Raw genomic sequence first — 57,671 nt, 5'->3', positions numbered from 1 at the left:
TGTGCCACCGCGGCGGTTCTGTCGCCGCTGAGCAAGTGCAGGCGCATACCTTGTTTTTTCAAGGCGGCAAGCATTTCGGCTACACCTTCTTTGATTTCGTCTGCCAGCAAAAAGGCCGTCTGAAAACCTTGCTCGTTACCGAGATAAACCATGCTGCCGCTGTGTTGTATGGAATGCTCAGGCGGCAAGGTGCCGGAAATGCCTGCCACGAAATCGGCGGTTCCCAATGCCCAGATTTGGGTTTCGCCGTGAAGCGTTATGGCGGCACTCACGCCTTTGCCGATATGGTTTACACGCTGCCCAATCTGTATGGCCGCACTGTTGCCGTTTGTTTGTTCGGCATAGCGCACAATAGCTTGGGCAATCGGATGTTCGGATTGGCTTTCCAACACTTTGGCAACGGAGGCCGCCTCTTCCGTGTTCAGACGGCCTAAAGCTATGGCTTGCGTAACGGTAAGCTCGCCTTTGGTAAGCGTGCCGGTTTTATCGAACACCACATCGTCTATTTGCGACAAGGTTTCCAAGCTTCTGCTGCCGCTGATTAAGATACCGTCTGAAGCAAGCATGCCCGTAGAAGCAGCCAATGCAGTAGGGGTAGCCAACGACAGCGCACACGGGCAGGTTATCACCAAAAGTGAAACGGTAATCCATAATGCCTGAAACGGCCCTGCGTAAACCGTCCACCCGATAAAAACGGGTATCGCGGCTATCAGCAGGCCGGAAACAAAGGTAGAGGCGTATTTGTCGGCCATTTCAGCCAAACGCGGTTTTTGTGCCAATGCCCGGTCGAGCAGTTTTACAATATGCGACAAACGGGTGTCGCCGCCCACCTGACCGGTGCGGATAACCAACGGGCTGCGTGTATTTAAAGTGCCTGCGGTTACTTGTCCGCCTTGCTGCTTGAACACGGGCAGGCTTTCGCCGGTGAGCATGGCTTCGTTAACTTCACTTTCGCCCGCCAACACCGTGCCGTCCACCGGAATCACTTCGCCCGGATAAACTGCCACGATATCGCCGGTTTTCAACTGCACTACCGCCGCTTCTTCAGCGGCATCGTTTTCAGGGTAATTCGGCAATTTGTGGCAAAACGCCGGCACAAGCTTTACGAGCCGCTCCGCCGCATCGCCGGCTTTACGCCGTGCAATCTGCTCCATATACCGCCCGGCCAGCAGAAAAAACACAAACATCGCCACCGATTCGAAATACATGCCCTGCCCCGCATTGGTGAACAAAGCATACACACCTGCCGCAAAAGTGAGCGAAATGGCAACCGCCACCGGCGTATCCATACCGGTGCGGCGGTTTTTGATATCGCGCCAAAAACCCTTGTAAAACGGTACGGCAGAATAAAACATGGCGGGCAACACCATTAAAAACGCCCCCCAATGCAGCACGCTTAAATACAGCGGTTCGATTTCATTGCCGTAAAGATAGGTGGGCACGGCAAACATCATCGTCTGCATCATCGAAAGCCCGGCAACCGCCAACCGTATCAACGCCTGTTTGCGCTCGGCCTGCATCTGTTCTTCCATTTTCCGTGCATCGTAAGGCACGGCGGTATAACCGGTTTTTTGAATCAGCAAAAGAATGTCGGAAAGCGAAACTTTGTCGTTATGCCAAACAACGCGCACGCGGCGGGTGCTGTAATTCAAATCGGCGCGCACTATGCCCTCGGTGCGCAGCAGCTGCTGCTCGATCAACCATACGCAGGCGGCACAGGTAATGCCGCCGAGCATCAACACGGCTTCGCTTGCGCCGTCTGCTCCCGTTTCTACAAATCCTGCCTGCACCTCCGGCATATCGTAAAGTTTGAGACGGTCGAGAATTTCTTGAGGAGGCAGAGCAGCTTGTTGCGCATCGGCCGTGCGCTGCTTGTAATAATTGCCCAGCCCTGCATCGATAATGCTTTGCGCCACGGCCTGACAACCGGCGCAACAGGTATCGTGTGATTCGCCTTCGTAAACCACCGGCAGAGAAATGTTTTCGGGCACATCCAGCCCGCAATGGAAGCATGTTTTTTTCATGGAAAGGGATTGTACGCGCAGGCCATCAGCGGGGCAATCGACCATCTTCAATGGCATTTATAGCCGCGCCATATCTCGAAAATACATAAAGAGACCTTTGCAAAACCCCCTATGCGGCGCATTTCTGCATTGCGCACTGCCCGCCCGTTTGCTTATCTGTCTGATATGCCTGCACTCTCTGTGCCACGCCTTAAACGGCATCCGCACCCGATGGTCTTGCAGAGGCATCATAGATTCTTAACTTATTAATTACATTTTTTTACAACAATAAAGGAACCATCAGAATAAATTTATCAAGTTAAATTGACATTAACATTTTTTAATAACAGAATATTGATAAAATAAAAAGCACGGTTTTTATTCTTTCTGACTAAAAATAAAACTACAAACTATCACATAAATAAACATTTATTTACTCGGAGAAGCCATGATCGAACGTCTTATGCCTATCTTTGCCGTTATCGGCATTCTTTCCACCTTGGGCTACGCAGGATTGGCCGCTTGGGCCATTTATTCCAACATTGCCCAAACCAAAAAGAAGCGGCCCATTGCGCGCCAACACCACCATACCGTTAAACTTTAAAGATGTTATATAGTCAATCATGCCGTCTGAAAGTATGCTTTCAGACGGCATGATTCATATTACCCGGCTTTCATTATTCGTCTTTATCAAAAAACGCCAATTTCACCACATAGCACAGAAACAATACGGTAAGCAGCATCATGACCGTTTCTACCATATTATCGTGCGGGCTTTGATTCCAATACAGAATTTCTTTTTTCATCGCTTTATTCCTTTTCCGAATAATCTTTGAAACGGTGCGGCACATCGCGGTTCAACTGCCGCCATAAAGCCGCAAACCACAAATACATCACAAACACAAACGGAAAACCGGCAAAAGAACCCACGGCTTTAATTCCCTCAATTTTGCCGGTAACAATCACCGCATAGCCGATAAGGGTGGCAAAAATACTCCACACCACCGCGCGGAATTTATTCTCGCTGCGACCGTCGTTGCTGGTCATAATGCCCAACGAAATCGCCGCACTCGTTACCGTTGTTACGATAAAACCGAGAAACAGAATCACGGTTAGCGGCTTGGTAAAATCAGACAGCGGCAGCATATTGAGCAGATAATAAAACGCACCCTCATAATCGCCCTTGTTGCCGATTTCGGCCAAACGCCCCGAGCCTTCAACCGTATCGAGCAAACTGAAGCCCGAAAACACCGAAAACCAAATCACAATAAACCCTGCCGGCACCATCACAGAGGCAAACACAAACTGGCGCAACGTGCGTCCTTTTGAAATTTTGGCCAAAAACACCCCTACGAACGGCGCCCAAGTAACCCACCACACCCAATATGCCATCGGATACCACACCATCCAATCACGGTTATGAAACATATAAAGCTGAAAAGAATGATGCACGGTTTTGGTGAGGATATTGCCGATAGAAACCACCATTGTGCTTAAAAAATAATGGGTAGGCCCAACCAAAAACACAAACAGCAGCAGCACGATCGACAGATAAACCGTCCAGTCGCCGAGAAATTTCATGCCTTTGTTAATCGGCAGCACCGCGCCCAAAGTATAGAGCGACGCCAATACCACCAATATCAGCGTTTTCCAGCCGATGTTATTAAACGATTCTCCCGTGATGATGCCCAGCCCCGAAGCAATCTGTGCCGTAGCCATCGCAATCGAAGAAGACACCGACATGGCAATAGCCAAGATTGCCATCGCAGTTACAACCATGCCCAGCGGCACCGCCCATTTTTTATGTTTGAACGCATATTGCAACGGCGCGGCGGGCGTGCATTCGGTTTTATGCTGATAGGTGAAATAAGCCATAACCAAGCCCGCAATCATATACAGCGACCATGCGGGAATGCCCCACACATGCAGTGCCAAACTCATGGCATTTTCCACCTGTTGCGAATCGGTCAGCCCCTCCATTTTCACACCGATGGGTGAATGAAAATAATGCCATAACGCCTCAATCGGCCCGAAAAATACAATCCCCACACCGATGCCCGCAGTAAACAGCATATTCATCCATGAAAAAAACGAATACTCCGGCTCCGCATCCTTGCCGCCCAAACGGATATTGCCGAATCTAGGCGACAAAGCCACCGACAAACCCACCGCGCAGGCAAGCAGCGGCAGCCACATAATCAGCCAATCGAATTTCAAATAAAAAAACTTACCGACATCGGCAACCGTATTGGTCAGCAAAGCGGGTTTGACTACCGCCGTTACCGCCATCAGCCCAACCAAGAGCGCAGTCCATAAAAAATAAGGCGGGCGTTTAACAGGAGGATTTTCTTTTGCAGACATACACAACCTTTCTTTCATATTGTGGATAAACAGAACGTTGTGCGGGTAAGACGTTATGCCCTCTCAAAAACCGAAGAGCATGTTTTTATGATGTTTTATGCCATCCATCTTAACATCGGATGAGAAAACAGGCCAGACAACCCATCCGCCGCATCCATACCCGGCTATCGGGCACGGCAAATAAACTTCTTTGCTATAAGACCCTGCCAATACTCAAAATATCCCCTACTCGGCTTTCAACCTTTATAATTCCGCCTTTTAAAACCCTTTGGCCGAACCATGTCCGAACTTTTCGCTCCTGCCGCCATTTCCGTTTCCGAACTCAACGCCTTAGCCAGAAGCCTGCTGGAAGACAACCTGTTCGGGCTGTGGATAGCGGGCGAAGTATCCAACCTTACCCGCGCCGCCAGCGGGCATTACTATTTTTCGCTCAAAGACAGCCGCGCCCAAGTGCGCTGCGCCATGTTTAAAAGCACGGCAGCTAAATTGACCGCACCGCTGAAAGAAGGCGACCACATCGAGCTTACCGGCAAAATCAGCATTTACGAAGCGCGCGGCGAGTTTCAAATCACCGTAAACGAAGTGCGCCTGAAAGGTTTGGGGCAGCTTTACGAAGCCTATGAAAAGCTGAAAGCCCAACTGCATGCCGAAGGTGTGTTTGCGGCGGAACGCAAAAAACCGCTGCCCGCCCATCCGCGCACCATCGGCATCGTAACCAGCCTTGCGGCGGCGGCTTTGCGCGACGTGGTCAGCACATTGAAACGCCGCGCGCCGGAAATCCCCGTGATTGTGTACCCGACCGCCGTGCAAGGTGCGGGCAGTGAATTGCAGATCGCCCAAGCGATTCAGACGGCCTCTGCGCGTGCCGAAGCAGATGTATTAATCGTGTGCCGCGGCGGCGGTAGCATCGAAGACTTGTGGGCGTTTAACGAAGAGCCTGTGGTGCGGGCGATTGAAGCGTGTGAAATCCCCGTGGTCAGCGGTGTCGGGCATGAAACCGATTTCACGCTGGCGGATTTTGTCGCCGACGTGCGCGCACCCACGCCCACGGGTGCGGCGGAACTGGTCAGCCCCAACCGCTTGGAATCGCTGCATAAGCTCGCACAGGCACAAGGCCGTCTGAAAACGGCATTGGAGCAGCGTTATTACGATGCCAGCCAAAAAGTGGATTGGTTCGCCCGCCAAATCCGCCACCCGCAACACAAATTGAACGAACAGCGCGGCCAGCTTGCCGCCTTGCAGCAGTCGCTGCGCTTTTCCATGCACAACAACCACCGTTTCAACATCCAGCAGCTTGCCCGCCGGCAACAAAGCCTGATTCATCTGCGCCCCGATATATCTGCGGCACAACGCGACGTGGCTCGTTTTCAGACGGCCTTACGGCAAAGCCGTTTGTCTTTGTTTGCGCTGTACCGCCAGCGTCTTGAAAAACAGGCCGCGCTGCTCGAAGCCGTGTCGCCGCAACACATTTTGGAACGCGGTTTCAGCGTGGTTAAAAACAGCCGCGGGCAGGTTATCCGCAGCGCCCATGCTTTGAAGCAGGGTCAGAAACTGCACATTATGTTTGCCGACGGTGAAACCGATGTGCGCGTTACCAGCGAGCATAAGCAGCCGGATTTGTTTGATTATTCTTAAAAACTCAACAGCGCAAAAAGGCCGTCTGAAAAACTTTCAGACGGCCTAATGATTATCCGACTAAAACGGATTATTTCTTACGTTGAGGCGGCAGGTCGGTACATGTACCTAAAGCCACTTCGGCTGCCAAGCCGATGGTTTCGCCCAAAGTCGGATGCGGATGAATGGTTTTACCGATGTCGGTAGCATCACAACCCATTTCGATGGCCAAACAGATTTCGCCGATCATATCGCCGCCATTGGGGCCGACAATACCGCCACCAATAATTTTGCCGCTTTCGGCATCAAAAATCAGCTTGGTAAAGCCCTGATCGCAACCGTTCGCAATCGCACGGCCTGAAGCCGCCCATGGGAAATTGGCTTTAGTGATTTTAATGCCGTGCTCTTTGGCAGAAGTTTCGGTTACACCCACCCAAGCCACTTCGGGCGCGGTGTAGGCTACACCCGGAATCACACGGGCATCGAAATAGGCTTTGTGGCCTGCACAGTTTTCAGCGGCAACATGGCCTTCATGCACGGCTTTATGCGCCAACATGGGCTGGCCGACGATATCGCCGATGGCGTAAATATGCGGCACGTTGGTGCGCTGCTGCTTGTCCACTTCGATAAAGCCGCGGTCGGTTACGGCAACACCGGCTTTTTCGGCACCGATCAGCTTACCGTTGGGCGCACGGCCTGCGGCAACCAATACGGTATCGTAGCGTTGCGGCTCTTTGGGCGCGTTGGCACCTTCAAAAGTAACGTAAATACCGTCTTCTTTCGGCTCAACGGCAACGGTTTTGGTGTTGACCATAATATTGTCGAAACGGTATTCGTTTTGCTTTTGCCACACTTTAACCAAATCACGGTCGGCACCCTGCATCAAGCCGTCCATCATTTCCACAACGTCCAAGCGCGTACCCAGCGTGCTGTACACCGTACCCATTTCCAAACCGATAATACCGCCGCCGATAATCAGCATTTTGCCCGGCACTTCTTTCAAGGCCAGCGCACCGGTAGAGTCGATGATGCGCGGGTCTTCAGGAATAAACGGCAGGTTCACCACGCGGCTGCCCGCTGCGATGATGGCGTTTTTGAATGCAACGGTTTTCTTCTCGCCGGTTTCTTCTTTGCCTTCGCCGGAAGTCAAGGCCACTTCCATGTGGTTCGGGCCGACAAACTGGCCGTTACCGCGGATAACATCCACTTTACGCATTTTAGCCATACCGGCCAAACCGCCGGTCAGCTTGCCGATCACTTTTTCTTTGTAAGCGCGCAGCATGTCGATATCCAGCTCAGGCTCGGGATATTTGATGCCGTTCTCAGCCAAATGACGCACTTCGTCAATCACAGCGGCGTTGTGCAGCAAGGCTTTGGAAGGAATACAGCCCACGTTCAGACACACACCGCCCAAAGTAGCGTAGCGTTCGACAATAGCCACTTTCAAACCTTCATCTGCTGCGGCAAAAGCGGCAGAGTAACCGCCCGGGCCGCCGCCCAACACCACTACGTCGTATTCGGCATCGGCAGAACCGCTGAATTGGGCGGCTTGCGGTGCAGGCGCAGCCGCTTTGGGCGCTTCTTCTTTCACGGGCGCAGGGGCTGCTTCGGCTTTCGGCGCTTCGGCTGCGGCACCGGCGACTTCAATCACGGCAATCACGCCGCCTTCGGAAATTTTGTCGCCCACTTTGACTTTTACTTCTTTAACCACGCCGGCAGCTTCGGCGGGCACGTCCATAGTTGCTTTGTCGGTTTCCAAAGTAACCAACGTATCTTCAAGCGCCACGGTATCGCCTGCTTTGATTTCCACGGCGATGATGTCCACGTTTTCGTGGCCGCCGATATCGGGAACCTTGAGTTCAATCAAGCTCATTGTTAAACCTTTCAGTAAAGCAGCTTTATACATACTGCTTTCATTAAATCTTGTTTCAGACGGCCTCTGATTGCCAAAGGCCGTCTGAAAAGCCTTACAGCACTACGCGGCGGAAGTCTTTCAACAGGTTCGCCAGATACACGGTAAAGCGCATACCAGCCGCACCGTCGATCACGCGGTGGTCGAACGACAGGCTCAACGGGCACATCAGGCGCGGTTCAAAGGCCGAGCCGTTCCATACCGGTTTCATTTGTGATTTGCACACGCCCAAAATGGCTACTTCGGGTGCGTTCACAATCGGCGTAAAGCTTGTACCGCCGATACCGCCCAAGCTGGAAATAGTAAAGCAGGCGCCTTGCATTTCGTTGGGCTTGAGTTTGCCTTCGCGGGCTTTTTTGCTCAATTCGGTCAGCTCTTGGGAAATTTCTTTCAAGCCTTTTTTGTCCACGTCTTTGATTACCGGCACAACCAAGCCGTTGGGCGTGTCGGCGGCAAAACCGATGTTGTAGTATTTCTTCAGAATCAGGGTTTCGCCGTCGAGAGAAGAATTGAACTCGGGGAAGGCTTTCAATGCGGTTACGGAAGCTTTGATAATGAACGCCAATGGCGACAGTTTCACACCTTCGCGCTCCCATTCTTTGTTCAGAGTTTTACGGAACTCTTCCAGCTCGGTCATATCGGCTTCGTCGTTCACGGTAACGTGCGGGATAACCACCCAGTTGCGCGACAGGTTTTGACCGGAAATTTTCTTAATGCGGGAAAGTTCTTTGACTTCGATTTCGCCGAACTTGCTGAAATCGACTTTCGGCCACGGCAGCAAGTCCAAACCGCCGCCCAATGAAGCGGTTGCAGCAGCAGGCGCAGCTTTGCCCGCACCGCCTTGCATGGCGGCTTTCACGAAGGCTTTGATGTCTTCGCCGACGATACGGCCTTTCAAGCCCGTACCTTTAACTAAGCTCAAATCCACGCCCAACTCGCGCGCCAGTTTGCGTGCAGACGGGCCGGCATGGGCTTTGGCAAATGCCGCTTCGTTTACCGGCGTGTTGCCGAATGCGGCAACCGGAGCGGCAGCGGCTTTAGGCGCGGCAGGAGCCGGAGCGGCTTGCGGCGCAGGTGCAGCGGCTTTAGGCGCTTCTTGTGCGGGAGCTGCGGCAGGAGCGGCAGCGGCACCGCCTGCGGTTTCCACTTCGATAATTTGCGTACCTTGCGAAACTTTGTCGCCCACTTTCACATACACGGCTTTCACTACGCCGGCAGCGGTGCTGGGCACATCCATAGTGGCTTTGTCGGTTTCCAAAGTAATCAGGGTATCGTCTTCCGATACGGTATCGCCCACTTTGATTTCTACGGCAATCACGTCCACATTGTCGTGGCCGCCGATATCGGGCACTTCCACTTTAACGGTTGCACCGCCTGCGGCCGGTGCGGCTGCGGGTGCGGTTTGCTCGGGGGCGGGAGCCTGTTCGGCCTGTTTTTCTGCGGCGGCAGGAGCGGCTTCTGCAGCAGGGGCTGCTTCTGCTGCCGCACCGGCTGCCTCTACCAGCACAATCACGCTGCCTTCGGAAACCTTGTCGCCCACGTTTACTTTAACTTCTTTCACCACACCGGCCGCATCGGCAGGTACGTCCATAGTGGCTTTATCGGTTTCCAACGTAATCAGGGTATCGTCGATTGCGATGGTATCGCCCGCTTTCACTTCAACGGCAATCACATCTACATTGTCATGGCCGCCGATATCGGGCACTTTGATTTCTACGATTTGACTCATCGTTTTTTCCTTTAACAACCGCAACAACCAACTGCTGCGGCATGTTGTTTTGTTTAAAACTAAAATCTATTTGCAAAGCGAAAAGTATCTTTCAGACGGCCTCTATCGTTTCGAGGCCGTCTGAAAATATTATTAACGCTTCCAGCTCGGCGCGGTATCGGTTTTGATGCCGTATTTTTCGATGGCTTGCTGAACCACCACTTTTTCAATTTTGCCTTGCTCGGCCAATGCGTTCAGGGCGGTAACGACAACGTGGCGGCTGTCTACCTCGAAGAAATCGCGCAGGTTGGCGCGCGAATCGCTGCGACCGAAGCCGTCGGTACCCAAAACGTGGTAATCGTTGGGGATGTGGGCGCGGATGCGGTCGGCGAAATTGCGGATGTAGTCGGTAGAAGCAACCACGGGGCCTTCATGGCCTTGCAACTGTTGGGCTACAAACGGCAATTTGTTTTCTTCCATCGGGTGCAGACGGTTGTAGCGTTCCACTTCGATGGCATCGCGGTAGAGCATATTGAACGACGGTACGGCCCAAACGTCGGCTTCTACGCCGAAATCGGCTTTCAGCATATCGGCGGCTTTGATGACTTCGTTCAAAATCACGCCCGAACCCATCAATTGTACTTTCTTGTCGCTCTTCGCACCTTCGCGGAACAAATACATACCTTTCAGAATTTCTTCTTCGATGCCTTTGCGTTGCGGCATGGCAGGATGTGCGTAGTTTTCGTTCATCACGGTCAGGTAGTAGAACACGTCTTCTTGTTCCACATACATGCGGCGCAAACCGTCTTGGATAATCACGGCCAACTCATATTGGAAAGTCGGGTCGTAAGACAGGCAATTCGGAATCAAATCGGCCTGAACATGGCTGTGGCCGTCTTCGTGCTGCAAACCTTCGCCGTTCAGCGTGGTGCGGCCTGCGGTACCGCCTACCAAGAAGCCGCGTGCGTGCATGTCGCCCGCTGCCCAAGCCAAATCACCTACGCGTTGGAAACCGAACATTGAGTAGTAAATGTAGAACGGAATCATGGCGTAACGGTTGTTGGCATAGCTGGTTGCGGCGGCAATCCAGTCGGCCATCGCGCCCGGCTCGTTAATACCTTCCTGCAACATCTGACCGTCGGTAGATTCTTTATAGAACATCAGCTGGTCTTTATCTTGCGGGGTGTATTGCTGGCCTTTCGGGTTCCAAATACCGTATTGGCGGAACATGCCTTCCATACCGAAGGTGCGGCTTTCGTCGGGTACGATAGGTACGATGCGTTTGCCGATTTGTTTGTCTTTCAGCAAGGTAGAAAGGATACGCACGAATGCCATGGTGGTGGAGAACTCGCGGTCGCCGCTGGTTTGCAGCTGTGCGTCAAAAGCACTCAGTTCGGGCACGGGCAATGCTTCGTTGTTGGGGTTGCGTTGCGGCAGGTATCCGCCCAAAGCGTTGCGGCGTTCGCGCAGGTATTTCATTTCTTCGCTGTCTTCGGGGAAGCGGTAGTAAGGCAGATCGCCGCTTTCGATTTGCTCGTCGCTTACCGGAATGCCGAAACGGGTACGGAATTTTTTGAGTGACTCCACATCCATTTTTTTGGCTTGGTGGGCAACGTTTTGACCTTCGCCGGCAGAACCCATACCGTAACCTTTAATGGTTTTGGCCAAAATCACGGTCGGACGGCCGTTGGCATTATGGGTGGCTTCGTAATAGGCTGCATATACTTTATGCGGGTCGTGGCCGCCTCGGTTCAACGCCCAAATTTCGGCGTCGGACATATTGGCTACCATGGCTTTCAATTCGGGCGTGTTGAAGAAGTGCTCGCGCACATAGGCGCCGTCTTTGGATTTGTAGGTTTGGTAGTCGCCGTCCAAGCATTCGTTCATGCGTTGTTTCAGTGCATTGTCGGTATCGCGTGCCAACAGCGCATCCCAGCGGCTGCCCCAAATCACTTTCAATACGTTCCAACCTGCGCCGCGGAAGTTGCCTTCCAGCTCTTGAATGATTTTGCCGTTGCCGCGTACCGGGCCGTCCAAACGCTGCAAGTTACAGTTGATCACGAAAATCAGGTTGTCCAAACCTTCGCGGGCGGCCAAAGAAATCGCACCTTGGCTTTCGGGCTCGTCCATCTCGCCGTCGCCGCAGAATACCCATACTTTGCGGCCTTTGGTTTTGCTCAAGCCGCGTGATTCGAGATATTTCAGGAAACGGGCTTGGTAGATGGCCATCAGCGGGCCCAAACCCATAGATACGGTGGGGAACTGCCAGAAATCGGGCATCAGATGGGGGTGGGGATAGGAAGACAGGCCTTTGCCGTCTACTTCTTGGCGGAAGTTGTCGAGTTGCTCTTCAGTCAAACGGCCTTCAACGAAAGCACGGGCATAAATACCGGGGGCTGAGTGGCCTTGGATAAATACCATATCGCCCTCTTCGCCGTCGCCTTTGGCTTTCCAGAAATGGTTGAAGCCGACATCATACAGGGTAGCGGCAGATTGGAAAGAAGCGATATGGCCGCCCAATTCCAAGTCTTTTTTACCTGCGCGCAATACCATGGCGGCAGCGTTCCAGCGGATAATCGAACGGATGCGGTGCTCCAATTCATGATTGCCCGGCGATTTTTGCTCTTTGCCTACCGGAATGGTGTTCAAATAAGCGGTGGTTGCATCAAACGGCATGTGAACGCCGCGGCGGCGGGTGTATTTCACCAATTGTTCCAGCAGGAAGTGGGCACGGCTTTCGCCTTCTGTTTCCAATACTGAGCTTAACGCGTCCAGCCATTCCTGGGTTTCAATCGGATCAGCGTCTTGGATTTGGGTCGACATATCTATCCCTTCTGTTGAGTTTCAGAATCGGCCGGTTCAGACGGCCTTTCCATTTTCGTTTATGAAACTTGCCCGGTGTTTGCGCTTTGCAGCCGCCGGCCAAGATACCAGCAATACATACTTCTTAATATTCAAAGCACTAATAAAATATTAGTATATTAATGCTTTATCGATATTTAAACAGAGTAAAAAACTGCGTTTGAATATACATTACTTAATACGAAATCCTATCAGCAAACGGTGTTGCTGGCAAATCGCCGTCAAGCCTTTTCGGGCGTTTTGAAAAAACGGCTTACTTAAAATTTTCTTTTGTGAAAATAAAAATCTCAAAAAAAGCACACATTGTTTTCTTTTTTGATAAATAAAATACACAACCGAACAATTTAAGCACACGAAAATATACGGCTGAAGTAAGCCGAAATCAATCAGATTATTTTTAATTCAAGACATCAAGCCTCAGACAGTAGAGGCTGTATGCAACCGATTCTGTTGCCGGTTGTACGGCTACGCAGTGGTTCTCTTTGAGCCGAGGCGTAGCAACACCGTGGCGAAAAGTAATTTAGTTGACTATAAATAACAACACAACCTGACATCTGTATCACATTATTCAAATCTTTTCCCGATTCAAATCTTTTCCCGTTTCGCCGAGCACTTTAATTCTTCGGTATTCAGTACAAAGCAGGCTTGGAAAAATAATTTTCCAACGGTTTGGGCAAGCCGTAATCGGGTAAATCCTGCTCGGCAACCCACAGGCCGTCTGAACGGTTTTCAGACGGCCTGTGGGAACAGGCAACGGCGGTAAAAGGGGTAATCAGCAATAATCGGTGGGTAAGTCGGTGGGTAAGGGGCAATGCTTCGTTAAGGTCGTCTGAACAGTCTGTAAACTTTTCGGCATAACGGTACATATCCTCAAGCGTTTCAAAACAGGGAACGCAATATAAGCCGCCCCAAATGCCTTTTGGCGGGCGTTTTTCCAACCACACTTCGCCGTTCGGATTGCGCAACACCAGCCAATACAGCGGCAGGGTGTGAACCTTCGGCGGGGATTTTTTTCGCGGCAGTTCGGCAATGCGGTTTTGGGCTTTGGCTTCGCAGATATCTTCCATCGGACATTGTGTACATAAGGGTTTGGTGCGCTTACACACGGTTGCGCCCAAATCCATTAAGCCTTGCGTGTAAGCCGGCATGGCTTCGCTTGAGTGCGGCAGCAGGCTTTCGGCCAAATCCCATAATTCTTGTTCGAATTTTTTATCGGACGGGTTGCCGTCGCGGGCAAACACGCGGCACAAAACGCGCTTCACATTGCCGTCTAAGATGGTTTCGCGTTGCAGAAAAGCAAATGCGGCGATGGCGGCAGCGGTGCTCCGGCCTACGCCGCACAGTTTTTCCAAGCCCTCGCGGCTTTCGGGAAATTCACCACCAAAATCGTTTACCACTTGTTTGGCGGCTTTATGCAGGTTGCGGGCGCGGCTGTAATAACCCAAACCCGCCCACAAACTCAACACTTCGTCTTGACCAGCCTCAGCAAGGCTGCGAACGGTGGGAAACCGGGCGACAAAGCGGGGATAGTAGTCTAAAACGGTGGCCACCTGCGTTTGTTGCAGCATGATTTCCGAAAGCCATACGTTATAAGGATGGCGTACCTGCCACGGCAAGTGATGGCGGCCGTGTGCTTTCTGCCAGCGGACGAGGCGTTCGGAAAATGTGGGTGCAGACATAACTACGGTGCGGAAGGTATCAAAAAACGAAGTTTTTATAATATTTTGGAAGATGAATAATTAAGAATATTCAAGTTAGCAGGCATTCGGGCAAAGATGTTGCCATAAGCATGGCCGTCTGAATCAGTCCGTTTCAGACGGCATCACAAATCCGACACTAGAGCAGCTGTAAAGCAACATAACCGTTTTGTTTTACAGCGTGAAAGTGGCACGGTCGCTACGGATGCTTGTGCCCAACTCGGTTTCGATCAGGTTTTTGGTTTGAATGCAGATTTCATCGTTGCCAAACGCCAAACCTACGCCTTTGGGGCGGTTCACAGAGGTGCGCGCTGGGTTGATCCAAGCCACTTGGGTGCGCAGAAATCTTTTGCCCGGATGGTTGGTCAATTCAAGGGCAAGCAATACTTCTTCCCCCAAAGAAAAGGCATCGTCTGTAGGCACAAACAGGCCGCCGTGTTCCAGAAAAGGCATGTAGCAGTTATACAGGGCAACTTTTTCTTTTAATTGCAAAGTCATCATCTTGCCCGGCAGGTCTTTTGCGGTATCCATATATTTTCCCTTATTTATTTGTTTTGCCAAAAGTTAAGATACTCAGTGAGTAAGTATTCGAGCTGCATTTTAACACTCAAGGTATGGTGTCCGTAAGGGCTTAAACGGTTCAGACGGCCTATAAGTGCGAACAAAGCGGCAGGAGAAGTTTTTGCACCTGTTTTTTCCAGCGCAGCCGCGTATTGCGGGTAATACAGCGGCGGCATACGCTGTTGCGCCAAACCCACATCGAGCAGCCATTTGTGCAGCCAGTCGAGAAAAACCGCCAGCGGCTGTTTGTGTTTGTCGAATGCGGCGGCGTAATCGAGAATCGCCAGCAGGCGCGGGGCGGACAGCAGGTCGAGCAAATCTTGGCGAAGATCGTCCAAATCGGGAGTGTGTTCAAACAACGGCGCGCCGCCGTGAAATGCCAGCAGCGCTTCGGCCTGATCCGTGCCGCGTTCTTGCAAATATTGCAGGGCTTCTTCGTGCGACGGCGCGGGCAGCACCATTTGGCGGCAGCGGCTTTTGATGGTGGGCAGCAGTTTGTCGCGTGCGTGCGTTACCAGCAGAAACAATACGTTTTCAGGCGGCTCTTCGAGCACTTTGAGCAAACCGTTGGCCGCTTGAAGATTCATACTTTCGGCCGGATGCACCAACACAATCCGCTTGCCGCCGCGCACGGAGGTTAAATGAATGTTATCGACAATATCGCGCACTGCATCGATTTTAATCTGCAACAGCTTGCGCCCCAACGCCTCGCCTTCGGGGATTTCCGGTGTCAGCTCGTAAAAATCGGGGTGGCTGTTTTGGCCGAACAGATGGCACGACAGGCATACGCCGCAAGGCTCTCCTTCTGCTGCGGGGTTTTCGCACAACAGGGCTTGCGCGGTATGGCGGGCAAACGCGGTTTTGCCGGTGTTTTCCTTGCCGGTAAACAGCCATGCGTTAGGCAGATTGTGCCGGTGGGCGGCGGCGATTTGCTGCCATTGGGTTCGATGCCACGGATAAATCATGTGAAAAATACACTTGAAAGAAAGCAGGCATTATACCTAAGGATATTCAGGCCGTCTGAACCATTGTTTTCAGACGGCCTCTCAGGGTTTTGTTAGCACACCGATGCTCTTGCCGCAGCTTTGCAAGCAAACTGTGCAACCAACTCTTAAAACTGCTCGTCATGACGCAGATAACGCCATTTGCCCGGCGGCAGCTTTCCCAACTTCACTTTACCCATACGGATGCGTTTCAAGCCGGTAACGCGCAGGCCGACCAGCTCGCACATGCGGCGGATTTGGCGTTTTTTGCCTTGTTTCAACACAAAACGCAGTTGGTCTTCGTTTTGCCACTCCACTTGCGCGGGCTTGAGCTTTTCGCCGTCGAGACTCAAGCCGTGATTGAGCAGTTTCAAACCTTCGTCGCTCAACTTGCCGCGCACGCGCACGAGGTATTCTTTTTCGCTGCTGCTGTTCTCGCCGATGAGCTGTTTGGCGATGCGGCCGTCTTGCGTCAACACCAGCAAGCCTACCGAATCAATGTCCAAACGCCCCGCCGGAGCCAGCCCGAAGCGGTGTTTTTCGCTGAACTCGATGCGGCTGGTGTCGCCTTCCCAATGGTTTTCGGGCGTAATCAGTTCGGCGGCCGATTTATAGCCTTTTTCGGCCTGTGCGCTTACATAACCCACCGGCTTGTTGAGCAGAATCGTTACCCGCTGCGCCTGCTTTTCGTGCGCCTGTTTGTTGAGGTCGATGCGGTCGGCGGCGGTCACTTTTTGACCGAGTACGGCGGTTTGCCCGTTGACTTTGACCCAGCCTTGCTCGATGTAGCTGTCGGCTTCGCGGCGGGAACACAAGCTCAACTCGGCCATGCGTTTGGAGAGGCGTACCGGTTCGTTAGAGGGTGGTTGCATGATAAAAAAACCTTTCAGACGGCCTGAAACCTTTGCCGCGCCCACCGTATGCTTTGCGCGCGTTCCGCCGGAAACCGTGCCCGCAACCGGTGCCGGCACGCATACCGCAGGCCATCGGTTAACCGATTATGTGTTAAAACGCAATTATATAGTAGGGAAGGCATCCTTGCCCGCCCTAAGTCCGATATGTTTTTCAGACGGCCTATGCACCTGCGCCCACCGTCTGCTTTGCCCTTTACCCGCGGTTATCGGCTATAATTCGAGAGATATTTTCATTTGCACAAAAGGAAACGCCATGCCCAGTTTTTACCCTCATCCGATTATTGCCCGCGAAGGCTGGCCGTTTATCGTCGGCGGTTTGATCATCAGCATTCTGGTTACGGTATCGGCAGGTTGGTGGTCGCTGCCTTTCTGGGTGTTTACCGTTTTCGCATTGCAGTTTTTCCGCGACCCCGCGCGCCCTACCCCTCAAGACGAAGATGCGGTGTTAAGCCCTGTGGACGGCCGCATCGTGGTGGTTGAACGCGCCACCGACCCCTACCGCAAAGTCGAATCGTTAAAAATCAGCGTGTTTATGAACGTGTTTAACGTGCACTCCCAACGCTCTCCCATCGACGGCACGGTAACGGCGGTGGAATACAACCCCGGCAAATTTTTAAATGCCGCGCTCGACAAAGCCAGCACCGAAAACGAACGCAACGCGGTATTGGCCACCACCCGCAGCGGCCGTGAAGTAACTTTCGTGCAAGTGGCCGGCTTGGTGGCGCGCCGCATCTTGTGCTACACCCGCGTGGGCGACACGCTGCGCCGCGGCGAACGTTACGGCTTTATCCGCTTCGGTTCGCGTGTTGACGTGTATCTGCCGTTGGACGCACAAGCGCAAGTTTCTATCGGCGACAAAGTAAGCGGCACCAGCACCATTTTGGCACGCCTGCCGCTGACCGCGCCCGCTGCGCCACATACCGAACCTGTTCCCCAAGCTGCCGAAACCAAAGCGGTTCAGGAAATGGCAGCCTCACACCATCCCGTAACCGAATCCGCCGCGCCAGTAGCTCCCGTGGCCGCTGAAGCGGTTGAAACCGGCCACACTGTCAGCCAAACCGACATCGAAGCCTCTGCCGACAAAGTGCGCGCAGCGGTTGAAAAAGAATTCGGCAAGCAGGAATAAGGTTTTTTCACACCCTGCATTTTGGTCTGATAAAGTCCGAAACCTTTGCAAAACCCCCATCTGCGGCGCATTTCTGCGTTGTGCGCTGCTCGCTCGTTTGCCTATCTATTTGATATGTCTGCACTCGCTGCGCTGCTACGCCTTGAACTGCATCCGCATCTGAGGGTTTTGCAAAGGTCTCAGTCCGCCTGAAAAAATCCCGCAGCTCTTGTTACAAGAAACTGCGGGATTTTTTCAGACGGCCTCCAACTTTCTTCACAAACTTTCCAATGCCTGCTGCACGCGGTCGGGCGTTAGCTTGTTCAAACAATCCGTATGCCCCAACGGGCATTCGCGCTGAAAGCACGGCGAGCAGTCCAAATTCAGGCTCACTATGGCGGCTTGGCTGCTTAAAGGCGGCGTGTGGTCGGCGCTGGAAGAGCCGTAAACCGCCACCAGTTTGCGCCCCAATGCGGCGGCCAAGTGCATCAGGCCGCTGTCGTTGCACACTACGGCGTCGGCACATCCGAGCAAATCTATCGCTTCCGACAAACTGGTTTTGCCGCACAAATTGACACACAGGCCGTCTGAAAGCGTATTGATTTCTTCTGCAATATCAAAATCTTTTTGCGAACCAAACAGCCAAACCTGCCAACCTTGCGCCTGATAACGGCGGGCGAGTTCGGCAAAATGGCGCGCGGGCCAGCGTTTGGCCGGGCCGAATTCTGCTCCGGGGCAAAACGCCAGCACAGGCTTTTCTGTATTCAAACCGTGCGCGGCCAAAGCTGCACTGCGGCTTTCAAGTTTGATGCTGAACAGGGGATGGTCGGAACGGCCGTTGAAATCGGCTTGGGAAGGATGCGCCAGCGCGGTGTAGCGATCCACCATCAAAGGCAGCGCCTGTTTGTCGAGCTTGCGGATATCGTTGAGCAGCAGGTAACGCGATTCCCCCACATAACCGGTGCGCTTTTTGATGCCGGTAGCCGCGGCAATCAGCGCCGACTTGAGCGAACCGGGCAGCACAATCACCTGATCATAGCCGCGCTTGCCCAATGCCCTGCCCGTTTGAATGCGTTTTTTGAGTTGCAAAGCGCCGTGTCCGAACGGGTTTTCAATAATGTCGTTCACTTCGGGCATACGCTCGAATACCGCCATCGACCACTTCGGCGCAAACACATCAATGGTTACACCGGGATTCAACTCGTGCAAACGGCGGTAAAGCGGCTGGGTCATCACGCAATCGCCGATCCAGCTGGGAGAAATAATCAGAATTTTTTTAGACATATTTAAAATACGGTGGCTTGTGTATGTTTTTCAACCGACCCGGCAACATCACCGAGCCGCTTATTGTACCTTTTATAGTCAATCAACTTCACTTTTTAATGCGGGGCTGCTGCGGCTTGCCGCCGTGTATTCAAAATAGGTTATTGACCGTAACGTGCCGCACTCGGCACACAGAATTAAATTTATTGGTGCGGTTCAATATCAATATAAGGTTCTGCTTCCGGCGGCCAGCGTATCGGCGATATCGTCGGCCAATGTGCCGCAATCCTCCCAACTCAAATTGCCGATGGTGATGCGCACGGCGGGTTGTTTCGACAAATTAAACGCCGCTCCGCTCTGCACCGCCCAACCTTTGGCCGCCAAAAACTGGATGAGCTGCGCCTCGTTCTGTACCGGCAGCCAAATATGCTGGCCTTCACCGCTGCTCCCCGGCACGCTGATTCCGTGATTGTTCAAGCACTCGATCAAACGGCAACGGCGCGCGTGATAGCTGTCTGCTATGGCCTTGAGGCCGTCTGAACCGAGTTGCCGCCACAATTGCAGAGTAACGTGTTGCAACAGTTTGCTGATCCAACGCGGCCCGAGCGAGAAGCGTTTTTTCATCGCCTTGAGTGTATGGCCGTTACCGGCGGCAATGGCAATCCGCGCGTCGGTGCCGAGAAATTTACTGGTGGATGTGCTGTAAATCCATTCATTATCAAACCCCTGCATGCCGTGAAAAGGGTGGCGGCTCAAAACCGCCCAATGATCGTCCACAATCAGCAACGCATTATGTTGCGATAACGCCCGCTGCCATTCATGCCAGCGGCGGCGGCTGTAACAAACCCCCGTCGGGCTGTGTGCTCGCGCCGTTAAGATAACGGCAGACACGCCGCTTAAGTCGTCATGCTCCGGCACCAGCGCGCCTTCTTCGTCCATCTCTGCCGGAACGGCCTCCAAGCGCAAGTTGGACAACAAAGCCGGCAAAGGCAGCCAGCAAGGGCTTTCCACCAACACTTTGGCACCGGGCATACAACGCTGGCTGAGGGCGCGTTCCATAATATCCAAGCTGCCGGAAAACAGCACGACATCGGCATTCTCCATACCCATGCCGTCGCGCAGCCAATCGGCAATATGCGCCATCAACTCGGGATTGTCACCCCTGCCGCCGACGTCGGTCGCCAAATGGTAGCCGTCCAGCAACGAAGGCGGCAGCTCGGGCAGCAGCCTGCGGTCGACATTGCCGGAAGCCAAATCCACCAAGCCTTTCGGCACGGCGCTTTCGGTATGCAGAATTTCGGTTTTTGCCGGAACGAAACTGCCGCGCCTGCCGTCGGTGGCAATCATACCGGCATCACGCAACTGCTTGTAAGCAGCCGATACGGTATTGGGATTGACCCCCAAATCTTCGGCCAAACTGCGCACCGTAGGCAGCCGGTAGCCCGCAGGCCACACTTCTTCGCGTATCAGACTGCTGATGGATTGGGCGATATTGACAGCGGTGCTTCCTTTAGGTTTTAATTCCACAATACAAAATCCATTTTGTTCTAATACAAAATAATCTAATGGATTTCAGCACTGCCTGCAAGCCCCGTGCCGAAAAATATTTACCGGTACGCCGAGCAGGCAGACTTCTGCCGACAACATGTTCAGACGGCCTCATCCGCTTTTACACTCACGAGGCCGTCTGAAATCATGAAACTGCTATAATAAATAAATCGGCCGTTAAAACCGTGCCCGAAAAACAAAAAATTCAAGGAACACCGTTATGTCTAACGAACAAAAAGGCAAAACACCCAACCAACCCAAAGAACAGGTTATCCAACTTTACCAAGGCTCCAAGCGCATCCACCCCAAACTGGCCAAAGGCCGCTTTACCAATTTGCGGATACTCTCGGTGCTGGCCACCCAATTTGTGTTTTATATGATTCCGTGGTTCAACTGGGGCGGGCGGCAGGCCGTGCTGTTCGACATTCCCGACCGCCATTTTTACATTTTCGGATTGTCTCTGGGTACGGGCGATTTAATCTATTTGGCCCTGCTGCTGATTATTTCCGCGTTCGGCCTGTTTTGGTGGACGACCATTGCCGGCCGCTTGTGGTGCGGCTATTCCTGCCCGCAAACGGTGTACACCGAAATCATGTTGTGGATAGACCATCTCGTTGAAGGCGACCGCAACAAACGCCTGAAACTCGACAAAGAACCGTGGAATTTCCGCAAAATCCGCATCAAACTGACCAAATACCTGCTGATTTTCGCCGTGTGCGCGTGGACAGGCATCACCTTTGCCGGCTGGTTCACCCCCATCCGCGAGTTCGTGCCTGCCATCTTTACCTTGCAGGCCGGAGGCGGTTCGCTGTTTGCCGCCGCATTCTACGGCTTTATGACATGGCTGATGGCGCACCAAATGCGCGAGCAAGTGTGCAAATACATGTGCCCGTATGCCCGCTTCCAAAGCGCCATGTTCGATAAAGACACGTTGATTATCTCTTACGACGAAGAACGCGGCGAACCCCGCGGCGCACGCAAAAAATCCGCCAGCAAAGAAGACACCCAACTGGGCGACTGCATCAACTGCACCATGTGCGTGCAGGTATGCCCCGTCGGCATCGACATCCGCGACGGCCTGCAATACCAATGTATCGGCTGCGCCGCCTGTATCGATGCCTGCGACGAAATCATGGATAAAATGAACTATCCGCGCGGCCTCATCCGCTACACCACAGAAAGCGCACTCAAGCACGAATACAGCGACAAAGACATCAAAAAACGCCTGCTGCGCCCGCGTGTGATCGGCTATGGAGCGGTATTGTTGGTGGCTGTAACCGCCATGATTACCGGCATCGCCACCCGCGCAACCATGAGCGTAGACATCATCAAAGACCGCGGCGTGATGCTGCGCGAAAACAGCAACGGCTGGCTGGAAAACGCCTATAATCTGCGCATCATCAACGACAGCGAACAGGAACAGGTGCTCACGGCCAAAGTCAGCGGTTTCGACGAAATCGCCCTAACCGGCCTGCCTTCAGACGGCATCAAAGTTCCGCCGAAAGAAACCATTACCGTGCCGGTACAAGTATCCACCATTCCGGAATATGCCGACAAAGGCAGCCATCCGATTGAGTTTGAATTTACCTATCGCGAGAGCGGCAGCAACGAAACCAATACGCTTACTGAAAAATCATCGTTTATCGGAGAATAATGTGACCGACCGCGCCAAAAAATCCAAAGTTTGGTACAAAGAACCGTGGCCTTGGCTGCTGATGGCAGGGCCCGCCATCGTGGTGGTTGCCGCTTTTTACACTTTCTATCTGGCCAAAAGCAATTCTGCCGATTTGGTCAGCGACGATTACTACAAAGACGGCAAACACATCGACTTACAGCTGCACCGCGACGCAGAAGCCCTTAAGCGCGGCATCACCGCACAAGTGCTGATCAGCCCCGATAAAAACGCCGCCAAAGTTTTCGTGAGCGGCGATTTCGACCGCAACAAAGCATTGAATTTGGTATTGATGCATCCGGCCAAAAAGTCTGACGACCAAACCGTGAAACTGCAAGCCGTCCAAAGCGGCACTCTTTCCGGCAACAAAGCCGAATACAACGCCGTATTCAAGCCCCTGCCCGCTACCCACCACTGGTATGTACGGGTCGAAGATACCGACGGTAAATGGCGCGTAGAAGAGAAATGGATTGAAAACCAAGGCTATGCCGTCAATCTCAAAGCCAAAGAAAAACTGGTTGACCTTCCTGCCGCCGACCAGTAACCGTTACCGTAACCATTTTGCCGGAACGGATATATTCAAAAGGCCGTCTGAAAACCATTTTTCAGACGGCCTCACACCTTTGTAAAACCCTCGAAATGTTGGTGCAGTTCAACACGCAGCAGCCCGACGAATGCAGACATATCGCACAGATAAGCAAACAGTCGGGCAGCGCACAACGCCGAAATGCGCCGCAACCGGGGTTTTGTAAAGGGCTCAGACTCTCGCCCTCAACACTATCTGTCGCAAATATCAATCACACAATCATTTTTTTCATGCCGTTTGTAGTCCGACGAACACATAATTTGTTAGACTTATGCCCTTTTCACATTCCTACCCGTTTTGCCGCCATCATTAATCTATGTTTACAACATACGGCAAGCCGCCGCAAGACCGTAGCAAATCAAGTCTGTTTGCAATATCGGTGGCAGTCACATATCAAACAGATAAGTAAGCGAGCATACCGCAGACAGGGGTTTTATAAAAGCCTCATACTGTATGAACCGCCAAACATACCCCAACCCGGGCAAAACGGGCACGCAACAGGCACACAACTTTAACCCATATCAATCAGGAAGTTTATGAAACGCAAACTCTCGCGCCGCGCGTTCCTAGCCGGCTCCGCCGCCGTTACCGGCACAGCGATGCTGGGCGGTTATAAAATCTACAAATTATTTTCCCCGCAAACGCTCGAATCTTCCGTTAACGCCGCCGTCAACGCCACCTACTATCCGCCCGCCCTGCTCGGTTTGCGCGGTGATGCCGACGGTGTTCAAAGAGCCGCCCACAGCATCGCTCTGCAAAACAAAAACTACACCCTGCCCGGTGCGGCCGAAGAACATTACGATCTCGTTGTTATCGGTGCCGGCATCAGCGGCCTGACTGCAGCTTATCTCTACCAAAAACAACGCCCTCAAGCCAAAATCCTGCTGCTCGACAACCACGATGATTTCGGCGGCCATGCCCAACGCAACGAATTTACCGTTAACGGCAGACTGCTTATTTCCTATGCCGGCAGCGAATCCATCGATTCGCCCGAATCCGAATATTCCAAAGAATCGCTCGCCCTGCTCAAAGATATCGGTATCGACTACACCAAATTTGCCGATTATTTCCATCAAGATTTATACGAAACCAAGCGCAAACTTAAAGAAGGCATTTTCTTTAACGCCGCTTCGTTCGGTAAAAACGCCGTTGTTGCCGCCGTACCCGAAGCAGGCGAAGAAAAAGCAGCCGATATCATCAACCGCTTTCCCCTGCCGGAAGCCGACAAAAAAGCACTCATCGCACTTTACACCTCCCCGGCCGACTACCTCGAAGGCAAAACCGACGGTGAACGTGCCGATTTTGCTGAAAACACCAGCTATTACGACTTCCTGAAAAACGAAGCCAAACTGCCCGAAGGCGCATTGAAATATCTCAAAAACATCAGTTCCGAATATTGGGGGCACGCCATCAACGCCATCTCTGTGCAAGAAGCACTGGAAGACGGCTACCCCGGCGTGCAAAACCTCGGCCTGACCCACGAAGCATCGGAAGAAGAACCCTATATCTACCACTTCCCCGACGGCAACGCCTCCATTGCCCGAATGCTCGTCCGCAAAATGATTCCCGATTCGGCACCCGGCCACACGATGGAAGACATCGTTTTGGCCAAATTCGACTACGCCAAACTCGACCTGCCCGAAAACCAAGTACGCCTGCGTCTGAACAGCACCGCATTGCGTATCGAAAACAATTCGGACGGCGTAGCCGTTGCCTACATGCCGCACGATGGCGAAAACCTCAAACAAGTGCAGGCCAAACAAGCCATTTTCGCCGGACACAGCGCACTGGCCGCCCGCGTGATCCCCGAAATGCCCGATGCACAGAAAACCGCTTCGCTCACCAACGTCAAAGTGCCGATGGTTTATGGCAAAGCCGTGGTCAAGAACTCCAAAGCCTTCCAAAAGCTCGGCGTTCATTCACTCTACGCACCCGACGCACCCTATTGCCTCGTCAAACTCGACGACCCCGTGAGCATGGGCGGTTATCAGTTTCCGCAAACGGCAGACGAACCCATGGTCATCCACATGGTTCGCATCGCCACCGATTTCACCGGTCAAACTGCCCGCGATATGTATAAAAGCGGCCGCCGCGCCTTAAACAGCCAAAGTTACGAGAGCCTTGAAAAAGAAATGCTTGATCAGCTGCGCAGCATTTACGACGTTGCCGGTGAAAAGCTCGATACGGTGTTGGTGGCCGTTACATTAAACCGCTGGGCGCACGGTTACAGCTACGAACAAACCGGTTTGTGGGATTCGGACAGCAGCGCAGAAAACGCCACCTCATCCATGCAAAAGCGCATAGGCAACATTTTCATTGCCGGAGCCGATGCCGCATGGATGCCTTATGTCAACGGAGCCATCGACCAAGCCTACCGTGCCGTGGCAGAAGCATTGGCTTAATTGCGGAGCCGTTATTGTTTAACCGGCAAAGCAAAACCGTTGAGGCCGTCTGAAAAACAGATTTCAGACGACCTCAACGGTTTTAAGTTTTTAAGACAAAGCAGCATCTACCGCAGCTAAGGCATGAATTTGAGCACTGTCGAACAGAGGCAGCGGACAATCGTTTTCTTTCAACAGCAAACCGACTTCCGTACAACCCAAAACCACACCTTCTGCCCCGCTTTCCTGCAAACGGCGCACCACTTGCTGATAATAACTTTTGGAATCGGCGCAAACCCTGCCCAAACACAGTTCTTCAAAAATAATCCGGTGGATTTCCGCCTGCTCTTTTTCAGACGGCACCATAACGTCCACACCGAGCTTGGCCATCCGTTCCGAATAAAAACCGTCGCTCATGGTAAACCGTGTGCCCAACAACCCGACACGCCTCAAACCTCCGGCTTTGACTGCCTCCGCAGTCGCATCCACCACATGCAGCAACGGAATATCCACAGCCCGCTCAATCACATGTGCGATTTTATGCATGGTATTGGTTGCCAACACCAACACATCCGCACCCATGCTCTCCAATTTGCGCGCACTTTCCGCCAACAACGCTCCGGCAGCTGCCCAGTCGCCTGCTTTCTGCAACGCTACAATCTTTTCAAAATCAACACTGTGCATCAAGATGTCGGCACTGTGGTTGCCACCCAAGCGTGCATTGGTTTCACGGTTGATGATTTGATAATACAACACGGTACTCTCAGCACTCATGCCGCCGATGATGCCTAATGTTTTCATTCTGCTCACTTTCCGAAACCGTGCAACACCATGTAAGCATGCCGCACACTCCATTTCTGAAACCTTTGCTTCCGACTGTATATGCAATACAAGGATCAGCAGCACAGCGAGTCAACAGCAAACAATCCAGAAATGGGCTGCATAAGAGGATTATCCAAAGGCCGCAGGCCGTCTGAAACACGGCTCCCGTTTCTATGTAACAAATAAACTGGTTGATACAAGACGGCAAACCGTAAACAGTATAAGCAACACCCTAAATCACATAGAAATACACGCAGATAAATTGCGCCAAGCTTCCGCCCAGCACAAACAGATGCCATATACCGTGGGCGTGTTTGATTTTATCGTCGTTGATAAACCAATAAATGCCTGCACTGTAAAGCAAGCCGCCCAACACCAGCCAAAACAGACCTTCCGCCGGCAAACTCTTGGTAAGCGGATAAATCGCCACCAAAACCAGCCAGCCCATCAACACATATAAAAACATCGAAAGCCTGCGTTTTTCACTTTTACGGCTAATGGTCAATTCCTGAATGATGCCGAAAAGGGCCAAACCCCAAGATACGCCGAAAAGAGACCAACCCCATGCACCATGCAGCGATACCAAAGTAAAAGGCGTGTAGCTGCCGGCAATCAACAGATAAATGGCGCAATGATCGATTTTCTGCAAAACCGCTTTAGCCTTAGGCCGCGAAACGCTGTGATAAACCGTTGAGCCGGCATAGAGAATAATCAGGCACGAACCATAAGCGGCCGCACTCACGATTTTATACACATCCATCGTTTCCACCGCCTTAACCAGCAAAAACACCAAGCCGGTTACGGCCAGCAGTGAACCCACCAGATGGCTGTACGCATTAAACCGTTCGCCTACATACATAATTAATAATCGTTTTTATCTTTAATAACGGCTGCTAGTGTACTGTATTTTAAAAAGCAAATGCAGCCCGAAATGATTAAATAAATTTAAAAGAGGCACATCCGTTCGACTGATCTTCAAGCCCGAATAACTTTTCCGGCACACAAACCGACTATGCTGCAAACACCTTATAGCAAAGCCTTACGGCTTTTCAACCAGCCCGCCCACACCAGCAAACCTACAAAGCCGAAATACAGCACGCTCCATACCGGCAAAGGAATGCCCAAAACATAATCGGGAACGGCGCAATCGCCGAAACCGCGTATCACCGGCTCATACCACTCAAACAAAGGCCAATCGCGCAAACGGAAAGTCCACGGCGCACCGCATGCCGGAGCCGCACCGGGCGGCAGGCTTTGAATATAAAGCTGATAAACCGCAACCCCTGCGCCATAAACCGCCGGAACACTCACCAACAGCGCACTCACCATACGCGCCGCCTTACCGGTTTGGCTGAATAACGCGCAAACCAAAGCCAAAAAACCTACCGCCATCACAGCCAAACGTTGCAGAATACACAATACACAAGGATTCAAATCCATCACATATTGCGAATAAAACGAACCGAATGCGGTACATGCAGACAACAGCACGATAAACCACAATACTTTTCGGAACCCGTTCATTTCATCAACACTCCATTTAACACATCATTTACAGCACAATCTTCACACGCCAAACCGAAACAGATTCGATTCGTTTGAGCAGCCTGAAACCTTTGCATAAGGCCGAGACCTTTGCAAAACTCCCAGATGTGGATGCAGTTCAAGGCGTAGCAGCACAGCGAGTGCAGACATATCATATAGATAGGCAAACGAGTGAGCAGCGCACAACGCAGAAATGCGCCGCAGATGGGGGTTTTGCAAAGGTCTCAGGCCGTCTGAAACAGCTGTTCAGACGGCCTCAACCTACAACCTATTGCGAAGCAGCCCAATCGTCCCGCGTATGCTTAGCCGTTTCAAAATAACGGTATAAAGCCGAAACATCGGCATTTTCCAACATAGCAGCCAATGCAGCGAGCTGCTTTTGCTGACCATATAACAACGTGAGCAAACTCTCTTTATTGGCCATACAGATGTCCGCCCAAATCGCCGGATGGCTGGAAGCAATGCGCGTAAAGTCCCTAAAACCCGAGGCGGCAAAATCAAGATAAGTAGAGCCGTTTTCATGCGTTGCAATCTGATGCACATAAGCATAAGCCAACAAATGAGGCAAATGGGAAACCGCAGCAAAAACCGCATCGTGCTCATCCGCCCCCATACGACAAATGCGTGCACCCACCGCCTGCCAAAGCGACTCCACCATCAAAAGGCCGTCTGAATCCTCTTTTCCGTGCGGACAAACCACCAACTTTTTGTTTTGAAACAACCCAAACTGCGCCGCCAGCGCCCCGCTGCGGTCCGACCCCGCAATCGGATGCGCCGCAACACATCGGGGCAGATGCTCGGGCAGATAACGGCGGAAAGCATCAATCGCCGATTGCTTGGTACTGCCCACATCCGTAATCACAGTACGGCTGTCCAACAGCGGGCACAAACTGCGGCAAACATCAGGCAGCGTCGCTACCGGAGTGGCAATCACCACCAAATCGGCTCCCGCCAACGCTTCCGCACAAACCGTGCCGAACGCCTCATCAATTACCTTGCGCTCTAAAGCCCGCTCCAAATTACCGGCATTCAAATCCACGCCCGCCACCTGACCCACCAAGCCTTTGTGTTTTAAATCAAGCACAAAAGAACCGCCTATCAGGCCGACGCCGATAAGCGTAATCTTTTTAAGCGGAGCAATGGCAGTCATATTGAATTCATCAGGTAGCGACATGGCAGGAAACGCAAGTTTACTCCAACAGCCTGCCACTTAACAGGGGCTGAATCAGTGAAAGAGAACTAAACAGCAAAAGATACAAACCGGAAAGATAGAAACTCACAAACCGTACAAACCGGCAAACTTTAACAACTGCTCCCATGCGCCCCAAAAGCGATATGTTGCAAAATAGAAGTATTCGAAGCACATCAAACATACAATTCGTTAATGACATTTGTTTTTAAATCAACAATGATTTACAATTTCTCATGTTTGTTATGAATTGTAAGCCAAAGCACTTCCTGCCCGGCTGTTTCCGTTATTGAAAAAGGGGATATTATGTCTAAAAAATTGCCTTTAAAACACATCGCACTGACTGTTATTTGTTCTGCCGTATTGGCAGCATGCGGCGGTGGCGGTTCGCCCGATGCCAAGCTCGTCGATAACGCCATTTCCGCACGAAAAGTAATAAATATGATTGAAGCGTTAGACAGCGTTGAAAAAATAGATGCGGGAGACGCACAAAGCATCAAAAATGCTCAAAAAGCATACAACAGCTTAAACGATAGCCAAAAGGCCCTGATCAGTAAACAAACGGTTGAAAAACTGGAGGCGGCATTGGCTGCTTTGGCAGGATTATCTAACGACAGCAACCCTGCCGACCCTGCAAATCCGCAACCTGACCACACTTCGGAAATTAAAGACAACAAAAGCCTGCCACCCTTAAACAAACCGGCTCCTTTGCATACTTCTTTTATTTCATCTTCAGGCGCCCAACAGCACAATCCCCACCTTCAATTGAGACAGGTTGACGGCAAACCTGCTTTTGTAGACAACCAAATCGGCCTGATCCGCAATTTAGATTTGAAGAAAAACGACACAGTCGTACTGGATGGCGCTGTATTAACAAACTCTGCGGAAGAAAACCCTGCTATTCAAGTCAATTATCTGACACCGGAGTCATCTATTACCAAATACACTTCTGCCGGTTCTACTCAGGAAAATATTTCTTCTTTGTTTGGCAAAAAGGACGGCATATATTCCGAAGTCAAAACTTCATTGGATGATGAAATTAAATCCCAATACGATGCGATGAAAAAAGCCTGGGAAACCATCAAAGATGATAAGGCAGATCCTAAAGCTGTTGAAGAAGCTAAAAAAGCAGTTAAAGAAGCTTTACCCCTTTATGCAGAAGATTTCGACTACAATGGTTTTGTAGAAATTGCTAGAAATCATCAAGAAGCCTTTACTGAAAAAGGTATGATGGAAACTCTAGCGCAAATTAATCATGATTTCCAAAATCAGCAAGATTCCGCTAAGAAAATCCATGAAGCATGGGATAAAATTGGAAAAGGCGACGAACAAGGCTGGGAAACACTCAAACAGTTTGAGCCTAAATTTACCTCCAAACTTTTATTGCGTGTCGCCTTAGACGCTGCCAGCAACAATGCCATTGACGGCATGAAAGGCTCTACACCTAAAATCGCAGACGTTCTGCACGGTATTGCCCATCTTCATAAAGACAAAAACAAACTGTCTTTCGACAAAGAGTTTGACGGTGCGTATGTTATCAAGTTTGCCAACGGTATCCGCGTAACCCTTCATGATCCGGCAGCTGCAGGTTGGACGGAGCAGACTTTTGCACACTATGTTGACCTGAATAACCTAGTTAATCACGGCTATCAAAGCCTTGGCAATGAAACTCCGATTGCCTCGATTCCGTCTGAAGGTACTGCAACTTACAAAGGGTTAACCACATCTTATCTGACCGAAACCGGCAAACCCGCCCGTCAGCTAACTGCAAATGTGGTAGCCGTTGCCGATTTTGCAAAAAAAGGTCTGACGTTTAAAACTACAAATCCCACGTTCCATACTTTGGAAAACGGCGTAAGGGTTTCTACTGCGGCTGCCGGTTATGAGATGTCGGGTTCAGCGAGCTGGCAATCAAACAGCAACACCTTTAACGGAGAAGCTGCTACCGCACAACACGGTTTCAAAGGCAGCTTGAACGGCAAGTTCTACGGAACCAAAGTAGATGAAATCGGCGGCACTTACGGCTTGTCTAACGGCAACCAGCAATTAATTGGCGGTTACGGTGCAAAACGCCAATAACCATATAAACCGTTTGTAAACTGTTCAATATGAATAAAGGCCGTCTGAAACGAAATTTTTCAGACGGCCTTTATTCATGATTGGTCTTTAAACAGCAGCCGGACATCGATGCCCGGCTGCTGTATTGAGTAAAACGCCAATAACGACTTTTTGCAAATTAAATGATATTAAGCCTTCTGCAAACGGTTATCCAATGCCCAAACACCTGCACCGGCTGATGCGATGTAAAGGAAAATAAAGCAGAAGAGAGCTGCCGGCTCGCCGCCGTTTAAGAGCGGCAGGAAAACCGAAGGTGCGCTGTGCGCCATAAAGTAGGCAACTGCCATTTGGCCGGCAAGAATAAAAGCTACCGGGCGGGTAAACAGGCCGAGCAGTAACAATATGCCTCCGACTACTTCAAAAATACCCGCCAGCCCGTAAATAGACATAATCTGCATGTTGTCGAACATTTCAACATGGGGCAGAGCGAACAGTTTTGCCGTACCGTGCAATATAAACATATAAGCGGTTGTGATACGGAGAACGGCCAGTAAAACCGGTTGGTAACGTGATAAAGCGTTCATAAAATTTCCTTTTGTTTGTGTGTGTAATATTGAAGAAGGCGCAGTATATTGCTTTCCTTTATGTTAATATACAATCGTTTTATTGAAAGAACATTTCTTATTTTTAAATAATGGATACTCTGTTCAGTTTGAAAGTTTTCCGCCAAGTGGTTCAGAACGGCAGTTTTACGCGTGCAGCGGATCAACTCGGCATTTCCACGGCCATGGCAAGCAAGCATGTGAGCCATTTGGAAAATACGGTTCAAGCGAAACTGCTGCACCGCAACAGCCGCAATCTGCACCTTACCGAAGCGGGTGAGGCGTATTTCCGCCAATGCAGCTATGCCTTGGATACGCTCGATACTGCGGCGCGGATTGCCGCCAGCGGCACAGACAAGCCGCAAGGTGTGTTGCGGATGGCAATGCCGCAATGGTTTGCCAATCCGCGCGTGAGCGGCTGGCTTACCGAATATTGCCGCCAATACCCCGATGTTTCGCTGGACTTACAGTTAAGCAACCGCCATGTTGATTTGATTGCCGAAGGTGTGGATTTGGCTTTGCGGGTTTCAAACGACCCTAATCCCGCACTTATCGTTAAGCCTTTGGCCGATATAGAATTTTATCTTCTCGCTTCACCCGACTATCTCAAACGGCACGGCACGCCGAATACGCCTGAAGAAATGTCGCACCATCTTGCGGTTTTGCCTTCATACATTGATATGAGCAGTATCGAAATACAGCATTCAGACGGCCACACGGAAACTTTATCGCTGAATACTTATGTGCGTTGCGACAGCACGCTGATGACGGGGCAGCTGATACGAGAAGGCATGGGTATCGGCTACCAACCGGCATGGTGCACGGAAAAAGATATTCATGCCGGAAAACTGGTGAAATTGCTGCCGGATTATAAAATCCACCGTTCCCGACTCTACGCTGTTTATGTAGACAGAACGTTTCTCAGCGCGAAAGTCCGCAGCATGATTGATTTTTTGAGTGAAAAAACTGCTTTGTAGCCAATATCTTTAAAAAACCGTTTAATTTTCATCACGGTTCCGCCATACTCGTCCGTGGCTCGAATATGGCAAACGTGCTATTTTTTAAGCTGGTTCACCATAATTTAACGACAGAGATTACCCCGACATCATAAAAAACGCCGCACCGTATACACGGTTGCGGCGTTGTTCATTCAGACGGCCTGCCGTAGCTTACCGTTCAGTTTAGAAACAGTCGGCGGGCACTCTTACCCAACCTTCCATAATCACACGCGCGCTGCGGCTCATCACGGCTTTGGTTGCCGTCCACTTGCCGTCAACCTGCTCGGCAGCCGCACCGACGCGCAAAGTGCCGGAAGGATGGCCGAAGCGGACTTCGTTACGCCCGCCTCCGCCTGCGGCCAGATTAACCAAAGTGCCCGGAACAGCGGCGGCGGTGGCAATAGCCACAGAAGCCGTGCCCATCATGGCATGGTGAAGCTTGCCCATACTCATGGCACGCACTAACAGATCAATATCGCCGGCTTGGATGTTTTTTCCGCTGGACGACACATATTCTTTCGGGGCAGACACCCAAGCAATTTTCGGTGTGTGTTGGCGGGTGGCGGCTTCTTCAAGATGGCTGATCAAACCCATTTTCAAAGCACCGTGTGCGCGGATGGTTTCGAGCTTGGCCAAGGCGTCTGCATCATTATTGATATCGTCTTGCAGCTCCGTTCCCGTGTAGCCGATGTCTTCGGCATTCACAAAAATGGTGGGAATGCCGGAATTGATCAAAGTGGCTTTCAGACGGCCTATACCGGGCACATCCAATTCGTCCGTCAAATTACCGGTGGGGAACATATCGCCTTCTCCGTCGGCAGGGTCGAGAAACTCAATCTGCACTTCTGCGGCAGGAAACGTAACGCCGTCCAGCTCGAAACCGCCGGTTTCCTGCACCTCGCCGTTCGTAACCGGCACATGGGCAACTATGGTTTTGCCGATATTTTTTTGCCAGATACGCACGGTACACAAACCGTTTTCAGGTATTTTGGCAGGATCTATCAGGCTGTTGGCAATGGCGAAAGCACCCACGGCAGCAGTAAGGTTGCCGCAGTTGCCGCTCCAATCGACAAAAGGTTTATCGATGGAAACCTGCCCGAACAGATAATCCACATCATGATCGGGGCGGCTGCTTTTATCGAGAATCACGGCTTTGCTGGTAGAAGAACTGGCGTTGCCCAAACCGTCGATTTGTTTGCCGTAAGGGTCGGGGCTGCCAAGTACGCGCAAAAGTATTTTGTCGCGCGCGTCGCCCGGCTGTTGGGCCGCCTGCGGCAAATCGCTGAGTTTGAAAAATACGCCTTTCGATGTTCCGCCGCGGTAGTAAACCGCCGGAATTTTAATTTGTGCCGGATAAGCAGTCATGTGGTGGTTCTCCTTTAATTATCTGTTTCTTCTATCAAAACTGTTTCAGCCTTACTTGCCCGCCTTAGTATTCAGACGGCCTATGCTGTGCATAAAGCCGCCTGTAGCGGCGGTTTCTGCATTACACCAAAAACCCTTCCGGCCTGCAAGGTATTCCGTGCCGCATTACTCCGGCTGCATGTTGCCGACTATATCGCATACCTCCGTTTCGTCGAAGCATACATTTTCAGACGGCCTGATGTGCTTTTTTCCGCTACAATGCCGTTTTTTATTTACCCTTACCGTTCCGCTTATGCTTTATCAATTTCTGCGCGACATGTGGGATGTTTTGCGCCTGCATTACAAACAACCCGAAGAATACCGTTATTCGATACCCGTGAACTTGGCAGTATTGCTGCTTCTGGGCACCATCAACGCCGCCGCTTCCGCTCCCTTGTTCGGCAAAAGCACGCCCCTGATTGTATTCGCCGTTTTGCTGACGGTATTGAAATGCCTGATTCTCAGCCGCGTGATGAGCGGCATGCTGCGCCAACCCCAAGCCCCGCGCCTGCCCTTTTGGGGCTTTGTACTCGCCACCGAAGCGCTGGCGATTCCCACGCTGCTGCTTTTGTATGTGCCTGCCATGGCAAGCATCGGCTTGTTTTGGCAGATTTGGATTTTTTGGGTACAGATTATCGGTTTTATGAAATTAAGCGGGCAAAAAGGCGGCAAAATCATCATCGGCTATATCGTTTACGCCTTAATCACGCTGTTGGCCGGAACGCTGCTGCTTATGCTGTTTTCGCAAGCCGGCTTGATCGATTTACAGCAGCTGACGGAGCAGTTTGAAAACATGTTGGATGCCAACCGCTGATTGTTTTCCCATCAACATGCCCGATAAACAAGGCCGAGGCACAGCCAAACCGGTTCGGGTCATCTTGAAACGTGGGGGCGGACATACAATCCGCTCCCAAAAACCGCAGAAAAATTCCACTTGAATGGCCAAACGGCCGCACAAACAAAAAGCCGGAACCGCCGCGCAATATACGGCGGCTTCCGGCCTTCAATCAAATTCAATATTGAAAAAGTATTTATTCTTTTTCACTTTCCGTGCTGCGGATAACCAGCAGCGGCAGGTGGCTTTGACGCATCACGGTTTCGGCAAAGCTGCCCATCAAAAGGTGCATCAAACCGCTGCGGCCGTGCGTACCCAACACCAACAGGTCGGCACCTTGAGAAGCAGCATATTCCACCAACTCCTGAGCCATCTCGCGCGCACCTTTATTGGCCACCAGCAAATGCTTCACCACATCTGCCACACCCTGCTCTTTGGCACTGTTTTCGGCAAAGTCCAATACCTCGTTGCCTTGTGCGATGGCCGCAGCTTCATAACTCTCATGTTGCAGAAACTCAGGAGCCAGCGCCATATATTCGGCCGGATTGGCAACGTGCACCAAAGTCAACCGTGCGTTACCCGCACCTGCCAAATCGGCTGCGTGTTTCAAGGCATTGAGAGACGTTGCGCTACCGTCTACGGCTACCACTAAATTTTTATACATCTTCGTTCTCCTTGGTTAACGGCACGTTACCGGCCCTTTGTGTGAAGTGTGAATCAAACCCAGCTTCAAGTATAATACCCCCGCGCTGTTTTGGCAGCGTTTTTTGTGTTGAATTTGACTTACCACAAGGCCGAACATGTCCGAATCCCTTTCTAAACGCCGCTTCGGCGGCATTGCCCGCCTGTATGGCACCGAAGCCCTGCAACGCTTTCATCAAGCCCATGTATGCGTGGTGGGCGTCGGCGGTGTCGGCTCTTGGGCGGTAGAAGCACTCGCACGCACCGGCATCGGCCGTCTGACCTTGATTGATTTGGATAACGTGGCCGAATCCAACGTCAACCGCCAGCTTCCCGCGCTGACCTCCGAATTCGGCAAAGCCAAAGTCAGCTCGCTGCACGAACGCATCCTGCAAATCAACCCCGCCTGCCAAGTCACCGAAATCGAAGACTTCGTTACCGAAGAAAACCTCGACGAACTGTTCAGACGGCCTTTTGATTTTGTGATAGACGCCATCGACCAAGTGCGCGTCAAAGCAGCAATGGCGGCCTATTTCGTCCAACACAAACAACCTTTTATCCTCAGCGGCGGTGCAGGCGGACAGAAAAACCCCGCGCTGATTCAGACGGCCGATTTGAGCCGCGTAAGCCACGACCCGCTGCTCGCCAACCTGCGCTACACCTTGCGCAAACGCTACGGCTTTTCCCGCGACACCAAAGCCAAAATGAACGTACCCTGCGTGTTTTCCACCGAAAACATTACCCCGCCGCAATCAGGCGAAGCCTGCGCCGCCGATGCCGCCCCGCAAGGGTTGTCCTGCGCGGGCTACGGCGCGAGCATGTTGGTTACCGCCTCATTCGGCCTGTATTGTGCGCAGGCAGCTATCGACCATATTGCAGGCCGTCTGAAAGCACCGCTATGAAAACATTTTTTGCCCTCGCCGTTTTGCTCACCGTTAACTGCAACTGCGCGCTGGCAGAATTCGCCCAAATTATCGACTCAGACGGCCATACCAATATGCGGCAGGAACCTTCCGTAAAAAGCCCGATTATCGGCAAAGTACGCCACGGCGCATGGGTTTACACGCCCGAAGGCGACAGCTTAGACTCTCCAAGCAAAGACGGTTGGTATTACAGCTCATACCGCTACCCCAACGGCCAACAATTGGACGGTTGGATACACCAATCCCGCCTGCGCTTGGTCAGCAGCTATCCTGACATTCCCGTTACCACCCGCCCCGACGGATTCAGCTGCCTCAAAAACGGCACCGGACTCATGGTTTCCATGGGCAATTTCCCATACTTAGCCCATAAAAAAGAATTCACCGGCCACAATAACAAAGCCGGTTTAACGAAATACCGAGGCAAAAAAGTTTGGGGAACCGACGGCACGATTCCCCAAACCCATTACCGCAGCATCGTGTTTACCCGCAACGGAAAAAAACGTGCGGCAGACAAAGTATTATTCGAACACCTCTTCAACCCCTACTTCGACACAATCAGCGAACACCGCCACCGCTGCTTTTATAATGCCGCAGACGATACCTTCTTTCTGACTGCGCTCAACAGCGACGGCGCAGGTGTTTACGAAGCCCTGTTTATTTTCTCTCACGGCCGTCTGAAAACAGTCCACCCCTATTTGCACCCTGAAGTATAGGAAAGCCCCGATATGCCGCTTGCCGCCGATCAACAACCTTTGCAAACCGAAAACCCCAACGCCGTCGCATGGATTTTCGGCCAGCCCGTTACCGACGTGCCGCAGGATTTGTTTATCCCGCCCGACGCGCTCAAGGTGGTGCTGCACAGCTTTCAAGGGCCGCTGGATTTGCTGCTTTACCTGATCCGCAAGCAGAATATCGATGTGCTGGATATTCCGATGATTAAAATCACCGAGCAATATCTGCACTACATCGCCCAGATGGAAGCCTATCAGTTTGATTTGGCTGCGGAATATCTGCTGATGGCGGCGGTGCTGATTGAAATTAAATCGCGCCTGCTGCTGCCGCAACCGGCCGGCATCGAAGAAGGCGAAGAAGCCGATCCGCGCGCCGAGCTGGTGCGCCGCCTGCTGGCTTACGAACAAATGAAGCTCGCCGCCGCCGGTTTGGACGCCCTGCCCCGCGCCGGACGCGATTTCGCATGGGCTTATCTGCCGCTGGAAATCGCCGTCGAAGCCAAACTGCCCGATGTGCACGTTGCCGACCTCACGCAAGCATGGCTGAACATCCTTTCCCGTGCCAAACATACCCGCAGCCATGCCGTGGTACAGGAAGCGATTTCGGTGCGCGCCCAAATGAGCAGCATCTTGCGTCGCCTGAACGAACGCGGGCAATGCCGTTTTTCCGAGCTGTTCCATCCCGAACAAGGCATCGCTTATGTGGTGGTCAACTTTATCGCCTTGCTGGAATTGGCCAAAGAAGGCTTGGTGCGCATCATCCAGCCGGAAAGTTTTGCCGAAATTGATATCCGCCTGAAAGACGACGGTGTTGAAGTTTCCGAGCTGCCTGCACAGGAAGAGCCGGAAGAAGCGGCGGCTGATTCTTCTGAAGAAGATAACGATTTGATTGGATAAAACATCTTTTCCAAGCATGTAAGCCATACACGCAACGAGGCCGTCTGAAAATTTTCAGACGGCCTCGTCGGCATCAAGGCTAACCTTTTGCTGTTTTACATATAGTCAATCTGCTTAGTGAGTAACTTCTACGACCACTCGGGCTTGATCCAAGCATGATGTATGCACTTGCTCTCAAGCGGATTAACCACATGCCGTTAAGGCATCAACATACCGCCGTTCACATGCAGGGTTTGGCCGGTAATGTATTTGGCTTGGTCGCTGGCCAAAAACAGCACGGCATCGGCAATGTCTTGCGCTTCGCCAAACTTGCCCAATGACGTTTGCGCGGTAAACATTTTGCGGGTTTCTTCGGGCAGCGCGCGGGTCATGTCGGTGTCGATAAAGCCGGGGGCGACACAGTTCACGGTAATGCCGCGGCTGCCGACTTCGCGTGCCATCGATTTGGCAAAACCGATCAGGCCCGCTTTGGCTGCGGCATAGTTGGTTTGGCCTGCATTGCCCATGGTGCCGACCACGGAAGTAATGTTGATGATGCGGCCGCTGCGCTGTTTCATCATGCCGCGCAATACGGCTTTGCTGGCACGGAATACTGATTTCAGGTTAACCTGCATGATTTCGTCCCACTCTTCTTCTTTCATGCGCATCAGCAGATTGTCGCGGGTAATGCCGGCGTTGTTGACGAGAATATCGAGCTTGCCGAATTCCTGTTCGATGTCTGAAATCAGGTTTTCGATGCCGTTTTCATCGGCAGCATTCAAGGCGCGGCCTTTGCCGCCCCATTGTGCCAAGCGTTCGCCGATGGCTTGCGCGCCGCTTTCGCTGGTAGCGGTGCCGATAACGGTTGCGCCGGCTTGTGCCAATGTGTCGGCAATCGCCGCGCCGATGCCGCGCGATGCGCCGGTTACCAAAGCGATTTTGCCGCTCAAATCTTGTGAACTCATGATATTTCCTTTTTTGATCTGTTGAAATGTTCAGACGGCCTTCAAATGAAGCCTGTTTAAGTTTAATAAAGTCGGTTGGTTTTCAATCAGCACACGCCTTATATCACAAATAAAGACCTTTGCAAAACCGCCTGATTCGGGCGTTACGGCAGGGTTGCACACCTTCTGCCGCTGCGAATCCGGCATAAATAATTTTGAAAACAGGCTTGTACAGGCATAAAAATAGAGTGAACCATCTAAATATTTAATAGTGAGGCCGTCTGAAAAAATTTCAGACGGCCTCATCATGGTTAGACGGTTATGCCTTCTCAACCGGCTCAGGAATTTGAAACACCTGCCGCAAATAGGCGAGGAAGGTATTGTTGTCGGTCATGGTTTTGCCCGGGCTGTCGGAAAGTTTGGCAACCGATTGGCCGTTGCACTCCACCAGTTTCAACACGATATTCAGCGTGGTATGGCCTAAATCGTTGGTGAGATTGGTGCCGATACCGAAGCTGGTTTTGAAGCGGTCTTTAAAATATTGATGCAGCGCCCATGATTTTTCGATATTCAGGCCGTCTGAAAAGGTAAGCATTTTGGTGCGGCTGTCGATTTTGAGCTTTTTGTAGTGGGCATAGGCTTTGTCGCCCCAAACATAAGGATCGCCGCTGTCGTGGCGCAGGCCGTCGAACAGTTTGGCAAAGTAAAGGTCGAAATCGCGCAGGAAGGCATCCATGCCCACTACGTCGGTTAGGGCGATGCCGAGGTCGCCGCGGTATTCTTTTACCCATGCTTCCAGCGCGGCTTTCTGGAAATCGCGCAGGCGCACGTCTAAAGCCTGAAACGCTTGCAGGAACTCATGCGCCATCGTGCCGATGGGCGTGATGTCGAGCTTTTTGGCCAAATAAACGTTGCTGGTGCCGCGCACGATATCGGGTGCGGCGGCAAGCAGGGTGCGGACAACGTGTTCCTGCCAAGCCAAAGTATAGCGTCGGCGCGTGCCGAAATCGGAAATGAGAAACGGCGGGTCGTTGGGGTTTTGAATCTTGGCCAACTCTTTGAGACGTTCCGCTTTGGCTTGCAAACGGCGTTCGCCTTCTGCAAGCACTTCGGGCGTTTCGAGGCGGCGGAAATACAGCTCGTTCACCATGGCGAGAATGTAAATCTCGAAAAACATCGCCTGTATCATCGGGCCTTCGACTTTGATATTCAGACGGCCTTCATCGTCGGTGCTCACATTGACGAAACGGCGTTTAAGCTGAAAAAGCTCCAAATAATCAACGAAATCGCTTTTGATAAAACGCATGGAACGCAAATAATCCAACTCGTCCTGCGTGAATTTCAATTCGCACAGCCAATCCAATTCCTGCTCTAAATCGGCCTTGATGTCGGCGAGCGGATAAACGGTTTGGTCGTTGTTGCGGCAGCGGAATTCATACACACCGTGCGCTTGGGGAAATTGGTGCAGGATAACCTGCAACATGGTGAATTTATATAAATCGGTGTCGAGCAGCGATTGAATGATAGGAGCGTTCGGTTTCATGATAATCGTCTTGTGCCTTATCTGGTGGAGCCGGATTGCCATTAAACCATGTTTGACAAGCTTTGTGGCTTTTTGTTTCAGACGGCCTGCCGTTCATGCTCGGCCCACGCCGTTTCAATCGTGAAGAGAAATCCGGAAAACAAACTCCGAGCCAATCCTGCCACACGCCCCAACTACAGGCTTATTCTTCATCGATACCGCGTGCCGCCACATACCACTTCACGCCGGCGGCTTCGAGCTGTTTGCACATGGCTTCATCAGGCGTTTGGTCGGTAAACACGGCATCAAATTCGGTAATATCGCCCATACGCACCAAAGCGTTACGGCCGAACTTGCTGTGATCGACACCCAAATAACACATACGCGCATTGTGCATCATCGCCTGCATCACGCTCACTTCTTTATAGTCGAAATCAAGCAGAGAGCCGTCTGCATCCACGCCCGACGCACTCAAAACCGCATAATCGGTTTTGAACTGATTAATAAAATCAACCGTGGCCACGCCGGTTACGCCGCCGTCTATCGGGCGCACCACGCCGGAAGTGATGATAACCGTGTAATCGCTGCGGCCGGATACAATCGACGCCACATGGATGTTATTGGTAATGATGCACAAGCCTTTGCGCTTTTTCACCAAGGCCATGGCCACCGCCTCGATGGTTGTGCCGATACTCAAAAACAGCGAAGCATTATCGGGAATATGCTCGGCAATCAAATCGGCGATGTGGATTTTTTCGTTTTGCAGCTTGGTTTTCTGCGTATTTAAATCTTCGTTTTCCAAGCCTTCGCCCAAAGTGGCACCGCCGTGATAACGCCGCAAAATATTTTCTTCGCACAGCTGGTTGATGTCGCGGCGTATGGTTTGCGGCGTCACATCCAGCTGCCGTGCGAGCTGCTCGATTGGCATAAAGTTATATTCGCGGACTAAAGCAATGATTTTTTCGTGGCGTTGTATGCGGGGTGGCATGGCTTATTTAGACTGATAATTTGTTAAAATAATTTTACATCATAAACTTATGCGGCGCATTGTGCCAAATTCGGCGCAAGGGTGCAAGCGGCTGTTGGGGTGTCTGTATAAACCTCAAAACCGCATATTGGAAAACACCACCATCAGAAAAGGTGCAATCACATTCACGACAAAGCCGAAGCTGATGGCGAGCGGTACCACCTGCAAACCGCCCGAACTCTGAATCACCGGCAACGTAAAATCAAGGCTGGTCGCCCCGCCCGAGCCTACCGCCGCACAGGGATAGCCGCGCATCAATACGGGAATAAACACCAGCGCAAAAAACTCACGCGACAAATCGTTAAGCAAGGCAATGCTGCCCCACACCGGACCGTAAGCCTCAGTCATCACAATACCCGAAAGCGAATACCAACCGAACCCGGATGCCAACGCTAACCCCTTGCTCCACGATACTTCCGGCACCAATGCTGCAAACAATATGCCGCCCAGCAAAGAAGATACCGTAAACAGCACGCTGGTTTGCACACCTCTGCGGTTTACCAGCACCTGCCGCAGAGTGATGCCGCTGCTGCGCAACTGCACCCCCACCAGCAGCACCATCAGCATCAGGCAGTAATTGCCCGTGCTTTCGGGCGGCAACCACCATCCGGCCATAACTTTACCCAGCATAAAACCCGCCGCCACACACCCGAGCTGATTGATGCTGCCGGCGATACTGACCCGACTTTTCCTGCCGCCGCCCTGCGTTTGCTGCGGATAACGGCGGTCGAACCACATCAGCACCAGCAGATTCATGCCCATCACGCACGCAAAAAGCAAAGCCGCCGAGCCAACAATGGTATCAATCTGCCCGCCCAAATCCTCCACCCGCGACAACGATACGCCGATCAACAGCAAAATCGCATAAACCAGCCACACCAAAGCCTTGTCCACCAACCGCAAATACAGCTTGGGTACACTAATGAAAAAGCCGAGAAAAAGCGGAATTAATACAGAAAGTAAAGTAATCAGACTATCCATAAGCCGTTCATATCGTTATTTCAGACGGCCCGCAGCCTCATGAAACCCTGGGGCTTGTCGTCAGAGGCCGTCTGAACCGTGCCCGATTAAAGATGAAACCAATGAAAACAGCTGCCCGCTCAGGCATACGGGCACATCAGGCAAAAGGCAGAATTATACCCCAACCGCCCTACCCCGAGCAGTCTAAGCAGACTCTGCGCGGACAGTGTTATGCTATATCGAAATAAAATCTATTATAAACAATAAGTTATTTACAAATTTTTCATTTACCCGTATGATAAAGCGCATGTCTCAACCATTGTAGAAAGAAAACCATGAGCAATTGCAAAACACACCCCGATCACGAGCACGTTCACGGCAGCGGCTGCGGCCATACCGCCATCAAACACGGCGACCATGTAGATTACCTTCACGACGGCCATCTGCATCACGAACATAACGGCCACTACGACGAGCACAGCTTGGACGTAAACGAAACCAACCCCGACGGCTGCCGTCCCGTACACGACTGCGCCGGCCATGTTCACGGCCCCGATTGCGGCCACGAAGCCGTACCGCACGGCGACCACACCGACTACATCGTTAACGGCCGCCTGCATCATCAGCACGGCGACCATTGCGATGATCACGGTCCCATAGAAATCGTTAAATAATCATTTAACAAACGGCTCAAAACCGTTTATCGGAAATCAATAAAACAAGACCCTTGCACTCGCTGCAAGGGTCTTTTGTTTGCTCTTGTTATGCCGGAACGGTTTTGGCCGGATATTCACACAAATCATGAATCAAACACTTTTCGCACAAAGGCTTTTGTGCCTTACAAGTATAACGCCCGTGCAGAATCAGCCAGTGGTGCGCGTCTTGCAGAAACTCTTTGGGCACAAATTTCATCAACTTGTCTTCCACTTCGCGCACATTTTTACCCGGTGCGATTTTCGTGCGGTTCGATACGCGGAAAATATGCGTATCCACCGCCATCACAGGCTGGCCGAACGCCGTATTCAACACCACATTGGCCGTTTTGCGCCCCACCCCCGGCAAGGCTTCCAACGCCTCGCGGTCGGCCGGCACTTCGCCTTGATACTGCTCCAGCAGAATGCGGCAGGTTTCGATGATGTGTTTTGATTTGGTTTTATACAGGCCGATGGTTTTGGTGTATTCCATCACGCCTTCCAAGCCTAAATCCAACATCGCTTGCGGTGTGGGTGCGGCAGGAAACAGCTTGGCGGTTGCTTTGTTTACCCCTACATCGGTTGCCTGTGCCGACAGCAGCACTGCAATCAGCAGCTCGAAAGGGTTGTTGAAATTCAGCTCTGTTGTGGGATGCGGATTGGCCGCACGCAAACGCTCGAAGATTTCTTGGCGGATCTGTTTGTTCATATTGAGATTGTGGTTGTGTTTGTGTCGGGTATTTTTATGGGGCAAATGAACCGAAATGTTTCAGACGGCAGCGCATATTATATATCAAGGCCGTCTGAAAGCCATTTCAGACGGCCTCATGCAAGAAAACGCAATCCGATTAAAAATGCCGTTATGGTCAATCAACATGATTTAAGCACGGCATTGCTGCCCTGCGTTAAAAGCGAGTTGAGTAACCATATCAAATCAAACGCCACAACATTCTGCCGGCAATCACCAGCAGCAAAATACCGAATGCCAGCTTGAGTTTTTCGGGCGGGAGCTTGTGCGCAACTTTCACGCCCAAAGGCGCGCACAACACCGTTGCCACGCTCAACACCACCACCGCGGGCAGATACCAAAATCCAAACGAACCCTCCGGCAACCCGCTCACATTCCAGCCGGAATAAAGATAACCCACTGCACCGGCCACCGCAATCGGCCAAGCCAAACCTGCCGAAGTGCCTACCGCTTTGTGCACGGGCACATTGCAATACATTAAAAACGGCACCGACAAAGAACCGCCGCCAATGCCCACCCAGCTGGAAGCAATGCCGAACACCGTACCCACGCCGGTCAAACCCGCGCCGCCGGGCAACCCCCTCGAAGGCTTAGGCTTGGCATCGGCTAAGGTTTTCAGCGCGATAACCACCGTAAAGGCAACAAAGAAAACCTGCAAAGCACTATTGGAAATATGCTTGGCGATAAACGAACCGACCAGCACCCCGAAAATCATGCCCGGCGCCATGCGTTTTACCACTTGCCAATCCACCGCGCCTTTGCGGTTTTGCGCCATCATGCTGGAAAAAGTGGTAAACACCATAATCGCAAACGACGTACCCACCGCCAAATGCTGGGCATGGGCAATGTGTTCCATCCCCTGCATTTGAAGCACCCACAACACCACCGGCACGATAATCATACCGCCGCCCACGCCCAGCAGCCCGGCAATGAAACCGGAAAAACCACCTACTGCCAGCATGATGAGAATCAATTCAAAATCGAGCATATTTTCTTCTTTTCTTTGCAGACTATCGTTCAAACGCTTACTTGGGTTAACCCGGGCATGGCGTTTGAACCTTTATTAAGTTATCGACTGTATTATTTTTAAACAACAAATTGCTCTGAATGCAAACAAACGCTTTCAGACGGCCTTCTTGCGCTTTTTAAACCACCGCCAGGCAAACATCGCATAACCCGACAGGCTGTATCCCAAGAAAAACAGGAACAGCACCAACGAAGGTTCCCACGCCGCCACCGCCAGAATCAGCATAAAGATAATCATGGCGAAAAACGGCACTTTGCGGCGCACGTTGATTTCTTTAAAGCTCCAAAACGGAATCTGTACCACCATCGAAAGCCCGGCAAACAAAGTAATCAGCAAACACAACCATTGCACATAAGGCAAACGCTCGTAACTGTGGTTCACCCAAATCATGCCCACAATCAAAGCCGCCGCCGTGGGGCTGGGAATACCGATAAACCAGCGTTTGTCCACCCTCCCGATCAAGGTGTTGAACAATGCCAGCCGCAATGCCGCACACGCGCAGTAGATAAACGCAACCGAATAACCGATTTTGCCGAACTGCCACAGCTGCCATTTATAGGCAATCAAAGCGGGCGCCACGCCGAAGCTGACCATATCTGCCAAGCTGTCGAGCTGCTCGCCGAACGCGCTTTGGCTGTTGGTCCAACGCGCCACCCGTCCATCCATGCCGTCGAGCAGCATGGCGGTAAACACCGCAATCGCCGCCGTTTCATAATGCCCGTGCATGGCTTGGGTGATGGCGAAAAATGCGGCAAACAGCGCGGCAATGGTAAAAGAGTTGGGCAGCAGATAAATACTGTGCTTACGCAAAGACGCACGATGCCGCTGGGTTGGATTGGGCTGTATATCCATTGTGTTTCCGATAAGGCTGTTTCGAGAAATTAAAGCGTTTTACTGGTTGATAAGATTATTATAGCGAAGATACGCCGCAGATGAGACTAAAGCGCGGGGTGCGCGTACGTCGGATATGTCGGGCTGCCGAGCACCAAACGGCGGGCTTACAGGCCCAAACGCTCTTTCATCCAACGCAGATACGGCACGAAGCCTCTGCTTACCGGCTGCATCAGAATCTGCGGGCAGTCGTAGCTGTGGTTTTGCACAACGGTTTTTTCCACCGCTTTATAGTGGCAGCGGGCGGTTTTAATCACGATGCGGATTTCTTCGTCGCTGCACAGTTCGCCGTTCCACACATATTGGCTGCGGATGGTTTCGTATTGCACGCAGGCGGCGAGACGGTTTTCCAGCAGCAGACTGCCGATGCGTTCGGCTTCTTCGCGGTTGGGCGCGGTGGTTACGACAACAACAGGTTTGAATTGGGGCATTTCAGACGGCCTTATCGAAAATTCAGCACGGGCCAGCCTTTTTCTTCGGCTTCCTGCTGCAAGGTTTCATCGGGGTTGACGGCTACGGGGTCGCTCACCAAACGCAGCAGCGGCAAATCGTTTTTGGAATCGCTGTAAAAATAGGTTTTGCCGTAGCTTTCGAGCGTTTCGCCGCGTGCGGCCAGCCATTCGTTCAGGCGGGTGATTTTGCCTTCTTTCAGGCTGGGCGTGCCGACGTACAGACCGGTATAGCGGCCGTCCGAACCGGTTTCGAGCTGCGTGCCGATAATGTTTTCAATGCCGAACATATGGCAAATCGGGGTGATGATAAATTCGTTGGTGGAAGAAATCACCAGCAGCTCGTCGCCTGCATCGCGGTGGCTCTGCACCAGCATTCTGGCCATCGGCGAGATGTGCGGGGCGATAAATTCGGCGGTAAATTCGCGGTGCATTTCGGCCAGCTCTTCTTTGCTGAAGCGGCTTAAAGGTTCGAGATGGAATTTAAGAAACTCGTCGATGTCCAAACAGCCGTTTTGGTAGTCGCGGTAAAACTTGTCGTTTTGGGCGCGGGTGTGTTCGACATCGACCACGCCTTTTTTCATTAAGTATTGCGGCCAAGAATGGTCGGAATCGGTGTTGATCAAGGTGTTGTCCAAATCGAAAATGGCGAGGTTTTTCATTCTGTTTCCTGTTGTTTTAAGAGTTGGCGCAGCAGCGGCAGGGTGATGCGTTTGCCCATCATTACGGCGTAGTTGTCGAGCGTGTCGAGCATCTGCATCAGGCTGTCCATATCGCGCCGCCAGTGGTTGAGCAGGTATTGGAAGATTTCCGGTTCTACGGTTAATTGTCGTGCCACCGCCATGCTCACTAATGCATTGATTTTTTCTTGGTCATTCAAAGGTTTGACATCGTAAACCAAACAATAGCCCATGCGTGTACGCAAGTCTTCGCGGATCACCAGTTGCGGCGGCGGCACGTCGGCACTCAGCAACAGAAAGCCGTGTTTGCTGTTGCGGAAGCGGTTGAAGGCTTCAAACAAGACCGCCTGCTCGCCGTCGTTGAGTTTGTCGACCTGATCCACCGCCAGATAGTCAGCTTCGAGCACTTGGTCGGTCAGCGGCGTGCAGGCGGCGTCGATATAAACGGCGTTGTGCCCCGCCTGCAATGCCTGCGCCACCCAAGCCTGCAAAAGATGGCTTTTGCCGGAACCCTGCTGCCCCCAAACGTAAATAAACTGCCCGTGCTGCTGTTGCAAAACGTGCAGAAGTTCGGCGTTCGACGTGCCTAAAAATTTGTCGAACGAAGGGTAATCGCGGGCGGCAAAATCAAAAATAAGCTGGTTCACGGAAACGGTTTTCAAACGGCTTTCAGACGGCACATTGTACGTTGTTTCAACAAACGGCAGCAAGCTGCGGCAAGCGTTTGGCAGGATTTAAAGTTTTCACTTAAAATGGCGAACTTTATACTTGTCGGGCCGTCTGAAACCTTTAAATTTAGATATTTGTTCAGACGGCCTTTGTGCCCATTTTTCCGAAAGCACGCCCGATGGAATTTATTTCAGCCATTATCGACTTTATCCTGCATATCGACCAACACCTTACCGAGCTGGCCGCCCAATACGGCGTGTGGATTTACGCCATTCTGTTTCTGATTATTTTCTGCGAAACGGGGCTGGTGGTTACGCCGTTTCTGCCCGGCGATTCGCTGCTGTTTGCCGCCGGCGGCATTGCGGCCATCGGTGAAATGAATATCCATGTGATGGTGGCGTTGCTGATTACCTCGGCCATCATCGGCGACGCGGTGAACTTTATGATCGGCAAATACTTCGGTGCCAAGCTGTTTGCCAACCCCGATTCCAAAATCTTCAAACGCAGCTATCTCGACAAAACCCACAAGTTTTACGAAAAATACGGCGGCAAAACCATCATCATCGCCCGCTTCGTGCCCATCGTGCGCACCTTTGCGCCGTTTGTGGCGGGCATGGCGAACATGCACTACGGCCGCTTTATCCGCTTCAACGTAATCGGTGCGGTTTTGTGGGTGGTGCTGTTTTCCTACGCGGGCTATTTCTTCGCCAATATTCCGGTGGTGAAAAACAATCTGGGCTTGGTGCTGGGCGCGATTATCGTGATTTCGGTGCTGCCCGGCGTGATTGAAATCATCCGTGCCAAACGTGCAGGCAAACGCGGCGGATAAAGCACCAAGCATTTACAATATAGTTAAGAAACCTTAGAGGCCGTCTGAAACATCATTTTCAGACGGCCTCTTTCATTTGGTTATAAACAAATAAACAAACATTCCTTTTATGGCCTGCGGCGGCAGGCGCACAATATCAGTCGGCATTAAACGCACAGTTCAAACACACGAAACCCATACCGCTATGTCTCTACACACTCCCAAATTCTGGCAAATCCCCGCCCCCGACCCAACCCGATCAGGCCGTCTGAAATCATTGGAAAACACACTCGGCGAACGTCTGCACGAGATTGCCGCGCGTTTTCCGCATGCCGTTTTAGCCTCCAGCCTCGCCGTAGAAGATATGGTGATTGCAGACATGATAGGCCGTCTGAAACTGCCGCTGCGCATCATCACGCTCGACACGGGCAAGCTCAACCCGGAAACCTCGGCCTTAATCGGCGAAACCAATATACGCTATCCGTTTGAAATCGAAGTGTTCCGCCCCGATGCCGAAGCTGCCGCCGCATTCGAGCGCACGTTCGGCCAAGCCGCCATGTATGAAAGCGTGGACTTGCGCCGCCAATGCTGCCACATCCGCAAAATCGAACCGCTCAACCGCGCTCTCGCCCAAGCACCGGCATGGTTAACCGGACAGCGGCGCAGCCAGTCCGATACCCGCAGCGGGTTGGATTTTGAAGAGTTCGACGGCGCACGCGGTATTGCCAAGTTCAATCCTATTTTCGACTGGGAAGAAGCCGACGTTTGGGCTTACGCACACGCGCATAATGTGCCGCTGAACGCACTTTACCGCTGCGGCTACCCCAGCATAGGCTGCGAACCCTGCACCCGCCCCGTGAAACTGGGCGAAAACATCCGTGCGGGGCGTTGGTGGTGGGAAAGCAGCGACAGCAAAGAATGCGGGCTGCACAAATAAGGTTGTCGCACCTGCTTGTTTCGCGTGGATTGGATAGAGAAGAATGAAAACGCGTATTTGAGGCCGTCTGAAAGCGAGCTTGTGGGCTTCGCTAAAACACACCTTCCCGACGGCCAACATCTTGCGGCGGGGCGGATTACCTATCCGCCCGCATGTGATTTTCAGTAACGGAACATTGAAACCAATATTTTAGTTACCAACTGATTTCAAAAAGCTTTCACATTACTTGCTGTGAAGAAAACGAGTGGCTTCTTCCCATTGCCCCGACAACACCAGCGGCAAGCCCTGTATGGATTTGGCGATGGCATCGTCTATCGCCTGCCGGTCTTCGGCGCTGGGCTTGTTAAGCACATAACCCACCACCAGATTGCGGTCGCCGGGATGGTCGATGCCCAAACGCAGCCGGTAAAAGCCGGGCGTGCCCAGTCTGGCTTGAATGTCTTTCAGGCCGTTGTGGCCGCCGTTGCCGCCGCCGAGCTTGAAGCGGATGCGCCCGCAAGGGATGTCCAATTCGTCGTGTACCACCAAAATTTCTTCCGGCTTGATTTTGTAAAACGATACCAATGCCGCCACCGCCTGACCGGAGCGGTTCATAAACGTATTCGGTTTCAGCAGCCATATTTCGCCTTCGGGGCGGGTAACACGCGCCACTTCGCCGAAAAATTTTTTCTCTTCCTTCAAGCGGGCGTTCCATGCCCAAGCCAATTCGTCTATCAGCCAAAATCCGGCATTGTGGCGCGTGTGGGTGTATTCCGCGCCGGGGTTGCCCAGCCCGACGATTAATTTGATTTCCGACATTTTATCTTTCCATATTTATGGCCGTCTGAAATTTCAGACGGCCTGATGTATCTTCTGATTCGCCTATTTATTTAATATCAAAAAAGCACAGCCGCCATATCGCCAAACACGGCTCAATCGGCTTCTTTATTATTCCGCACGCGCAAACGGCGGGCTTCTTTGGGATCAATCAACAGCGGACGGTACACTTCCACGCGGTCTTTATCGCGCAACACCGTATCGTCTTTCACCGCTTTGCCGAAAATACCCAACGGCGCATTGTGCACGTCTGCTTCGGGAAACTCTTCGGCAATGCGGCTCTGCAACACCGCCTCGCGCGCGGTTGTGCCGTCTGAAACGGAAAGACGCTGCAACAGCTGCTTATCTGCCGTGCCGTACACAATTTCAATTTCAACCATAGCGGCGGTCTGCCTCTTTAACGAATGCGTCCACCAGCGTGCGCGAAAGGTGGCTGAACACCGGCGAAATCAGTGCGGAAAGCAGGCTGCTGGAAAAATCGTATTGCAGTTTGAATTCGATTTTGCAGGCATCGTCGCCCACGGGAATAAACTTCCATGTGCCTTGCAGGGTTTTGAACGGCCCTTCGAGCAAGTTCATACGGATTTCGCGCCCCGGCACGTTGTGGTTGTGCGTGGCGAAAGACTGCTGAACTTTCATATAGTCCATAAATAAACGCGCTTTCAGCTCGTTGCCGCTGCGCTCGATGATTTCGGTTTTGCTGTACCACGGCAGAAACTGCGGATAATCTTCCACCCTATCCACCAGCTCGAACATCTGCTCGGCACTGTGCAGCACCAACATATTTTTTTCTACGGTTTTCATACGGTTTTGTACGCGCTAAAAGGCGGCATTATAACAAATAAAACTGCCGGCCAACTTGCCCGTCCTGCATGCCCATCTCTTCCCAGCCCATACTTTTCAGACGGCCGTCTGAAAAAACACCGCCAACTGCCACACCGCCCATGCCGATACGGTCAAACCCGCGCACAAACGCACCGTTTTATGTTGCAGCCACGCTTTCAACTGCGCCGCGAAAAAGCCCATCGCCAGCAGGTTGGGCAGCGTACCCAATGCAAAAGCCAGCATATACATGCCGCCCTGCGACGCGCTGCCGCTGCCCAACGCATACAGCGACGCGCTGTACACCAAACCGCACGGCAGCCAGCCCCACAACATGCCCACGGCAAAACAGGCCGGCACGCTGCGTATCGGCAGCAGCTTATTCAGCAGCGGGTTCAAACGCTTCCACACCGGCCTGCCCACTGCCTCCACTTTCACCACTAAGGCCGACAAACCGGCAAGATACAGCCCCAACAGCAACAGCAGCACATTCGCCGCCACAAACAAACCGTTTTGCAGCCACCGCGTTTCATCCAACGAAATCCCCACCTGCCCCAGCAAACCGAGCAGCACGCCGATCAGCACATAACTGCTGATCCGCCCCGCATTCAGCAGCACAATCAGCCAAAAGCGGTTGATATGCGGCGGCAACTGCAAGGCAAACGCGCTGCTCAACCCGCCGCACATGCCCACGCAATGCCCGCCGCCGAAAAAGCCGATAAGAAACAAAGTCAAAAAAGTGATGTCGCCGTTCATAAACCATACCGGTAAAAAGCAGAAACAGAGATACCCGGCAGCGCCGGCCATCCCAACCGGAAAACATATTCATATTATTGTAACAACATTGCCGCGCACTGCCGATTGCTTCATTTCCAACGGCATGTTTCCCGCATTTTTTCCACAAACCGCACGGCATGCTACGGCATATCGCAAGAAAGTGTGAAAAACTGTAAAAACATCTGCTTAAATGGAATATATGCACTTGTTTTCACCGTGCAGGGACCTATATTTTCGTTTACAATCACACCATTGAAACTTAACGAATCTGTTTAAAAGGAAACACTGTGAACAAAACGCCAAAATACATTGCCTTGGTGCTTGCTTCTGCATTGGTCTTAAACGGCTGCGATAAAGTGGACAGCTTTTTCGGCAAGCAAGACGAGCCGCAAAAGGATTTGGTACAAAAAGTAGAAACGCAAACCGACAGCGGCAAAGTAGAAATGCTGCTGCCCGACTTTACCAAACTGGTCGAACAGGAAGGCCAAACGGTAGTCAATATTCAAGCCCTCCAAGCCCCCCGCGCAGGCCGCAGCAACGACAATATGGACTTGAACCAGTTTCCCGACAACGATCCGTTTTACGAATTTTTCAAACGCCTCGTACCCAACCTGCCCGACATTCCCGAGCAGGAAGACGACACCGAACTGCATTTCGGCTCGGGCTTCATCATCAGCCCCGACGGCTACATCCTAACCAATACCCATGTGGTCGGCGGCATGAGCAACATCAAAGTGCTGCTCAACGATAAACGCGAATACACCGCCAAATTAATCGGCTCCGACGTGCAATCCGATGTAGCCTTGTTGAAAATCGACGCCGAAAACCTGCCCGTCATCAAAGTCGGCAATGCCAAAGACCTTAAACCCGGCGAATGGGTGGCCGCCATCGGTGCGCCTTTCGGCTTCGACAACAGCGTTACCGCAGGCATCGTGTCGGCCAAAGGACGCAGCCTGCCCAACGAAAACTACACGCCGTTCATCCAAACCGACGTTGCCATCAACCCCGGCAATTCGGGCGGCCCGCTGTTTAACCTGAAAGGTCAGGTTGTCGGCATCAATTCGCAGATTTACAGCCGCAGCGGCGGATTTATGGGTATTTCGTTTGCCATTCCGATTGACGTAGCCATGAACGTGGCCGAACAGCTCAAAGCCGGCGGAAAAGTACAGCGCGGCCAACTCGGCGTGATTATTCAAGAAGTTTCCTATAATCTGGCCAAATCGTTCGGCCTTGAAAAAGCCTCCGGCGCATTAATTACCCGCGTGCTGCCCAACAGCCCCGCCCTGAAAGCAGGTTTGCAGTCCGGCGACATCGTGCGCAGCGTAAACGGAGAGGAAGTCCGCCAATCCAGCGACCTGCCCGTAATGGTCGGCGCGATTGCCCCGGGCAAGGAAGTCACACTCAATGTTTGGCGCAAAGGTAAAGAGCAACAAATCAAAGTGATACTCGGTGCCAGCGGTAACGACACCGAAACGAGCAACGCAGGCAACAACGATCCGATGTTTTCTACCGACGGCCAAGCCTTTGCGGTTGAAGCGGTGGGTCTAACCATGAAAGTGCGCACATCCAACACCGGCAAACGCTTGGTGGTGGTTAAAGCCGAAGGTCCCGCCGAGCGTGCCGGCTTGAGACGGGGCGACGAAATCGTTACCGTGAACCATCTCAACGTAGAAGACGAAGCCACATTGAAAAGCGCGCTGGAAGGCGCGGGAAAAAATATTCCGCTGTTGGTGGAACGAAACGGCGATACCATTTTTATGGCTTTAACCCTGCCGTAAAACCAAGCGTAAGTCTTTGCCGTTCAGGCGTTTACACCTTTTTTCAGACGGCCTCTTGAGGCCGTCTGAAATCTTTTGGCGCAACTCTTTTTGGAAAGTAGCGCAACCATGTCTGCCAACCCCGGCATTCTTTCCCATGTATCGCTCGGCACCAACCGTTTTGAAGAAGCGGTGGCGTTTTAAGACAGAGTGTTGGCTAAGCTCGGCATCGGGCGGGTTTTGGATTTAAGCGAACACCGAGCCGTGGCTTACGGTCGCGTCTATCCCGAATTTTGGATTCAAGCTCCGCACGACAGACAACACGCACAAACCGCCAACGGCGCACCCGGCCCGCGCCCGCATTACGGCAAAAGTATTACTGCTGCTTTGTGCGCGATTTGGACAGCCACAAAATCGAAGCGATGGCTTGGCTTGCCGCGTAAAACGGCTGATGCTAGGTTAAGGCCGTCTGAAAACCCTTTTTTTCAGACGGCCTATCTATATAAACGCCACACTATCGATCACATGCCTACTGCCTGCCGTTTCAGTCTTGTATAATCTTTTCTTTTCCGCACCACCTTCCCTATTTGTTGAGAAAACTTATGACCAAACCCATTATCCCGCGCGGCCCCGTGATGGCCGATGTCCACGCCTTCCGTCTCACCGACGAAGAAAAACAACGCCTGCTCGACCCTGCCGTCGGCGGCGTGATTTTGTTCCGCCGCAATTTTGAAAACGTTGCCCAACTCAAAGAATTGGTAAGAGAAATCAAAGCATTGCGCTCGCCCGAACTGATTATCGCCGTCGATCACGAAGGCGGACGCGTGCAGCGGTTTATCGACGGCTTTACCCGCTTGCCCGCCATGAATGTGCTCGGCGAAATTTGGGATACGCAAAGCCCCGAAGCGGCCAAAGCGCAGGCCGAGCAAGTGGGTTGGGTGTTGGCAACCGAATTGAGCGCGTGCGGCGTGGATTTGTCGTTTACGCCCGTGCTGGATTTGAACTGGGGACAATGTGCCGTGATCGGCAACCGCAGCTTCCACGGCAAGGCCGAAATCGTTACCGAGCTGGCGCTGGCTTTGCAGAAAGGCTTGAACAAAGGCGGTATGAAATCGTGCGGCAAACACTTCCCCGGCCACGGTTTTGTCGAAGGTGACAGCCATCATGTTTTGCCGCAAGACGACCGCAGTTTGAGCGAATTGGAAGCCGCCGACATCGTGCCCTTCCGCCGCATGAGCGCGGCAGGCATGGCGGCCGTGATGCCCGCGCATGTGGTTTACCCGCAAGTCGACAGTCAACCAGCGGGATTTTCGGCCAAATGGCTGAAAGATATTCTGCGTGAAGACATCGGTTTCAACGGCATGATTTTTTCAGACGACCTCACCATGGAAGGCGCGTGCGGAGCGGGCGGCATCAAAGAGCGGGCAAAATTATCGTTTGATGCCGGCTGCGACATCGTGCTGGTGTGCAACCGCCCCGATTTGGTCGATGAATTGCGCGAGGGTTTTGTGATTCCATCCAACCCCGCATTGGCCGACCGCTGGCAATACATGGCCAATACCCTGCCCGCCGAACAAGCCGCCGCCGTAATGGAAACGCCCGAATTCAAAGCTGCCCAAGCCGCTACTGCCAAACTGGCCACGCCGAAAGATGTTGCCGGCGGCGTGAAAGTGGGCGAAGCGTTTTAGCAACTTCGTCTTTCAAACACAAACAAACACCCCGCCCGATTGGCTGAAAAGCTGATCAGACGGGGTGTTTAGATCATTTCAGACGGCCTGAACTTAGCGGTTTCTATAACCGGGTTACACTCAACACACCTTTAACTTCGGAAAGGCTGGCTAAAACACGCGGTAAATCATTTACTTGCCGCACTTCCAGCGTGAACCGCATACTGGCTTCCAAATCGCGGCTTTGGGTTTGTACGGCGGTAACATTCAGTTTATGGCGTGCCAAGGTGTCGGAAACATCGCGCAGCAGGCCGCCGCGGTCTTGGGCGCGGATTTCTATATCTACGGCAAACACTTGGCCTTCTTGTGTTTGTGCCCAGCTTGCACTCAACACTTTATCGGGCGATTGTTCGGCAAGATGTTGGAACGAGGGGCAGTTGCTGCGGTGCACAGATATACCGCGTTCGCGGGTAACGAAGCCGACAATTTCATCGGGCGGTGCGGGTTTGCAGCATTTGGCCAATGTGGTCATCAAGCCGTCTTCACCGTCGATCAATATGCCGTTTTTGCCGCCTTTTTTGATTTTAGACTGCTTGACGATGGTGGTTTCGTTCAAAGGTGCAGGAGGCGGTTCAACCAATGTGCCGCATGCTTTCTGCAGCGCGCGGGGGGAAATTTCACCTTGACCGACGGCGGTGTATAAATCGTCGATTTTCTTAAAGCCGAGTTTTTCAGATAAATCTTGGAGATTGGGCTTGCAGGATACTTTCGCAAGCTGTTTTTCCAATTGGCTGCGTCCGTTTTCGCGCACGGCATCGGCGTTCTGCTGGCGGATAAAGGCGCGTATTTTGCTGATGGCTTTGCTGGACTTTACCCAACCTTCATACAACCAGTTAACGGAAGGTTTACCTTCTTTGGCCGTAATGATTTCTACACGCTGGCCGTTTTCAAGCTGAGTGGAAAGCGGCACGATTTGGCCTTCGACCTTGGCGCCGCGACAACGGTCGCCGATGCTGCTGTGCAAAGCGTAGGCGAAATCGATGGGCGTGGAACCGTTAGGGAGCGAAAGCACTTTTCCGTGCGGAGTCAACACATATATCGTGTCGTTAAACAGCTCGGTGCGGAAGGCACCTGCTAAATCCTCACGGTCGTGGTCGGCCATGTTTTCGCGCCAATCGAGCAGTTGGCGCAACCAAGCGATTTTTTGCTCGTAGGCATTGTCGCCGCGCCCGCCTTCTTTATAACGCCAGTGAGCGGCCACGCCGAATTCGTTGAATTGATGCATATCGAAGGTGCGTATCTGTACTTCGACGCCTTTGTCTTCGGGGCCCACAACAACAGTATGCAGGCTTTTGTAGCCGTTTCCCTTGGGCTGGGCGATATAGTCGTCGAATTCCCCCGGAATCGGCTGCCACATGCTGTGTACAATCCCCAGTGTGGTATAGCATTCGGGAATAGTGTCCACCAAAATACGGACGGCACGGATATCATACAAACCGTCGAACCCGATTTTTTTCTTAACCATTTTGCGGTAAATCGAATAAATATGCTTCGGGCGGCCGGCCACATCATAATGAATGCCGTATTTGTCTAACTCATTTCGCAGCGCTTGAAGAAAATGCTCGATATATTCCAGCCGTTCGGTGCGCTTTTCATCGAGCAGGCGGGCGATTTCTTTGTATTGTTCGGGGTTTTGATGGCGGAAGCCCAAATCTTCGAGCTGCCATTTGAGTTGCCATACGCCCAAACGGTTAGCGAGCGGAGCGAATATATCCAGCGTTTCTTTGGCCAATGCCCTTTTTTCTTCACTGTCGGGCAGCGTGCCGATAAACTGCATGGTGCGGGTACGCAGGGCAAGTTTAATCAGCACAACGCGGATGTCGCTAACCATTGCCAACAGCATTTTGCGCATGGTTTCTGCTTGTTGGGCGCGTTCTTCCGGCGTGGCGAGACTGTCAACGCGGGCGAAATGGGTGAGTTTCTGTACTTCGTCTATGCCTTTCACCAAATTGGCAACGGTGGCATTGCATTTTTCGGCAACCGTTTCCTGCCATTCGGGGCAGTAAGAAGAAATTTCAGTCAAGATAGTGGCGGCAACAGCTTCAGGCAGCAAGTCCATATCGGCAACCATTTGCGCCGCGCCTAAGAAATTACTCATTAAAGGCTCGCCGTTGGCAGTAAACCCGTCAACGGGATAACATTCTTCCGCCAATTTGCGGGTGTTGAGCAGCAGTTGGGCATCACGTTCATTGAGTTTGGCAACGTATTCGTTAAACCATTTATAGTAAGCATTGAGATCCGGTGCGATGCTGCTGGGTGCTTGTGCGATGTGTGTCATTGCTTTCCCCGATAAGTCCGATATGTAACGGCTATTGTATAGCGGATTCAAATTTGACGTACAACTTTCCAAGCAGAAAAAATCCGTGATCGACAACATGTCGGCTTAAAACATATTAAGGCCGTATCGTTCTGAGCCGACACCCAAAATCACTTGTTTCGGCTCAAGCAAAAGCTGTTTTACACAAAATGTAAACAATCCGATCGCTCAACCAAATCTCAGTTTTTTGTTTCAGATGCAGCCTTCAATTATCCAAATATCTTATTTTATTGTGATTTTTATTATAAAAATAATAAACATATTTAA

The 57,671-nt window shown here is 52.0% G+C and carries 55 protein-coding genes (1 of these 55 running past the window's edge); 20 read left to right on the top strand and 35 right to left on the bottom strand.

The genetic code is table 11. The annotated features are described in order from the left end of the window. Positions 1-2,024, bottom strand: the 5' portion of a protein-coding gene (locus AKG43_RS01960; RefSeq protein ID WP_054598966.1) for a heavy metal translocating P-type ATPase. Its footprint begins 460 nt before the window's first position; 2,024 of the gene's 2,484 nt are visible here — the first part of the coding sequence; it begins with the start codon at positions 2,022-2,024; the stop codon falls past the left edge of the window. Between the two features lie 427 nt (positions 2,025-2,451). Between AKG43_RS01960 and AKG43_RS12935 the strand changes: the two genes are divergently transcribed. Beyond that, complete coding sequence (locus AKG43_RS12935; RefSeq protein WP_197273104.1) at positions 2,452-2,607, top strand: hypothetical protein; 156 nt, start codon at positions 2,452-2,454, stop codon at positions 2,605-2,607. Between the two features lie 73 nt (positions 2,608-2,680). On the opposite strand, the gene AKG43_RS13505 is transcribed toward AKG43_RS12935, so the two are convergent. Together AKG43_RS13505 and AKG43_RS01955 are read right to left on the bottom strand one after the other, a co-directional pair. Then, positions 2,681-2,809, bottom strand: coding sequence for a hypothetical protein (locus AKG43_RS13505; RefSeq protein WP_255351168.1), 129 nt, complete (start codon positions 2,807-2,809; stop codon positions 2,681-2,683). 4 nt (positions 2,810-2,813) lie between these two features. Continuing rightward, positions 2,814-4,364: a BCCT family transporter gene (locus AKG43_RS01955; protein WP_054598898.1), complete on the bottom strand. Its 1,551-nt coding sequence runs from the start codon at positions 4,362-4,364 to the stop codon at positions 2,814-2,816. Between the two features lie 279 nt (positions 4,365-4,643). Between AKG43_RS01955 and xseA the strand changes: the two genes are divergently transcribed. Continuing rightward, positions 4,644-5,999, top strand: coding sequence for an exodeoxyribonuclease VII large subunit (gene xseA, locus AKG43_RS01950; protein ID WP_054598897.1), 1,356 nt, complete (start codon positions 4,644-4,646; stop codon positions 5,997-5,999). Between the two features lie 70 nt (positions 6,000-6,069). On the opposite strand, the gene lpdA is transcribed toward xseA, so the two are convergent. From lpdA to AKG43_RS01915, 7 genes are all read right to left on the bottom strand, one after another. Further along, positions 6,070-7,851, bottom strand: a complete 1,782-nt coding sequence (lpdA, locus tag AKG43_RS01945; protein WP_054598965.1) for a dihydrolipoyl dehydrogenase — start codon at positions 7,849-7,851, stop codon at positions 6,070-6,072. A 94-nt stretch (positions 7,852-7,945) separates the two neighbouring features. Beyond that, complete coding sequence (gene aceF / locus AKG43_RS01940) at positions 7,946-9,619, bottom strand: dihydrolipoyllysine-residue acetyltransferase (protein ID WP_054598896.1); 1,674 nt, start codon at positions 9,617-9,619, stop codon at positions 7,946-7,948. A gap of 132 nt (positions 9,620-9,751) precedes the next feature. Beyond that, positions 9,752-12,421 carry a pyruvate dehydrogenase (acetyl-transferring), homodimeric type gene (gene aceE / locus AKG43_RS01935; protein WP_054598895.1) on the bottom strand — a complete coding sequence of 890 codons (2,670 nt, stop codon included), beginning with the start codon at positions 12,419-12,421 and terminating at the stop codon, positions 9,752-9,754. 668 nt (positions 12,422-13,089) lie between these two features. Beyond that, entirely contained in the window at positions 13,090-14,139 is a 1,050-nt protein-coding gene (mutY, locus tag AKG43_RS01930) for an A/G-specific adenine glycosylase (protein ID WP_054598894.1), read from the bottom strand. A 192-nt stretch (positions 14,140-14,331) separates the two neighbouring features. Further along, positions 14,332-14,688, bottom strand: a complete 357-nt coding sequence (locus tag AKG43_RS01925; protein ID WP_054598893.1) for a PilZ domain-containing protein — start codon at positions 14,686-14,688, stop codon at positions 14,332-14,334. A 14-nt stretch (positions 14,689-14,702) separates the two neighbouring features. Next, positions 14,703-15,683 carry a DNA polymerase III subunit delta' gene (locus AKG43_RS01920; protein ID WP_054598892.1) on the bottom strand — a complete coding sequence of 327 codons (981 nt, stop codon included), beginning with the start codon at positions 15,681-15,683 and terminating at the stop codon, positions 14,703-14,705. Positions 15,684-15,829: 146 nt separating this feature from the next. After that, positions 15,830-16,573: a pseudouridine synthase gene (locus AKG43_RS01915; RefSeq protein ID WP_054598964.1), complete on the bottom strand. Its 744-nt coding sequence runs from the start codon at positions 16,571-16,573 to the stop codon at positions 15,830-15,832. Between the two features lie 295 nt (positions 16,574-16,868). Between AKG43_RS01915 and AKG43_RS01910 the strand changes: the two genes are divergently transcribed. Then, on the top strand, positions 16,869-17,741 hold the full coding sequence (locus AKG43_RS01910) for a phosphatidylserine decarboxylase (RefSeq protein WP_054598891.1): 873 nt from the start codon (positions 16,869-16,871) through the stop codon (positions 17,739-17,741). Positions 17,742-17,786: 45 nt separating this feature from the next. Next, positions 17,787-17,933, top strand: coding sequence for a lipoprotein signal peptidase (locus AKG43_RS13100; RefSeq protein ID WP_082402941.1), 147 nt, complete (start codon positions 17,787-17,789; stop codon positions 17,931-17,933). Between the two features lie 63 nt (positions 17,934-17,996). Here the strand turns inward: AKG43_RS13100 and waaF are convergent, their stop codons facing one another. Continuing rightward, positions 17,997-19,004, bottom strand: coding sequence for a lipopolysaccharide heptosyltransferase II (gene waaF / locus AKG43_RS01905; protein ID WP_054598890.1), 1,008 nt, complete (start codon positions 19,002-19,004; stop codon positions 17,997-17,999). 201 nt (positions 19,005-19,205) lie between these two features. After that, the gene (locus AKG43_RS01900; RefSeq protein WP_231718087.1) at positions 19,206-20,510 is read right to left on the bottom strand and encodes an aminotransferase class I/II-fold pyridoxal phosphate-dependent enzyme; all 1,305 of its coding nucleotides are present in this window, start codon (positions 20,508-20,510) and stop codon (positions 19,206-19,208) included. 241 nt (positions 20,511-20,751) lie between these two features. On the opposite strand from AKG43_RS01900, the gene ccoG reads away from it, so the two are divergent. The 3 genes from ccoG (at position 20,752) to AKG43_RS01885 (ending at position 25,191) form a co-directional block, all read left to right on the top strand. After that, positions 20,752-22,185 (top strand): cytochrome c oxidase accessory protein CcoG, encoded by a 1,434-nt coding sequence (gene ccoG, locus AKG43_RS01895; protein ID WP_054598888.1) that lies wholly within the window; start codon positions 20,752-20,754, stop codon positions 22,183-22,185. A gap of 1 nt (position 22,186) precedes the next feature. Beyond that, positions 22,187-22,747 carry a FixH family protein gene (locus tag AKG43_RS01890; RefSeq protein WP_255351167.1) on the top strand — a complete coding sequence of 187 codons (561 nt, stop codon included), beginning with the start codon at positions 22,187-22,189 and terminating at the stop codon, positions 22,745-22,747. Positions 22,748-23,325: 578 nt separating this feature from the next. Beyond that, entirely contained in the window at positions 23,326-25,191 is a 1,866-nt protein-coding gene (locus tag AKG43_RS01885) for an NAD(P)-binding protein (RefSeq protein WP_054598887.1), read from the top strand. Positions 25,192-25,281: 90 nt separating this feature from the next. On the opposite strand, the gene AKG43_RS01880 is transcribed toward AKG43_RS01885, so the two are convergent. The 5 genes from AKG43_RS01880 to AKG43_RS01865 all read right to left on the bottom strand — a co-directional run bounded on the left by AKG43_RS01880 (position 25,282) and on the right by AKG43_RS01865 (position 28,687). Then, the gene (locus AKG43_RS01880) at positions 25,282-25,971 is read right to left on the bottom strand and encodes an aspartate/glutamate racemase family protein (RefSeq protein ID WP_054598886.1); all 690 of its coding nucleotides are present in this window, start codon (positions 25,969-25,971) and stop codon (positions 25,282-25,284) included. Between the two features lie 253 nt (positions 25,972-26,224). After that, positions 26,225-26,851: a hemolysin III family protein gene (locus AKG43_RS01875; protein WP_054598885.1), complete on the bottom strand. Its 627-nt coding sequence runs from the start codon at positions 26,849-26,851 to the stop codon at positions 26,225-26,227. Positions 26,852-27,018: 167 nt separating this feature from the next. Next, the gene (locus AKG43_RS01870) at positions 27,019-27,516 is read right to left on the bottom strand and encodes a disulfide bond formation protein B (protein ID WP_054598884.1); all 498 of its coding nucleotides are present in this window, start codon (positions 27,514-27,516) and stop codon (positions 27,019-27,021) included. Between the two features lie 42 nt (positions 27,517-27,558). Further along, a complete protein-coding gene (locus AKG43_RS13095; protein WP_231718091.1) occupies positions 27,559-27,765 on the bottom strand; it encodes a lipoprotein signal peptidase in 207 nt (68 codons plus the stop codon). A gap of 40 nt (positions 27,766-27,805) precedes the next feature. Then, positions 27,806-28,687, bottom strand: coding sequence for a prephenate dehydrogenase (locus tag AKG43_RS01865; RefSeq protein ID WP_054598883.1), 882 nt, complete (start codon positions 28,685-28,687; stop codon positions 27,806-27,808). A 345-nt stretch (positions 28,688-29,032) separates the two neighbouring features. On the opposite strand from AKG43_RS01865, the gene AKG43_RS01860 reads away from it, so the two are divergent. Continuing rightward, positions 29,033-30,805, top strand: coding sequence for a transferrin-binding protein-like solute binding protein (locus tag AKG43_RS01860; protein ID WP_054598882.1), 1,773 nt, complete (start codon positions 29,033-29,035; stop codon positions 30,803-30,805). 167 nt (positions 30,806-30,972) lie between these two features. On the opposite strand, the gene AKG43_RS01855 is transcribed toward AKG43_RS01860, so the two are convergent. Continuing rightward, positions 30,973-31,368 (bottom strand): DoxX family protein, encoded by a 396-nt coding sequence (locus tag AKG43_RS01855; RefSeq protein WP_054598881.1) that lies wholly within the window; start codon positions 31,366-31,368, stop codon positions 30,973-30,975. 110 nt (positions 31,369-31,478) lie between these two features. Between AKG43_RS01855 and AKG43_RS01850 the strand changes: the two genes are divergently transcribed. Then, a complete protein-coding gene (locus tag AKG43_RS01850) occupies positions 31,479-32,363 on the top strand; it encodes a LysR family transcriptional regulator (RefSeq protein WP_054598880.1) in 885 nt (294 codons plus the stop codon). 204 nt (positions 32,364-32,567) lie between these two features. Here the strand turns inward: AKG43_RS01850 and prpF are convergent, their stop codons facing one another. Then, complete coding sequence (gene prpF / locus AKG43_RS01845) at positions 32,568-33,749, bottom strand: 2-methylaconitate cis-trans isomerase PrpF (protein ID WP_054598879.1); 1,182 nt, start codon at positions 33,747-33,749, stop codon at positions 32,568-32,570. Between the two features lie 157 nt (positions 33,750-33,906). Between prpF and AKG43_RS01840 the strand changes: the two genes are divergently transcribed. Continuing rightward, entirely contained in the window at positions 33,907-34,602 is a 696-nt protein-coding gene (locus AKG43_RS01840; RefSeq protein ID WP_231718086.1) for a hypothetical protein, read from the top strand. A 217-nt stretch (positions 34,603-34,819) separates the two neighbouring features. On the opposite strand, the gene AKG43_RS01835 is transcribed toward AKG43_RS01840, so the two are convergent. Then, the gene (locus AKG43_RS01835) at positions 34,820-35,287 is read right to left on the bottom strand and encodes a universal stress protein (protein ID WP_054598878.1); all 468 of its coding nucleotides are present in this window, start codon (positions 35,285-35,287) and stop codon (positions 34,820-34,822) included. A gap of 136 nt (positions 35,288-35,423) precedes the next feature. Between AKG43_RS01835 and AKG43_RS01830 the strand changes: the two genes are divergently transcribed. The 3 genes from AKG43_RS01830 to AKG43_RS01820 are packed head-to-tail and all read left to right on the top strand — an operon-like array spanning position 35,424 to position 37,855. Beyond that, a complete protein-coding gene (locus tag AKG43_RS01830) occupies positions 35,424-36,206 on the top strand; it encodes a ThiF family adenylyltransferase (protein ID WP_054598877.1) in 783 nt (260 codons plus the stop codon). Beyond that, positions 36,203-36,940, top strand: coding sequence for a hypothetical protein (locus AKG43_RS01825; RefSeq protein WP_054598876.1), 738 nt, complete (start codon positions 36,203-36,205; stop codon positions 36,938-36,940). Before AKG43_RS01830 ends, AKG43_RS01825 begins: the two co-directional genes overlap by 4 nt. Positions 36,941-36,952: 12 nt before the next feature. Beyond that, on the top strand, positions 36,953-37,855 hold the full coding sequence (locus AKG43_RS01820; RefSeq protein ID WP_054598875.1) for a ScpA family protein: 903 nt from the start codon (positions 36,953-36,955) through the stop codon (positions 37,853-37,855). A gap of 197 nt (positions 37,856-38,052) precedes the next feature. Here AKG43_RS01820 and fabG read toward each other — a convergent pair whose 3' ends face one another. From fabG to AKG43_RS01800, 4 genes are all read right to left on the bottom strand, one after another. Beyond that, positions 38,053-38,799 carry a 3-oxoacyl-ACP reductase FabG gene (gene fabG / locus AKG43_RS01815; RefSeq protein ID WP_054598874.1) on the bottom strand — a complete coding sequence of 249 codons (747 nt, stop codon included), beginning with the start codon at positions 38,797-38,799 and terminating at the stop codon, positions 38,053-38,055. Between the two features lie 298 nt (positions 38,800-39,097). Beyond that, positions 39,098-40,321, bottom strand: a complete 1,224-nt coding sequence (gene pncB / locus AKG43_RS01810) for a nicotinate phosphoribosyltransferase (RefSeq protein ID WP_054598873.1) — start codon at positions 40,319-40,321, stop codon at positions 39,098-39,100. A 181-nt stretch (positions 40,322-40,502) separates the two neighbouring features. After that, positions 40,503-41,288, bottom strand: coding sequence for a DeoR/GlpR family DNA-binding transcription regulator (locus tag AKG43_RS01805; RefSeq protein ID WP_054598872.1), 786 nt, complete (start codon positions 41,286-41,288; stop codon positions 40,503-40,505). A 114-nt stretch (positions 41,289-41,402) separates the two neighbouring features. Continuing rightward, positions 41,403-42,308: a lysine exporter LysO family protein gene (locus tag AKG43_RS01800; RefSeq protein WP_054598871.1), complete on the bottom strand. Its 906-nt coding sequence runs from the start codon at positions 42,306-42,308 to the stop codon at positions 41,403-41,405. A 314-nt stretch (positions 42,309-42,622) separates the two neighbouring features. Here AKG43_RS01800 and AKG43_RS01795 point away from each other — a divergent pair, with 314 nt between their 5' ends. Further along, positions 42,623-42,961 (top strand): hypothetical protein, encoded by a 339-nt coding sequence (locus tag AKG43_RS01795; RefSeq protein ID WP_054598870.1) that lies wholly within the window; start codon positions 42,623-42,625, stop codon positions 42,959-42,961. An 88-nt stretch (positions 42,962-43,049) separates the two neighbouring features. Here AKG43_RS01795 and nth read toward each other — a convergent pair whose 3' ends face one another. The 6 genes from nth to hda all read right to left on the bottom strand — a co-directional run bounded on the left by nth (position 43,050) and on the right by hda (position 47,421). Continuing rightward, entirely contained in the window at positions 43,050-43,688 is a 639-nt protein-coding gene (gene nth, locus AKG43_RS01790) for an endonuclease III (RefSeq protein ID WP_054598869.1), read from the bottom strand. Positions 43,689-43,908: 220 nt separating this feature from the next. Then, entirely contained in the window at positions 43,909-44,715 is an 807-nt protein-coding gene (locus AKG43_RS01785; protein WP_054598868.1) for a sulfite exporter TauE/SafE family protein, read from the bottom strand. A gap of 135 nt (positions 44,716-44,850) precedes the next feature. Continuing rightward, the gene (gene pssA, locus AKG43_RS01780) at positions 44,851-45,606 is read right to left on the bottom strand and encodes a CDP-diacylglycerol--serine O-phosphatidyltransferase (RefSeq protein ID WP_054598867.1); all 756 of its coding nucleotides are present in this window, start codon (positions 45,604-45,606) and stop codon (positions 44,851-44,853) included. 146 nt (positions 45,607-45,752) lie between these two features. Continuing rightward, positions 45,753-46,076, bottom strand: a complete 324-nt coding sequence (gene cutA, locus AKG43_RS01775; RefSeq protein ID WP_054598866.1) for a divalent-cation tolerance protein CutA — start codon at positions 46,074-46,076, stop codon at positions 45,753-45,755. Positions 46,077-46,087: 11 nt separating this feature from the next. Continuing rightward, positions 46,088-46,756 (bottom strand): HAD family phosphatase, encoded by a 669-nt coding sequence (locus AKG43_RS01770; RefSeq protein WP_054598865.1) that lies wholly within the window; start codon positions 46,754-46,756, stop codon positions 46,088-46,090. Next, positions 46,753-47,421, bottom strand: a complete 669-nt coding sequence (hda, locus tag AKG43_RS01765; protein ID WP_054598961.1) for a DnaA regulatory inactivator Hda — start codon at positions 47,419-47,421, stop codon at positions 46,753-46,755. Before hda ends, AKG43_RS01770 begins: the two co-directional genes overlap by 4 nt. Positions 47,422-47,621: 200 nt before the next feature. Between hda and AKG43_RS01760 the strand changes: the two genes are divergently transcribed. The 3 genes from AKG43_RS01760 to AKG43_RS12670 all read left to right on the top strand — a co-directional run bounded on the left by AKG43_RS01760 (position 47,622) and on the right by AKG43_RS12670 (position 49,356). Next, on the top strand, positions 47,622-48,272 hold the full coding sequence (locus AKG43_RS01760) for a DedA family protein (protein ID WP_054598864.1): 651 nt from the start codon (positions 47,622-47,624) through the stop codon (positions 48,270-48,272). A gap of 184 nt (positions 48,273-48,456) precedes the next feature. Beyond that, on the top strand, positions 48,457-49,188 hold the full coding sequence (locus AKG43_RS01755) for a phosphoadenylyl-sulfate reductase (protein ID WP_054598960.1): 732 nt from the start codon (positions 48,457-48,459) through the stop codon (positions 49,186-49,188). 15 nt (positions 49,189-49,203) lie between these two features. After that, positions 49,204-49,356: a hypothetical protein gene (locus AKG43_RS12670; RefSeq protein ID WP_156300599.1), complete on the top strand. Its 153-nt coding sequence runs from the start codon at positions 49,204-49,206 to the stop codon at positions 49,354-49,356. A gap of 54 nt (positions 49,357-49,410) precedes the next feature. On the opposite strand, the gene pth is transcribed toward AKG43_RS12670, so the two are convergent. The 4 genes from pth to AKG43_RS01735 all read right to left on the bottom strand — a co-directional run bounded on the left by pth (position 49,411) and on the right by AKG43_RS01735 (position 51,582). Further along, a complete protein-coding gene (pth, locus tag AKG43_RS01750; protein WP_054598863.1) occupies positions 49,411-49,986 on the bottom strand; it encodes an aminoacyl-tRNA hydrolase in 576 nt (191 codons plus the stop codon). 113 nt (positions 49,987-50,099) lie between these two features. Beyond that, entirely contained in the window at positions 50,100-50,384 is a 285-nt protein-coding gene (locus tag AKG43_RS01745; protein WP_054598862.1) for an RnfH family protein, read from the bottom strand. Next, positions 50,377-50,808, bottom strand: a complete 432-nt coding sequence (locus tag AKG43_RS01740) for a type II toxin-antitoxin system RatA family toxin (RefSeq protein WP_054598861.1) — start codon at positions 50,806-50,808, stop codon at positions 50,377-50,379. Before AKG43_RS01740 ends, AKG43_RS01745 begins: the two co-directional genes overlap by 8 nt. Before the next feature lie 96 nt (positions 50,809-50,904). Further along, positions 50,905-51,582, bottom strand: a complete 678-nt coding sequence (locus tag AKG43_RS01735) for a sulfite exporter TauE/SafE family protein (RefSeq protein WP_054598860.1) — start codon at positions 51,580-51,582, stop codon at positions 50,905-50,907. A gap of 308 nt (positions 51,583-51,890) precedes the next feature. On the opposite strand from AKG43_RS01735, the gene AKG43_RS01725 reads away from it, so the two are divergent. The 3 genes from AKG43_RS01725 (at position 51,891) to nagZ (ending at position 55,048) form a co-directional block, all read left to right on the top strand. Then, the gene (locus AKG43_RS01725; protein WP_054598858.1) at positions 51,891-53,381 is read left to right on the top strand and encodes a DegQ family serine endoprotease; all 1,491 of its coding nucleotides are present in this window, start codon (positions 51,891-51,893) and stop codon (positions 53,379-53,381) included. A gap of 192 nt (positions 53,382-53,573) precedes the next feature. Next, positions 53,574-53,918 carry a hypothetical protein gene (locus tag AKG43_RS01720; RefSeq protein ID WP_231718085.1) on the top strand — a complete coding sequence of 115 codons (345 nt, stop codon included), beginning with the start codon at positions 53,574-53,576 and terminating at the stop codon, positions 53,916-53,918. Positions 53,919-53,962: 44 nt separating this feature from the next. Further along, positions 53,963-55,048 (top strand): beta-N-acetylhexosaminidase, encoded by a 1,086-nt coding sequence (gene nagZ, locus AKG43_RS01715; protein ID WP_054598857.1) that lies wholly within the window; start codon positions 53,963-53,965, stop codon positions 55,046-55,048. A 103-nt stretch (positions 55,049-55,151) separates the two neighbouring features. On the opposite strand, the gene AKG43_RS01710 is transcribed toward nagZ, so the two are convergent. Next, positions 55,152-57,365 carry a bifunctional (p)ppGpp synthetase/guanosine-3',5'-bis(diphosphate) 3'-pyrophosphohydrolase gene (locus AKG43_RS01710; protein ID WP_054598856.1) on the bottom strand — a complete coding sequence of 738 codons (2,214 nt, stop codon included), beginning with the start codon at positions 57,363-57,365 and terminating at the stop codon, positions 55,152-55,154. Positions 57,366-57,671 lie beyond the last annotated feature (306 nt).

This window comes from Neisseria sp. 74A18, assembly GCF_001308005.1.
In the GTDB taxonomy this organism is placed as follows: Bacteria; Pseudomonadota; Gammaproteobacteria; order Burkholderiales; family Neisseriaceae; genus Neisseria; species Neisseria dumasiana.
Note: the sequence above shows the minus strand (reverse complement) of the source record. Positions and strands in the feature narration are given on the sequence as shown.

What these genes read in the sequence shown, in the direction of transcription:
- AKG43_RS12935 (WP_197273104.1), top strand. Translation starts at nt 2,452, where the DNA reads ATGATCGAACGTCTTATGCCTATCTTTGCCGTTATCGGCATTCTTTCC.
- AKG43_RS13505 (WP_255351168.1), bottom strand. Translation starts at nt 2,809, where the DNA reads ATGAAAAAAGAAATTCTGTATTGGAATCAAAGCCCGCACGATAATATG.
- AKG43_RS01955 (WP_054598898.1), bottom strand. Translation starts at nt 4,364, where the DNA reads ATGTCTGCAAAAGAAAATCCTCCTGTTAAACGCCCGCCTTATTTTTTA.
- xseA (WP_054598897.1), top strand. Translation starts at nt 4,644, where the DNA reads ATGTCCGAACTTTTCGCTCCTGCCGCCATTTCCGTTTCCGAACTCAAC.
- lpdA (WP_054598965.1), bottom strand. Translation starts at nt 7,851, where the DNA reads ATGAGCTTGATTGAACTCAAGGTTCCCGATATCGGCGGCCACGAAAAC.
- aceF (WP_054598896.1), bottom strand. Translation starts at nt 9,619, where the DNA reads ATGAGTCAAATCGTAGAAATCAAAGTGCCCGATATCGGCGGCCATGAC.
- aceE (WP_054598895.1), bottom strand. Translation starts at nt 12,421, where the DNA reads ATGTCGACCCAAATCCAAGACGCTGATCCGATTGAAACCCAGGAATGG.
- mutY (WP_054598894.1), bottom strand. Translation starts at nt 14,139, where the DNA reads ATGTCTGCACCCACATTTTCCGAACGCCTCGTCCGCTGGCAGAAAGCA.
- AKG43_RS01925 (WP_054598893.1), bottom strand. Translation starts at nt 14,688, where the DNA reads ATGGATACCGCAAAAGACCTGCCGGGCAAGATGATGACTTTGCAATTA.
- AKG43_RS01920 (WP_054598892.1), bottom strand. Translation starts at nt 15,683, where the DNA reads ATGATTTATCCGTGGCATCGAACCCAATGGCAGCAAATCGCCGCCGCC.
- AKG43_RS01915 (WP_054598964.1), bottom strand. Translation starts at nt 16,573, where the DNA reads ATGCAACCACCCTCTAACGAACCGGTACGCCTCTCCAAACGCATGGCC.
- AKG43_RS01910 (WP_054598891.1), top strand. Translation starts at nt 16,869, where the DNA reads ATGCCCAGTTTTTACCCTCATCCGATTATTGCCCGCGAAGGCTGGCCG.
- waaF (WP_054598890.1), bottom strand. Translation starts at nt 19,004, where the DNA reads ATGTCTAAAAAAATTCTGATTATTTCTCCCAGCTGGATCGGCGATTGC.
- ccoG (WP_054598888.1), top strand. Translation starts at nt 20,752, where the DNA reads ATGTCTAACGAACAAAAAGGCAAAACACCCAACCAACCCAAAGAACAG.
- AKG43_RS01885 (WP_054598887.1), top strand. Translation starts at nt 23,326, where the DNA reads ATGAAACGCAAACTCTCGCGCCGCGCGTTCCTAGCCGGCTCCGCCGCC.
- AKG43_RS01880 (WP_054598886.1), bottom strand. Translation starts at nt 25,971, where the DNA reads ATGAAAACATTAGGCATCATCGGCGGCATGAGTGCTGAGAGTACCGTG.
- AKG43_RS01875 (WP_054598885.1), bottom strand. Translation starts at nt 26,851, where the DNA reads ATGTATGTAGGCGAACGGTTTAATGCGTACAGCCATCTGGTGGGTTCA.
- AKG43_RS01870 (WP_054598884.1), bottom strand. Translation starts at nt 27,516, where the DNA reads ATGAACGGGTTCCGAAAAGTATTGTGGTTTATCGTGCTGTTGTCTGCA.
- AKG43_RS01865 (WP_054598883.1), bottom strand. Translation starts at nt 28,687, where the DNA reads ATGACTGCCATTGCTCCGCTTAAAAAGATTACGCTTATCGGCGTCGGC.
- AKG43_RS01860 (WP_054598882.1), top strand. Translation starts at nt 29,033, where the DNA reads ATGTCTAAAAAATTGCCTTTAAAACACATCGCACTGACTGTTATTTGT.
- AKG43_RS01855 (WP_054598881.1), bottom strand. Translation starts at nt 31,368, where the DNA reads ATGAACGCTTTATCACGTTACCAACCGGTTTTACTGGCCGTTCTCCGT.
- AKG43_RS01850 (WP_054598880.1), top strand. Translation starts at nt 31,479, where the DNA reads ATGGATACTCTGTTCAGTTTGAAAGTTTTCCGCCAAGTGGTTCAGAAC.
- prpF (WP_054598879.1), bottom strand. Translation starts at nt 33,749, where the DNA reads ATGACTGCTTATCCGGCACAAATTAAAATTCCGGCGGTTTACTACCGC.
- AKG43_RS01835 (WP_054598878.1), bottom strand. Translation starts at nt 35,287, where the DNA reads ATGTATAAAAATTTAGTGGTAGCCGTAGACGGTAGCGCAACGTCTCTC.
- AKG43_RS01830 (WP_054598877.1), top strand. Translation starts at nt 35,424, where the DNA reads ATGTCCGAATCCCTTTCTAAACGCCGCTTCGGCGGCATTGCCCGCCTG.
- AKG43_RS01825 (WP_054598876.1), top strand. Translation starts at nt 36,203, where the DNA reads ATGAAAACATTTTTTGCCCTCGCCGTTTTGCTCACCGTTAACTGCAAC.
- AKG43_RS01820 (WP_054598875.1), top strand. Translation starts at nt 36,953, where the DNA reads ATGCCGCTTGCCGCCGATCAACAACCTTTGCAAACCGAAAACCCCAAC.
- fabG (WP_054598874.1), bottom strand. Translation starts at nt 38,799, where the DNA reads ATGAGTTCACAAGATTTGAGCGGCAAAATCGCTTTGGTAACCGGCGCA.
- pncB (WP_054598873.1), bottom strand. Translation starts at nt 40,321, where the DNA reads ATGAAACCGAACGCTCCTATCATTCAATCGCTGCTCGACACCGATTTA.
- AKG43_RS01805 (WP_054598872.1), bottom strand. Translation starts at nt 41,288, where the DNA reads ATGCCACCCCGCATACAACGCCACGAAAAAATCATTGCTTTAGTCCGC.
- AKG43_RS01800 (WP_054598871.1), bottom strand. Translation starts at nt 42,308, where the DNA reads ATGGATAGTCTGATTACTTTACTTTCTGTATTAATTCCGCTTTTTCTC.
- AKG43_RS01795 (WP_054598870.1), top strand. Translation starts at nt 42,623, where the DNA reads ATGAGCAATTGCAAAACACACCCCGATCACGAGCACGTTCACGGCAGC.
- nth (WP_054598869.1), bottom strand. Translation starts at nt 43,688, where the DNA reads ATGAACAAACAGATCCGCCAAGAAATCTTCGAGCGTTTGCGTGCGGCC.
- AKG43_RS01785 (WP_054598868.1), bottom strand. Translation starts at nt 44,715, where the DNA reads ATGCTCGATTTTGAATTGATTCTCATCATGCTGGCAGTAGGTGGTTTT.
- pssA (WP_054598867.1), bottom strand. Translation starts at nt 45,606, where the DNA reads ATGGATATACAGCCCAATCCAACCCAGCGGCATCGTGCGTCTTTGCGT.
- cutA (WP_054598866.1), bottom strand. Translation starts at nt 46,076, where the DNA reads ATGCCCCAATTCAAACCTGTTGTTGTCGTAACCACCGCGCCCAACCGC.
- AKG43_RS01770 (WP_054598865.1), bottom strand. Translation starts at nt 46,756, where the DNA reads ATGAAAAACCTCGCCATTTTCGATTTGGACAACACCTTGATCAACACC.
- AKG43_RS01760 (WP_054598864.1), top strand. Translation starts at nt 47,622, where the DNA reads ATGGAATTTATTTCAGCCATTATCGACTTTATCCTGCATATCGACCAA.
- AKG43_RS01755 (WP_054598960.1), top strand. Translation starts at nt 48,457, where the DNA reads ATGTCTCTACACACTCCCAAATTCTGGCAAATCCCCGCCCCCGACCCA.
- pth (WP_054598863.1), bottom strand. Translation starts at nt 49,986, where the DNA reads ATGTCGGAAATCAAATTAATCGTCGGGCTGGGCAACCCCGGCGCGGAA.
- AKG43_RS01745 (WP_054598862.1), bottom strand. Translation starts at nt 50,384, where the DNA reads ATGGTTGAAATTGAAATTGTGTACGGCACGGCAGATAAGCAGCTGTTG.
- AKG43_RS01740 (WP_054598861.1), bottom strand. Translation starts at nt 50,808, where the DNA reads ATGAAAACCGTAGAAAAAAATATGTTGGTGCTGCACAGTGCCGAGCAG.
- AKG43_RS01735 (WP_054598860.1), bottom strand. Translation starts at nt 51,582, where the DNA reads ATGAACGGCGACATCACTTTTTTGACTTTGTTTCTTATCGGCTTTTTC.
- nagZ (WP_054598857.1), top strand. Translation starts at nt 53,963, where the DNA reads ATGACCAAACCCATTATCCCGCGCGGCCCCGTGATGGCCGATGTCCAC.
- AKG43_RS01710 (WP_054598856.1), bottom strand. Translation starts at nt 57,365, where the DNA reads ATGACACACATCGCACAAGCACCCAGCAGCATCGCACCGGATCTCAAT.